The following is a 57,671-nucleotide window of genomic DNA, read 5'->3' as shown; positions in this document are numbered from 1 at the left end:
AAAAGCTGCATCCGGTTCAAGAAACCAGATCAGATTCCGTTGGAGCTCCTGGGAGAACTGGCCAGCAAAATGACGCCCCAGGACTGGATTACCCTCTACAAATCCGCCTTCAACAAGTAGATTTTGACTGGCGTTTGAGGGCTGTTTTCTGGAAATCGGCTTTAAAATGGCGGACTGCTTTCACCCCAAAAAATAAGTTGAACTTTTATTCCGTCTCTAAGAGAGTTGTGAAAAAGCTTAAATATGAAATATGAAAGAGAATACGGTGAGACTTTCATAGCTCTTTCAAAAGGATGGGAGCAGAATACCCTGAAACGCCCTATTCAGCGATAGAAGAGTGGGCAAATTTAGTAGAGCAAATAAAAAACGGGTATCAGAGTATTCAACCTGAATTGGAGCATGATTTAGAACTTGTTAGAGAGCCAATCGAAACCTTTCTTGTAGATCCACAGCTTAACCAATTTATTGACCATCAGGAATTCAAGAGACGGATAGAGAACTTAGATAAAGAATTCTTAAGTATATCATTTGAGCATCCAGAATGGAAGAAAAATGAAGACTTTAGATGGTGGAGCAATAGAATTTTAAAATATGGTTCTAAAGAATACGCAGACTTCCTAAATGCTCATCTGGATAAGAACTTAGGTATATTGATAGGAACGGTATAAAAAGCCTTTTCACAACAATGTGTAAACGTCAGCTTCGGCCGACGGCCTCTCCGTCGTTTACACTAGTCCGATGGGAGCATCTTTTTGTTTTCCCTCAACCAAATACCAACCCACAAACGCGCATGAGACAAGTAGTGCTTTTTATTGCGATGAGCCTGGACGGATACATTGCAAAGGAAGATGACAACATTGATTTCCTGAACCAGGTGGAGCGGCCTGGTGAGGACTACGGTTACGCGGCCTTCCAGACCACGGTAGATACGTTGATCTGGGGCCGAAGGACCTATGACAAAGTCCTTGCCATGGGTATGCCCGAGTTTCCGCACAAAGACAAGAAGTGCTACGTGCTCTCCAGAAGCAAAACCGGGCAAGACGAGAACGTGGAATTTTACGGAGGAGACCTTAAAGACCTTATCAACTCCCTGCAACATCAGCCCGGCAAAAACATCTACTGCGACGGTGGCGGGCAGGTGGTGGCTGCCCTGCTCAAAGAAAACCTCATAGATAAACTCATTGTCTCCGTGATACCGCATTTGCTCGGTAGCGGTATCAGGCTGTTCCAGGACGGGCGGCCGGAGCAGGACCTGGTGCTCACCAGAAGCAACACGTTTCCCTCGGGGCTGGTGCAATTGTGGTATGACTGCGTAAAGCCCAGCAGATAGGGTCATCACGGGCAGAAAAAATTTGCTTCCTTTCAGGGAAAAAGGGCTTTGGGTTGTCTTCTAGAAAAGGAATTTCCTTTTGTTTTGCGCCACCGGAGACATGACCCATGAAAAAGATATTGATTTTAGGCCTAGGCTTGCTTTTGGCCAGTTGCCAGGAAAAGGAAGAAGCCGTGACGCCGGTTACCCCCGCGGTGGCCTGGCAGGAAGACGACCGCTTTCTCTTTGATGCCCGCATCCAGACCAACAGTTATGCAGCCGGCAACAGCCTGTACCTCATGGGACTGAACAATTTCAGCCGCCTCACGCAGGAAAAAGGCAAGAGCGTGATAAGCCGCAGCCTGCTGGAGCGGGTAAACAACCCCATTCAGTTCAAGTACCCTATTTCGGCTACCCTCACGGCGGTGGCTTATGACCAGAGCACCATTGTGGTCTACCCAACCAACTATCCGTCTATCCAGTCAGGCAAGGGTATTCTCATGACCAGGATAGACCCTGCGTTCCAGGCCTTTGACTTTGTGAACGCTGCCACGGGCGAATGCATGAGCCTCTCATCTGACAATGTGCTGGCCGTACCTTACCGGGCCACGGACGGCACGAAGATTCTGCTAGCCAAACTGCAGGTAACGCTCAGCAGCACCGGTTTGTATGACGAGGTAAAGGTGCTGGATACCAGGGTGGTGCCTATCCATCCCTACCAGGTGCCCACCCAGTATATGGGCAAACACCCGGAGGGCTTCTACGTGGCCAACGGCGAGGCCACCTACCTACTCTCTCCAGACGGTAACCTGCAGAAACTCCGTGACACCGGTCTTCAGCGCGTGTTCCCCTACAAGCAACAAGTCTACGGCCTGTTCAACGATGGCCTGCACGCCTCCCCAGATGGGAAAAACTGGACCTTCAAAGCCGATATAGAAACCCTGAAACTGCTCTCCTACGCCAGCCTGCACGACACCCTGCTCCTGGGCACCTTCAATGACCAGATGTTCCAGATCAGGATAAAGCCTGCCTCTATCAACATGCTGGAACTGAAGAACGACGGCCTGAAGGGAAACAAGATCACCTCGGTATCGCTCTATGACCACAAGGTGTATGTGACCACCCTCTCAGGGGTGTTTGTCAAAGACGAGAAAGATTTTCTCTCCTACAAAGACGCTTTATAATGCCTTTTACCCAATCCTAACAATTCAAAACTGAAAAACGCCCTGGCTTGTGTGAACAGACCAGGGCGTTTTTTTAGGGGTTGCGATTAAATATAAGTACTTATTCTTCGCTGGGCTTGGACATTTTGTGCATAGTGGCGGCTACCATGTTGTCGGGCATGAGTTTGGTGGCACCCACCATCATCTTGCTGCGCATGCCCGAGATCACCTCCAGTTTACCAGCCATGAGCGCCTCATAACCGTCTTTGGCCACCTTGGCGGGGTCATCCAGGTCCTGCTCTTTCACCATTTTTGATTCCTCCATATCGGCTTTGTGGAAGAACTCGGTATCGGTGGGGCCGGGCAGCAGTTTGGTGAGGGTGACGTTCGTTTCCTTGATCTCGTCCTGCACGGCTTCAGAGAACGAGGTCACAAAAGCTTTGGTGGCATGGTACACCGACTGCAAAGGCCCCGGCATCTCGCCGCCAATGGAACTTACCATCAGAATCTTGCCCTCATTACGGGCCACCATCTCCTTCAGGTACAGTTTGGTGAAGGTGAGATAGGCCCCAATGTTCAGTTGCACGATGTCCAGTTCCCGGTTGATGTCGGTGTCCACAAACTCGCCGTACTGGCCCTGGCCGGCGTTGTTCACCAGCACGTCTACCCGCAGGCCGCGGGCTTTCACTTCGTCATAAACTTCAAAAGGAGCCTGGCGCAGGAACAGGTCTTTGGCCAGCGTGACCACCTCCACGCCGTGGTTCTGCCGGAGTTCGGCGGCGCGCTGGTCCAGTTCGGTTTGGTCGCGGGCCACCAGAATAAGGTTGTAGCCGTTCTGGCCGAAAATCTTGGCGAGCTCATACCCAATACCTTCGGTGCCGCCCGTGATCAGGGCGTACTGCGTGTTGTTAGCCATGTCATTACCGGTTTAGGTGAGCTTTTTTAAACGAAGATGATTTTGGCTGGTTTACCCAAAAGGGCAGTTTAAACGAATGGTAATCAATCACCTGTCGCCCAAAATCCTTTCCGGCTGTGACAAACTGTTTTGCCTCTGGCTTCATCGGCGAAGCTTTTGTCTAGTCATTACGAGACTCCTTTCCTGCGCCTGCTTTCCACTTGAACCTGGTAACTGTTTCTGGCCTGTTTTCCTGATTTGAGGTCTAAAACGGCCGTGGCCTGATAGGAATACCCGGCTTTAAATAAAAATAATTTCCCTGGAGATGCCCACCCAATAAACCGTCCGAGGCTACGTTTCCAGTATGCCTTCCAGGCACAAAAGAGTTTGTTCATTGTGAGATGCCGTCCGTTCCTGTACGGCTTTCACATTCTAAATAAGGGCCCGGGATCTTCCTGGGCTTTTTTTCTGAAAACCGGCTCTAAACGCTGCAGTTTTACAGACCTCATCATCCGGAAACCCCTAAAAAGCAATTCCCGTTTTAGGCCTCTTTCTGTAAAAGGAGCCAAAAACGGGACTTTGCTGTAAGCCGCTCTCCCCGTGACCTGATTTTAGTCGCAGTTTCAGGGCTTTATCAGAACACCAAGGCGGTTATTTCAATGATTGGCAGTATTGGTAAATAGAGGACAGCTCTTTGTCTGTGTATTGGGCGGTCATCTTCCAGGGCATGTTTTCGTTTTTCAGGACCTTGCCCTCAGGGGTTTTACCGGTGCGCAGGGTCTGGATGAATTGCGCCTTGGACCACTTGCCCACGTGCCCGGTACTGGTAATGTTGGCCACCGGCGGATAGCCGGGCGCTACCGGGTCGCCGCCCTTCAGGTTGGCGCCGTGGCAACCGCTGCAGGATACCGCCAGGTACTTGCCCATGGCCACGCCTTCCAGGGTATCAACCTGCATCACCATGGGCAGGTCATGGTCAATTTTCTCTACCGCGAGCAGGGGCATTTTATCCAGGTAGGTCATTACTTTTACCACCGGCCCCAAGTCTGAGGGAGGCAATTGTTTGTGCACGGGAGCAAGGTTTTGGCAGTAGGCAATGATGGCCGCCATATCCTGCGCCGAGAGCAGGGTGGTTTCATGCGAGGGCATGAACAGCAGCGCCTGCCCGTTGGCATCTACCCCATGCCTGAGGGCGCGCACCCAGTCGGTGGTGCTGTAATTGGCGGGCAAGCCTCCCTTGCCTTTGGTGAGGTTAGCAGACACCAACCTCCCCAGTGCCTTGTCGTCTACCATCACCTGTCCGCTCAAATCTGCCCCGTGACAGTCTTTACAACCTTTGATGGCCGTAAGGTGCGCCCCTTTGGCCAAAAGAGCACTGTCCTGGTTTATCTCCAGCTTCTCAGGGGCGAAGGAATACTTCTTCTCTATGCGCTGCCCTATATTAATAGACACATAGAGGTAAAAGAGGCCGAGCAACACAATAAGGGAGCCGAGGACCAGTCCAGTCCATTTCAGGATTTTCTTAAACATACCGGGTCTAGGGTCTAGTAGGTTGAGAATGAAGAGAATGCGCAATCCACTTTCTACCAGAGACCAATAACCTGAGCGCTTCCCCTACGCCCGAACAAGATTTTTTCCTTCAGTTGGGTTGAAATATCCTCGCCCGAACACAACTTTTTATTCAGCGGAAAGTATATTTCAATAAATATTGAAAGTTTAAAAACTTCTCTATCTTTGAGCCATGGAATTAGCAGAGGCGAAGCAAAAGTTCATAGAGGCGTGGGGCAAGTTGGGCTCTGAATGGGGCATCAACCGCACCATGGCCCAGGTACACGCGCTGCTGCTTATTTCCCCGGAGGCGCTCACCACCGAGCAGATCATGGAACAGCTGCAGATTTCGCGCGGCAACGCCAATATGACTCTGCGCGACCTCATCAACTGGGGTTTGGTGGAGAAACAGCACCGCAGCGGCGAGCGCAAAGAGTACTTCTACGCCGAGAAAGACGTCTGGACCATTGCCCGCCAAGTAGCCAAAGAACGCAAACGCCGCGAGCTGGAACCCATCTTGAAACTCTTGGGCCAACTGCAGGAAGTGCAGGGCGATGAGCAGGACCCGGAGTACCAGACCTTCAAAACGTCGGTGACCGATATCAACAAACTGGCCTCTAACGTGGACAAGACCCTGGAGACCATGCTCAAAGCGGAAGAGAACTGGTTTTTCGGCTCAATTTTCAAGCTGTTCAAGTAACGGCTATTTTTTTATCTAATATGTTTCATTTTTTTCTGAAAGTTCAATATTTATCATTCTCCTTTAACCGTTAATTCTATGAACTACTTTATCCTCACCTACACCATCTACCTTCTCACCAGTATCGCGCTCACCGTTTGGGTGGCCCGGGTCTTGTTCAACAACGGCCGCATCTTTCTGGTAGACATTTTCCACGGCAACAACCCGCTCGCCGATTCTGTGAACAAACTCCTGGTGGTGGGCTTTTACCTCATCAACATCGGGTACATGACGCTGGCCCTCAAAGAAGTGGGCAGCATTGCCTCTGTGCAGGCAGTGGTGGAAGTGCTGAGCTATAAACTGGGCTGGATCATCCTTATCCTGGGTGGTATGCACTTCCTCAACCTCACCATCTTCTTCAAGCTCCGGGCCCGTGCCCAAAGTCAACTGCAACCCAACGCGAGATAACCATGGCAAAGATCATCCTGGCCGGAGGCAGCGGCTTCCTGGGCCAACTGCTCACCCAACATTTTACCGCCCGCGGCGATAAAGTCATTGTGCTCACCAGAAAACCTGCCCAAGCGCAGCAGGGCGCCCGGCAAGTGTACTGGGATGCTACCACCCTCGGGGAATGGGTCCAGCACCTGGAGGATGCCGAGGTGCTCATCAATCTCACCGGCAAAAGCGTGAACTGCCGCTATCATGAGAAGAACAAACGCGAGATCATCTCTTCCCGCGTGAACGCGACGCTGGTATTAGGTGAGGCCCTGCGGAAGGTGGAGAACCCTCCCCAGCTTTGGATCAACGCGGCTTCCGCCACCATTTACCGCCACGCCTTGGACCGGCCCCAGGATGAACTCACCGGCGACCTGGGCCAGGGATTCTCCGTGGAGGTCTGCCAGGCGTGGGAAAGTGCGTTTTTTGCCCAGAAAACCCAAAACACCCGCAAAATAGCCTTACGCATTGCCATCGTTCTGGACAAAGCCGGTGGGGTCATGCCTTACTACCTGAACCTGGCCCGCTTCGGGTTGGGTGGGCGGCAGGGCAACGGTCTGCAGTGTTTCAGCTGGATCCATGCCAAAGACGTGATCGGGAGTATTGAATTTCTCATGCGGAACCAGGAGCTGGAAGGTGTCTTCAACCTTTCTTCTCCGCACCCCGTTCCTAACCACCACTTCATGAAGACAGTGCGACAGACCTTGCGCGCGCCCATCGGGCTGCGGGCCACCAAGTGGATGCTGGAGATAGGTGCCCTGGTGCTGGGCACGGAAACCGAACTGCTCCTGAAAAGCCGCTGGGTGCTGCCCACCCGGTTGCTGCAGGCTGGTTACGTCTTCAAAGTGCCCACCATTGAGAAAGCGGTGCCTTTGTGCGTGTAGCCTGATTCAGGGCTGCTTGCTGAAAAACAGGTTAAAAACATACAGTCGGTTCCGGGGTTCAGCCAGTGGTATCCTTCACTTCTTCCTTCATGAAAAAGACTTTTCTTACCGCCGAGTGGCGCAAGCTGATCATGGTGAATTACGCCGTAGATGCCCAAGTACTCCAGAAATACCTACCGCCCCACACCCAGCTGGATCTCTGGAACGGCACCTGCTACGTGAGCCTGATTGGCTTCATGTTCCTGAACACCAAAATCAAAGGAATCAAAATCCCGTTTCATACTGATTTTGAGGAGGTGAACCTGCGCTTTTACGTGAAGTACCTGGAGGAGGGCGTATACAAACGGGGCGTGGTCTTTATAAAGGAAATTGTGCCTAAACAAGCCATCACCTGGGTAGCCAATACGCTGTACAAAGAACACTACGTGACCATGCCCATGCAGCATTCCTGGGTTCTGCGGGAAGATACCCTGGCCATAGAGTACCGCTGGAAAAAGCAGGGTTGGTACAGCCTGGGAGTATCAGCCCAAGCTACTCCCCTGCCCATTGCGCCCGGCAGCGAGGAAGAATTCATCACGGAACATTACTGGGGATTTACCAGACGGGATAACCACACCACCTCAGCCTACGAGGTAGCGCACCCACGTTGGGAGATTTACCCGGTGCAGGAGTACCATCTTTCCGTAGACTTCCAGGCGCTGTACGGCCCGGACTTCGATTTCCTGAACACAGCCACTCCGCAATCGGTTTTCCTGGCGGAAGGCTCCGAGATCCTGATCAAAGAAGGCGGCGTTCTGAGGCGCTAAGTTTAAGACCAGGTCTGGAAATCAGAAAAGCCGCAGTGAATCAACCTGCATCCGTTTACAGGCTGTTTTCCACAAATAGATCCTGAACCGCCAGGTTGTTTACCGCTTAAAGAACACCCTGAAGGTAGAGCCCTTGTCTTTCTCGCTTTCCACCTCTATGGTGCCGCCAGCGTTTTCCACAATGCGCTTGACAATGTAGAGCCCTACGCCGGTGCCCTCTACGTGGTCGTGCAGGCGCTTGAACATGGTGAAGATCTTCTTATGGTCGGTGCTTTTGAGGCCCAGGCCGTTGTCTGAGACAGACAGCACCAAATATCCAGGCACCTCCTCGGTTTTGATCTTGACCTGAGGTGTGCGGTCAGGCGACCGGTATTTAAGGGCATTGCTTACCAGGTTATACACAATGCTGCGCACGTTCTTGGCTGAGAAGTTGACCGTGGAGCCGGGCGCGTACTGGGTTTCAAACTGGGCACCCGTGGCGTTGATGGTGTTCTCAAAGTCCAGCAGCACGTCGGCCACCACTTCAGGCAATTCAAGGGAGGCGATGTCTTCACCGGCTTCCCGCTGGATCTTGGCCACCTCAGTTAAGTCGGCCACGGCGCGTTTGAAGCGGGTCACGGAGGCATCCATGAGGCTGAGCACCCGCTGCACCACTTCCTCCTGCCGGATCTCGGCGGGCAGGTACTCCACCAGGGTTTCCATCAGGCCCTCTATATTGGAGATAGGCGCCTTTAGGTCATGTGACGCGGAGTACACGAAGTTGTCCAGGTCTGCGTTGATGGCCCGCAGTTCGGTGTTCATGGTTTCAATCTCCCGGCGGGCCTCCACCTGGTCTTTGATACCTATGGCGATGGCGATCACCCCTACGATGGTGCCTTTCCGGTCACGCATAGGGTGGTAAACGAAGCTGAAGTACATGGGCTCCAGAATGCCGTTGCGCTCCAGCATCACCTCCAGCTCATTGTTGGAGTAGGGAACACCCGTGCGGAACACCCCGTCCAGCAGCTCCTTGATGCCTTGGTTGCGTACCTCGGGCAAGGCATCCAGGATAGGTTTGCCTATCACGTCGGCGTGTCTTTTGCCCCAGAGCTCGCAGATACCAGGGTTGGCCAACTCCACCACGTGCTCGGGGCCCCGCAGGATACAGATGGCCACCGGAGCCTGCTGAAACAGCTCACTGAGTTCATTCTGCTGGCGGATGGCTTCCTCGCGGGCCCTGACGCTGGCAATAGAAGAGGCAATCTGGCTTGTGAGCAGCTCATGGAAATTCTGGTATTCCGTATCGTACTCCAGCATAGGGCTGATGCCCGACACGAAGAAGCCCAGGAGACTGTCTTGCCCGGGCAGGTAGATTGGAAGGATAACCGCTTTCCTGGCCACCGCCTGCGTAGCCGAGCTTTGCGCCGGCACCACGTACCCAGAAAGGTCATCCAGCACCAGGGCTTTGCGGGAATCCCGCACCTCTGCCAGGGGCCATTCATTGTGGGCCTCGTGGGCCAGCAGCTTCACAGACGGCGACACCTGCGGCACCACTTGCCCAGATTGGCCTAACAGCCTGGCCTCGGTCTCGGACCGGTTCAGGAGGTAGATCTGACTGAAGGGAATGTCGCTCTCGTTCGGGGCCAGCAGATCACAGGTGGTCTGGCAGGCTTGTTCCAGGGTCTGGATCTGTGACAGAGAGTCGGCAATGTCTTTGAGGCACTTGAGCCGACGTTGTCCCAAAATGGTGCTGGTTTCCTCAAAACAGGCGCAAAACACGCCCGCCACATTACCGGCATCGTCAAAGGCCGGGCTGTAGGAAAACGTCCAGTAGGTTTCTTCCATGAAGCCTTTGCGGCCCAGGTACAGCCGCAGGCCTTTGGCATAGAAAGGCTCGCCGCCCGCCAAAATGTTTTCGGCAATGCCGCCTACATCGGTCCAGATTTCGGCCCAGATATCCCTGGCCGCGGTACCTAGCGCCGCAGGGTGTTTCTTGCCCAGGGCGGGCAGATAGGCATCATTGTGGAAGGCGTACAGGTCTTTAGACCACCAGATAAACATGGGGAACTCAGAGTTGAGCAGCAGCCGGATGTTTGTCCTGAGGCTCTGAGGCCAGCTGTCTGGGTTTCCCAGCGGATGCGCGTCCCAGTTATACGCCCGCATGAGGGCGCCCATTTCTCCTCCGCCTTGAAAGATGGTTAACGCGTCTGGAATCATGGCATCTTGGAAAGCGTCTGGCATAAACTGGGGGATATGGGCAAATATAGTTCTATTCTCATCGCCCCAAAGGTTTTTCGCAAAAATGGCGGGTACCTATTGACAGGCTTTAATAGCAATACGGACAAAGCACCAGAAAGGCTCTCTGGTTTCCGGCACAGATGACTACCGTCCCGGAAAAGTAAAAGGAGCCCCAGTGTTTTAGGGCTCCTTTTACAGAAATAAGCTATAAATAGTTACAAGTTGCTCAGGATAAAACGAAATAATCTTTCAGAGAGCAGACCGATGCTAAAACCGGAAGAAGGTGTTGGTGCCGCCTACCTTGCCCCCGAAATTGCGGATGTTGTAGGTGAACGTGAGCAACACGTAGCGGGTGAGCACCTGCGTCTGGTAATCTTCAATGAAATTCTCCCTGATGCTGCGGTACGCGCTGATGTTCTGGTCCAGTAAATCATACACCGACAGTTTCATCTGGGCGCGGTCGTTTTTCATGAACAGGAACGTGACCCCGGCGTTGAGGCGGCTGACGTCCCGCCGGATACCGGGCGCCACGTTGGAGTTGTAGGTATAGTCAAAGTTGGCTTCCCACACAATGCGTTTGGGCACGCGCACCACCACGCCGGTGCGGGAGGTTCTGGTGAAAAAGCTGATGTCCTGGAAGGCATCGTCTTCATACAAGCTGCGGCGGCGACCCAGCGTAAGCGACTCATTGAACTCAAACTTGTCATTGAGGTTCATGCGGGCATTCAGGCTGGGGTTGAAGGAAATGTTCTGCCCGTAGCTGCGGATGTTGTTTAGGATGATGAGCGTTTTCACGTAGTTCATCCACATGGAAGCCGTGAGAGAGAACTGCTTCTTGCCGTCAAACTTCCAGTCTTTGGAGACATCGGCGTTGGCGTTCAGTTGCCAGTTGCCGTCTGTGTTCACGGGGCGGGTGGTCTGCTGGCCGGTGGCCTCGTCCAGGGTTCTGGCGCGGGTCACGGCATCTTTGCTGATACTCCCCGATAGGTAGGCCCAGTAATTGATGGAGCGCTTGGTGTCAAACTTCCTGAAATGCAGGTTCAGCGAGTTGGAGATAGTGGGCGCCAAACCGGGGTTCCCGTACTGGATGAACAAGGGGTTTGATTGGTCGGTGACGGGCTGCAGATCAGCGGCGGAAGGCTCCTTCACGTTCACGTTGTAGCTGAAGTTGAATTCCTTCCAGTTCACAATGAGCGACGGAAACGCATAGAAATACTCCTGTTTAATGGGCTGCAGCTTCTGGAACGTATTGTCAATGTTGAGCAACGTGAACCGCACGCCCGGCTGCACCGTCAGGTCTTTGATTTTCCACTTTACGCTGGTGGTAAGGTAATTGCGCCAGCCGCTTCTTTCCACCTCGTCAGACAGCTCAGGCAGCAGCACAGAGTAGCCCTCGCCTTCAGAAGACAGGTTATAGGTGTTCACCAGGTTTTTGTCTTTGAAGAATTCAGAGTTCACCCGTACTACCCCGCTCAATGTTTTACTGAATGGCTCTGTATAGGAAATGGAGGTGTTCACGCCGGTGTTGGCTATCACGTTGTCGCGGAGCTGGTCTAAGTTTTCTGAGTAAGGATTGGTACCGTAATAGTAGCTTTCTACCTGGTAGAACTGGTCCTGGTCGCCGTCATTGAAGTTATAGGTACCGTAGAAGTTGAACTGCCGGCCTTTCTTTTTGCGGGAGCTGCGGTCAAAGGAGAGGTTCCCCGAGAAAGTGGCGGTGTTGTTCTCCAGCAGTTGCTGGTTATCGCTGGTATTGAGCAGTTCATAGCCGCCCCTGAAGGTGTTGGTGAAAAGCCCTTGTTGGGAAGCACTCCGGGCCAAGACCACGCTGGGCGAGAAACTGAGGTTGGTCACCGAGTCTATTTTCCAGTCCAGACGACCACCCAGGCGGTGGTTGCGGCTTTCAGAGTCCTGGTTTCTGGTGCGGCGCGAGGTGATGGTATCAGTCTCCAGGCTCTGCGCCGAGTTCACCAACTGGTTCAGGTCGGCGTCAATGCCCCCGAAGAAGTACTGCAGGTTCAGTTTCACATCACCTTTGAGCAAAGTGTTGAAGTTCCCGCCCGCGCCGGAAGACCGCTGAATCCCATCCTCGGTACCCCCGAAGGAAATTCCGTTCACGGCAAAACCGCCGTCACTGCGTACCATGATGGTGTTCATGCCGCTGCGGTTAAAGCCCCCTATTCTGGAAATGTCCTCAAAACCGAAAGCCGGCTTGTTGAGGTTATTGGAGTAGCCCAGCAAGCTGATCTGCGTGGTATCCCGGAAAACGTTGAGGATGCCGCCGCCCTCGTACCGGCGGTCTGAGCCCGTACCCGCATACACTTTCCCGAACGCGCCCTGCTTAATGCCTTTCTTCAGCTTGAGGTTGATGACCTGCGGAATCTCGTTCACTGGCAGATCGGGGTCTTTGCGCAGAGCATCTGGGTCGTTCACTACCTGTACCTTTTCAATCATATCAGCGGGCAGGTTGCGTGAGGCCACCTTGGGGTCGTTCCCAAAAAACTCCTTCCCGTCTACCAATATCTTGTTCACCGACTTGCCGTTCACCGCGATGTTGCCGGAGTTGTCTACCGTTACGCCGGGCAGTTTCTTCAGCAGGTCTTCCAGCAGCGCCGTGGGCAGGGTTTTGAACGAGTTGGCGTTGAACTCCAGCGTGTCTTTGCGCACCACAATGGGCGGCGCCTCAGACTCAATCACCACCTCACCCAGCAGGTTGTCGGCCTGCGTCATTTCTATCTGCCCCAGGTCCAGTTCCCGGTCCTCGGGAGACAACCTGAACTCCTTCCGGAACACCTTGAAACCCGTCATGGTAATCACAATGCGCAACTGCTGGTTCAGCGCCAGGCCGGGCACCTTGAAATTCCCTTTCTCATCGCTCACCCTGAAGGTCACCAGCGTAGTGTCCTGGGCCGTGTAGACCGCAATGGTGGCGTAGGACAAGGCCTCTTTGTGGGTAGCGTCCCAGAGTTTCCCTTTCACCTCGCCTTTCTGGCCCTGGGCCAAAGCACCCGTGGCCAGGCAGACCAAGAAGAAGAGCAGAACAGCAGGTAAAAATGACTTCATGCGATGGAGTAAAGGAGTGAACAATAGCTTAAGACGATGGAGAAATCTGGCCGAGATGTTATTTGTTATAATGTTAGTAAAAGAAAGCTGAAGCGCAGGAAAGCCCCTTTCACATTTAACATAGTTTAACATTGTTTAACATTTGATTAAGTCTATTTCTCGGAAAAGCGGCCATGCAGGTAGGAGAAATTCCGATTTAGGCCCGTTTTCCTGAAAACAGCTTTAAAACAAGACCCTTTCCTAAAACCAAACTCATTGGGCCTGTCCTACCATCGGCCTTGTTCCTACTCTCCGGCTTTTCAGAGGCTTCGGCGGTAAGTGGCACACCCTGGGCAAAAAGTCTCAGCCTTTGGCAGAAATTTCTCCCTTCTCCAGCCCAATACCAGAATTGAAAGCAGCATTTGTTAGAAAAACACAAAAATATTTCTTAATATTACTTAAACCTATCCTTTCACTAACCCCTCACGCGTATGTCTAACAAGAGCATCGTGGTACTGTGTTTGGTTGCGACGCTGTCTGCCCAGGCACAGACCCCTAAGAAGGCTTCTCCGGCCAAAAAACCCAGTTCTATGGTTAACCAAAAGAGTACAGGCCAGACCAGATTGGTGGAAAAGGTGACCCGCAAAGATGGTGAACTGGTGATCCCCTATGAGAAATACCTGCTGCCCAACGGCCTCACCGTGGTGGTGCACGAAGACCACTCAGATCCCATCGTGCACGTGGATGTGACCTACCACGTGGGCTCGGCCCGCGAGGAAGTAGGCAAGTCTGGCTTCGCGCACTTCTTTGAGCACATGATGTTCCAGGGATCGGATAACGTGGGCGATGAGGAGCACTTCAAAATTGTCTCCCAGGCGGGCGGCGACCTCAACGGCACCACCAACCGCGACAGAACCAATTACTTTGAGACCGTTCCCTCTAACCAGTTAGAAACTGCCCTGTGGCTGGAAGCTGACCGCATGGGCTTCCTGCTGGATGCCGTGACCCAGCGCAAATTTGAAGTGCAGCGCGAGACCGTGAAAAACGAGCGTGGCCAGCGTGTGGACAATCAGCCTTACGGGCGGGTCTATGAGAGAACCGGCCAGGCGCTCTACCCCTATGGTCACCCCTATTCCTGGACCACCATCGGGTACATTGAGGATTTAAACCGCGTAGACGTGAATGACCTTAAGAACTTCTTCCTTCGCTGGTACGGCCCCAACAATGCTACCCTCACCGTGGGCGGGGACCTAACGCCGCAGCAGGTGGTGAAGCTGGCGGAGAAATACTTCGGCTCCATTCCCCGGGGCCCGGAAGTGAGGAACATGAAACTGCCGGCCCCGGTGCTCACCCAGGATCGCTACATTTCCTACGAGGACAACATCCGCTTCCCCATGGTGCAGATGACCTTCCCAACGGTGCCCAACTACCACCCAGATGAAGTGCCGCTGGACGTGCTCGCTGAGATCATTGGCGGCGGCAAGAACTCCATCCTTTATAAGAACCTGACCAAAGCTCAGAAAGTAGTGCAGGCCAACGCGGGTCATCCCTGCTCAGAACTGGCCGGCGAGTTCACCTTAACCGCGCTCCCCATTCCCGGTAACTCTCTCGCCGATATGGAGAAAGAACTCCGCAACGCTTTTGTAGAGTTTGAGAAAAGAGGTGTCACCGCTGATGACCTGGAACGCTTCAAGTCTGGGTACGAGGCCGGCATCATCAACAGCATGTCCAGCGTAGCCGGTAAGACCTCTACCCTGGCTTCTTACCAGACTTTCACGGGCAACCCCAATTACCTCACCAACCAACTCAAAGCACACCGCGCCGTGACCAAAGAAGATGTGCTGCGCGTGTACAACAAGTACATCAAAGGCAAGCCGGCGGTGATCCTGAGCGTGGTGCCCAAAGGCAAACCAGAGATGGTGGCTCGCGCCGATAACTTCAAAGTAGACCCCAACGGTTACCGAGCCCCCGCTGACCAATACGCCGGCCTCAAGTACGTGAAAGCCAAAGACACCTTTGACCGCAGCAAACGTCCGGCCGCCGGCACCAACCCCGTGATCAAGGTACCGCCTTTCTGGAAAGACAACCTGACCAACGGCATCAAGGTGATCGGGGCCAAGAACGACGAAGTACCTACTGTGACCTTGCTGTTTACCCTCATGGGCGGCCATAAACTGGAGGCCCATGACCCGTCTAAAGCCGGGATCGCTTCTCTCACCGCTTCCATGCTGAACGAATCCTCGGAGAAATTCACCGCTGAAGAAATCTCTTCCCAACTGCAGAAACTAGGTTCATCTATCAACTTCGGGAGCGGCACCGAGACCATGACCGTGCAGGTGCAGAGCCAGACCAAGAACCTGGATGCCACCCTGGCCCTGCTGGAAGAACGCATGCTGCACCCCCGTTTTGACCAGGCAGACTTTGACCGCCTCAAAAAGCAGCGGCTGGAGGCCATTAAAAACCAAAGCACGCAGCCTACCGTGGTGGCCAACAACGTCTTCAACAAAATGCTCTACGGCGAAGGCAACATCAAAGCCGTACCGGTTATGGGCACCACTGCCACCGTGGAAAGCATCAACCTGGACGATGTGAAGAAATTCTACGCGAACTACTTCTCACCCAGCGTGACCAACCTGGTGATTGTGGGCGACGTGGAGAAAGCCCAGATCATGCCCAAACTGGCCTTCCTGAACAAATGGACCGCCAAGCCCGTGAACATTCCGGCAGAGCCGAAGGTGGCCAACATAGACAAAACCAAAATTTATGTGGTAGACAAAGACAAGGCCGCCCAGTCTGAGATCCGGATCGGGTACATGGCGCTCCCCTATGACGCCACCGGCGATTACTACAAAGCCACGCTCATGAACTTCGTGCTGGGCGAGGCCTTCAACAGCCGCATCAACCTGAACCTGCGCGAGAACAAAGGCTACACCTACGGTGCCTGGTCTTACTTCTCCGGCACCGAGGCCCCCGGTCCGTTCACCGCTGCCGCCGGCGTCCGCACCAACGTCTCAGACAGCTCGGTAGTAGAGTTCATGAAAGAGATCAAGCGTTTCCGGGAAGAAGGTATCACCGACGAGGAGCTGGCCTTCATGCGCAGCGCCATCGGGCAGTCTGATGCCCGCAAGTACGAGACCTCGTTCCAGAAAGCGTCTTTCCTCAACAACATGCTCCGCTACAACCTGGACGCCGATTACGTGGACAAGCAGAACCAGATCCTGAAAACCATCACCAAAGAGGAGATCAACGCCCTGGCCAAAAAGTACCTGCCCGTGGAGAAAATGAGCATCATGCTGGTGGGCGACAAGGCCGCCATTAAACCGGGTCTGGAGAAACTGGGCTACGAGGTGGTGGAACTGGACACAGACGGTGCCCCACTCATGGCCAAAGCCGACACCCCGGCCGCCACCGCTGAGCCCAAAAAGATAGAACCACCCAAAGGCCGTAAAGCCAGAAAAGAAGGCCGCGTTTTCTAAGCCGGTGTTTGCCCTCCGGCAGATGCACCTGCTTTAGACAGGTCTGTTTTGGAGCCGATTTTGGAAAATCAGGCGTAAAACGCCCTAGCTCAACTTTACAGAGAAGCCCACCCTCAACAGGTGGGCTTCTCTGTTTCCCTTCGGTTTTACATACAGCAATGGTTCCGCGAAAGACAGCATGCAATGTTAACTCACCCCTACTCCTCCCAGAAGGGGAACCCTCACCAAAGAAGCAGAGGAGGGGAATTCTCACTAAACAAGCAGAGAAGCAGTGCCGCTTCACTCACCCTAAAACCTGGTTCAAGTTTTCAACTTGGACCCAAAATGGCCGGAAGTTTGCAACTTCCGTGAGGCGAAAGCCTCAAACCCGCTTTGCTGATTCTTTAAGCAAAAGCTTTACTCCAGAGCAAGAATAGGGTTTCATGATAATTCTCAGAAAACACGCTAAAAACGAAGTCTAACTTCTTCCCATTTCAAGGCCATTTCCCTGTAAACAGGCTGAAAACGCTTTAGCCACGACAAGCCAGAACGGGGTCTCCCTCAACTCGCCATCCTTCATCCATCAACCTCCAGCAAACCTTTCAACAGCCTCCCGCCGGAAACTTTACCCCAGATGATTTTTGTCCGCTGCTGCCGGTTATTCACCAAAGGGCGGTTATATTTAAGGGCATCATTCCTTAACATTCCCTTCTTCCATGCGGAAAACAGTCTACCTCGCATTGCTTCTAGCGGCGGCCTCGCCCTGGGCGCAGGCCCAACAGAAACAGAAACCCAAAGCTGCCAAAACACAAGATATCACGCCCCATGATTACTTTAAAACGGTAAAGTGGCGCAACATCGGACCATTCAGGGGCGGACGATCGGTGACGGCCTCGGGCGTGGTGAACAACCCGTTGGTGTATTTCATGGGCACCACGGGCGGTGGTCTCTGGAAAACAGAGGACGCCGGCCAGAGCTGGTTCAACATCTCAGACGGCTACTTCAAAACCAGCTCGGTGGGCGCGGTATCGGTCTCCGAGTCTGATCCCAATGTGGTGTACGTGGGCATGGGCGAGCACGCGCCTCGGGGTGTGATGACGTCTTATGGCGATGGCGTGTACAAATCGGTGGACGGCGGTAAAACCTGGACGCACCTGGGCCTGGACCAGACGCGCCACATCTCCGGCATCAGTATCCACCCCACCAATCCTGATATCGTGTACGTGGCGGCGCAGGGCGCTTTGCACGGTCCCAATACCGAGCGCGGGGTGTATAAATCAGTTGATGGTGGCAAGACCTGGAAGAAAACCCTGTTCGTGGACGAGAACTCCGGCGCCGCCGATCTGAGCATGGACTTGAACAATCCGCGCATTCTGTACGCCTCCATGTGGGACCACCGCCGGTTGCCGTGGGAGGTGCGCAGCGGCGGCAAAGGCAGCGGCCTGTACAAATCTGTGGACGGCGGCGAGACCTGGAACAAGATCCAGAACGGCCTGCCTGCGGAGTTAGGCAAGATTGGCGTTTCCGTTTCTAGGGCGAATTCTGATAAAGTGTTTGCTTTGGTGGAGAGCGATACCCAGAAAGAGCAGGGCGGCCTATTCGTGAGCAACGACGGCGGGCAACACTGGAACCGTGTGAGCAAAGACCACCGGCTTACCCAGCGCGCCTGGTACTACATTGAAGTCTTCGCCGATCCGCTGCAGGAAAACACCGTGTACGTGCTCAACGGCCCCGGCCTGAAATCCACCGATGGCGGTAAGACCTGGAGCCAGCTGCGCGGCACGCACGGTGACTACCACGGCCTCTGGTTCAACCCCAAGAACAGCCAGAACATGGTCATTGCCAATGATGGCGGCGCGGCGGTTACTTTCAACGGCGGCAAAATCTGGTCAACTCAGAACAACATGCCCACGGCCCAGTTCTACCGCATCAGCGCAGACAACCAGTTCCCTTACAACATCTACGCCGGTCAGCAGGACAACTCCTCGGTGAAAATCGCCAGCCGCAATTTATCCGGGGGCAGCATAGGCGACCGCGACTGGACCTCCAGCGCCGGCGGCGAGAGCGCGTTCATTGCCTTTGATCCCAATAACCCGCGCTACGTGCTGGGCGGCAGCTACCAGGGCACCATTGAGGTGCTAGACACCGAGCTGAAGGAAGGCAAACCCATCATGATCGCGCCCATCCAGTACATGGCCCTCCAGCCGAAGGACATGAAATACCGCTTCAACTGGAACGCGCCCATCATCCACTCATCGCACGAGAAAGGCACCTTCTACCACGCGGCCAACAAGCTGTTCAAGACCACCGATCTGGGCAAAACCTGGGAGGTGGTCTCCCCTGATTTGACCCGCCATGACGAAACGAAAATGGGCTGGAGCGGCACGCCGTACACGAACGAAGGCGCCGGCGGCGAGAACTACGGTACCATCTCCTACGTGATGGAATCTCCGCTGGAGAATGGCCTGCTCTGGACCGGCTCCGATGACGGACTGGTCTACATCACTCGCGATGGCGGCAAGAACTGGAAAAACGTGACGCCCAAAGGCCTGGAGGAATGCCTCATCAACAGCATCGAGGTATCGCCGCACGAGAAAGGCACCGCTTACATCGCCACCACGCGCTACAAGTTCAACGACTTCACCCCGGCCATTTACAAGACCACCGACTACGGCAAAACCTGGAAGAATATCTCCAAAGGCATTCCGTACGGCGCCTTCACCAAGGTAGTGCGCGAAGACAGCCAGCGCAAAGGCCTGCTGTTTGCCGGCACCGAGACCGGCCTGTACATCTCGCATGATGGCGGCAAGGAATGGACCAGCTTTCAGGGCAACCTGCCCATCACGCCCATCTCCGACCTGAAAGTTCACCAGAATGACCTAATCGCCGCCACCCAGGGCCGCTCCTTCTGGATTCTGGACGATTTGAACATGCTGCGCGAAATAGACAAAAAGCCATCGGCGCAGGCCCTGCACCTGTTCCAGCCCGAGGATGCTTACCGCGTATTCGGGGGCAGCGCCCTGGACCAGGAACCCGAGGAGGAAACCAGCAACTACGGCAAAGCCAGTTTTGTCGGCACCAACCCCGCCAGCGGCGTGGTCCTGTACTACCAGGTTCCGGCCGGTTTCCAGAAAGACAGCACCTTGTCACTGGAGATCCTGGATGGCCAGGGCAAGGTAATCCGCAGTTACAGCAATAAAGCTGATAAGACGTACGTGGGCTACTTAGGCGGTCCGGACGAGGAACCTACGCTGCACACCAAAGCCGGCCTGAACCGCACCGTGTGGGACCTGCGCCATGCCACCCTGCCCGGTGTGCCTCCGGTTTTCATTGAAGGCAATTACCAGGGCCGGAAAGTGGCGCCGGGCACGTACCAGGCCCGCCTGAGAATGCACGGCCAGGAGAAAACGGTCTCCTTCAAAGTACTGGCGGACCCCAGGCTCAACGCTACGGACGCAGAGTACCAACAGCAGCAGACCACATTGGCCGCGGTAGAGCAAGATGTGAAAGACATCCACCTGGCGGTGCAGCAGATGCGCAAAGCCAAAGGACAAGTCTCCTCCCTGCTCACGCTGCTGGACGGAAAACCCGGCTACGAGAAGATCCAGACCGAAGGCAAGGCGCTCATCAAGAAGATGGATGCCTGGGAGGACGAGCTGGTGCAGAACAAATCACAGGCCACCGATGACGTGATCAACTATGTGAACAAACTCAGCGCCAACTACCTCTTCCTGAAAGGCGAACTGGACGTGAGCATCCCGTACGTGACTCAGGGCCAGCAGGAACGCCTGAAGGAACTGCAAACCGAGTGGCAGAAGTACAAAGGCCAGATGACGGAGCTGGTGCAGAAAGACATCGCCGCGTTCAACCAACTCTGCCAGCAGGCGCAACTGCAGAAAATCACGGTGCTGTAGTTCTGAACGGTGCTTTGGTCAAGGCTGGCAAGAACAAGGAAGATTCCAGGTTCTTGCCAGCCTTTTTTCTTACTGCTTTTCATCCCTTTTTTGTCATCTAAAAGCGGTTACTAAGCACTACTGATTTTTTCGGGAGACAGTTTTGATGGTTGGTGATAACCCCAATAATGAGAAATTTTTACGCATATCGTCCCCCTTTGAAGGGGGTAGGGGGATGACAAGGCCGATTGCAGTACCAAGTTCCTTTACTACAGAGCAGAGACTTCAAAGGCGCTTTCACCCAAGGGCAACCACAAGGGATTGCCCCTACCAAATCGGGAATGTGTGAGATCAGCACGAGAAATCACCCCCCTACCCCCTTCAAAGGGGGACGAAATGCGTGCAACGGTCTTTATTTAGTTCTCCTGAACCGCAGTTCACATGAATCTTGAATGAAAATGCTTCCCCTAAAGGCAAGCATTTTCATTCAAAACTACTTGAAGTAATCTCATTTCAAGCCTCATTCCCAGAAACCAGCCTAAAAACAGAAACCTCATCTCCTACCAACCCTTGATTTGCTGCACCAAAGTATCACCGGCCATCCAAGTCATGATCAAGACCACCAGCAACCCGAACAGCGTGAGGAGGCGCGGGTGCCGGTAACTGCCCATCAGGCTTTTCTTGTGCGCCGCCACCAGCATGGTGCCTAGGGTAACAGGCAGCACGAAACCGTTCACCAGGCCCGCCCACACCAGTAGTTTCACCGGCTTCCCGATGGAGACGAAAATAACCGTGGAGACCACGATGAACGCAATAATGACCCAGTTCTCATTACGGGCAATGCGCGGGCTGAAGGACTTGATAAAGGAAACCGACGTGTACGCTGAGCCCACCACCGAGGTAATGGCCGCGGCTAGCATCATTACCCCGAACAGCTTGTAGCCCAGCGTGCCGGCGGCCAGCTCAAACACCGATGCCGGCGGATTCTCAGGGTTCAGGACTTTGCCTTGCTGCAGCACGCCCAAGGTGGCTAGAAACAGGAAAACCCGGATGAGGGAAGCCAGCGAAATACCCGATACGGCACTGGTAGTCACCTGCCCCAGCGCATCCTTGCCTTTCACGCCCGCATCCAACAGGCGATGTCCACCCGCGAAGGTGATGTAACCGCCCACCGTACCGCCCACCAGCGTGATGATGGCCGTGAAACTGATCTGCTCCGGGGCAAACGTCCTGATGGCCGCCTCGGCCAAAGGAGGCGAGGAAATCCAGGCGACGTACACAATGAGCCCGATCATGACCAAGCCCAGAATCTGCGCGAAGCGATCCATGATTTTACCGGCCTCGCGCACCAGGAAGATCATGATGGCAAAAGCCGCGGAGATGACCGCGCCGGTTTCCACGGAGATGCCGGTGAGCACGTTAACGCCCAGGCCCGCGCCGCCCACGTTCCCGATGTTGAAGGCCAGTCCGCCCAGAACAATCAGCAGCGCAATGAAACCGCCCAAGCCCGGCAGTACCGCGTTGGCCACGTCCTGCGCCCGCCTCTCGGAGATGGCAATGACGCGCCAGACATTGAGCTGCACGCCTATGTCCAGGATAATGGAAAGCAGGATCACAAACCCGAAGCTGGCGCCCAGGCTCTGCGTGAAAACGGTGGTTTGGGTCAGGAATCCCGGCCCTACGGCCGAGGTGGCCATCAAAAAAGCGGCGCCCAGGAGCACACTCCAGTTTTTGGGTTGTTTCATAAAAACGGGCCTAAAACGCGTGGAGGGCAATGTTTTCCCGGATCAATTCTTCCCGGATAAGTTGGGCGAATTCCACGGCATGCGCCCCATCCCCGTGGATACAGACGGTATCGGCTTTGATAGAGACCTCCACGCCCTGCTGCGACAGCACTTTGCCTTCCTTCACCATGCGCACCACCTGCTGCACGGCTTCCTGTTGATTTGTGATGAGGGCGTTGGGCAAGCGGCGGGGAGTTAGGGTGCCGTCCTGCTGGTAGGTGCGGTCCGCGAAGACTTCATGGGCGGTTTTCAGGCCCAGTTTCTCTCCGGCTTTGACCAAAACACTTCCGGCCAAACCGTACAGCACCACCTCGGGACTTACTTTGTAGACGGCCTCGACAATGGCTTCGGCTAAAGACGCGTTCACGGAGGCCATGTTGTACAGCGCGCCATGCGGCTTTACGTGATGCAATACCCCACCTTCCGCTTTGATGAACCCTGTGAGCGCGCCAATCTGGTACACTACCAGGTCATGAGCCTCCTCAGGGGAAACCGCCATATCACGGCGGCCGAAACCTGCCAGATCCTGGAAACCGGGATGCGCCCCTAGCGCCACGCCCTGTTGCAGCGCCAGCCGCACGGTCTTTTTCATAACGCCGGGATCGCCGGCATGGAACCCGCAGGCAATGTTGGCCGAGGTCACCAGCGGCAGGATGGCTTCATCGTTGCCCAGGCGGTACGCCCCGAAACTCTCGCCTAAATCACAGTTTAAATCAACGGTAAAGGTTTGCTTCATCTTTTGGATTGAAGGTGGAGGACTCTTTTCAGGTGTTCCAGGGTTTGCTCCTGCCGGTAATACAGCTGGTGGGCCTCGGCAAGGGAAACCTGGTGGAACCGGAGCCGGCTACCCGGCCGCACCTGCGCCAACAGCGGAAAATCCGCGGAGATGATTTGCCCGATACGCGGATACCCACCGGTAGTCTGGTGTTCGGCCATCAAGATAATAGGATTTCCGCTGGGAGTCACCTGCACCGTGCCAAAAGTAACGGCGCTGGAAAGCAATTCCACCGGCTCTTTCAAGTCCAGGGCTGGTCCGTCCACCCGGTAGCCCATGCGGTCTGCCGCCGCCGACACCTTGAACTCCGCGCTCCAGAACGTTTTAAGTGCATTTTCAGAAAACAAGGCATATTCCGGCCCGAGCAATACCCGTAAGGTTGGGTTCTCACTATAGGTTGGAAGTACATTGGGGGAGATGCTCCAGGTAGAAGCAAGAAACGGCTCCGCAGCAGGGCATTTCTCTTGCCAATAGCGCAGTTGCTCAGAAGCGTATTCTTTGATAGGCAAGACATCATCTTTCTGTAAGGCCCGTCCTGCGTAGCCGCCAACCCCGGCTCGCGCATAGGTAGAAGCACTGCCCATGACCTGAGGCACAGAAAAGCCTCCGGCCACCGCCAAGTAAGCCCGGCACCCTTGCACCGGCGCGCCGAATTCCAGCAAGGTGCCTTTTCTAACGAAGACAGGTCGATGGTTGGGGATGGGCTTGCCGTTCAGTTTGGGCGAAAGGTTGGCACCGGCGAGGGCAATGAGGCTGTCTTCCTGGAACCGCAGGCTGGGTCCGGACAACGTGATTTCCAGCGCCGCGGCGTTTTCGGGGTTTCCTGCTAAAAGGTTGGCTAAACGGAGGGCGAAGGAATCCATGGCACCGCTCACCACCATGCCCTGTTTCTGGAAACCGTAACGGCCCAGATCCTGCACGGTGGTAAGCAAGCCGGGTTTCTCTACCTTAATCCCCATCTGCTTCCTCCTTCAAGGCGTTGAACTCCTGCTCAGAAATCGGCACAAACCGCACCACGTCTCCCATCTGCAGCCAGCTGGGCTCCGCCCGGTTCGGGTCAAACAAATTGAGGGGCGTGCGCCCAATCAACTGCCAGCCGCCCGGCGTCTCCAGGGGGTACACGCCCGTCTGCAAGCCGGCAATACCCACTGAGCCGGCCGGAATCACCTGGCGGGGCACTTCTTTACGGGGCGCTGCCAGCCTCGGGTCCATGCCTCCTAAGTACGGAAAACCGGGCGCAAAACCGATCATGTACACCAGGTATTCTGGCTGGGTGTGCCGCGCAATGACTTCCGCCATGCTTAAGCCTGTATGCTGCGCCACAAACGCCAGGTCTGGTCCGTATTCCCCACCGTAGACCACCGGAATCTCCTTCACGGAGGCCGGCTCTGTTTCCAAACCGGTTTCCAGCTCCTCCAGCATCTGCCGGAGGTTCTCTTCCACTGCGGCGTACGGGTCAGATTTTCCCCACTCGCTTACAAGCCAGGGATCATAATAGATGGTGACGGTGGTGAAGGCGGGCACGTACTCCACAAGTCCCGGAAAGGAATGCTGATTCAGAAACCGGACCACGGCCTTTACTTGCCCATGGGTCTCTACGGCTATCTCGTCTCCCAGCTGCAGTACAACGGCCGCATCGCCAAGAGGGTAGATTTTAACCGAGGAGGTGGGCAGGGACATGGATCCGGTTTCTGTTTCTAGCTTGTTTTCAGGAAAACGGGTTAGAAATGCTCTGGTTTCAGGCTAACGCTGGCCTCCTGACGCTGCAGGTAAAGCTCCTCGTTTTTGAACGGCACCAAAGCCAGTTTCACCGCCTGCTCATACAGTTCTGCGCGGTCTACCACGTTCTGGGTAAGCAACCCAATGGCACCGCCTTTCTGCTTGGAGTTGGTGTGGCCAAACACGCGGTCATCGGCCTCGCCGAGTTCCACGCCTTGCTGCACCAGTTCGGCTACGGCGGGTGGTAAAAAGAACATGCCGGTACGGGCTTTGCCTACCAGTTTTTTGGAACGGACCACAATCCAGGCAAAAGCGGCCAGGTCTGTGTGCAGCGTTTGCACGCCGCCTTCAATGCCTACCCAGAAATCGGCCGTAGGCTGGGCCTCAAATGCATTGCTCACGCGGTTAAAGGCACCGGTGAGGGTCTCTGTATCTGTCATGGGCTGATCAGATACGCCGGAGGGCACGGAGATAGGCTCCGCTTCAAATTCATACTGCGGGAACATGGCTTGCAAGCCATTGAGCGCCGCACTTACTTTGACAGGGTTGGTGGAGGCCACCACTACTTTTTGTACTACTTTATTCATCTTAAAGGTTTTCTCGGCTACGAAGTAATGTAAAATTCTTATATTTTAATGCGTTCTTAATCTCAAATATTTTTTTGGAGTATTTTTTTAAAAAATAGGGACAAAAACATTTATAGCTTCAATGCAAATACCTCCAAAATCGGACGTTACCATCCGATAATTTGTAACTTTACTCAGAATGAAAAACAAGCACCTTCTGGCCCTCACCAAAGGCCTTCTCTTCGTCTCCTTTGCCGCGGCCACGTCCTGTGCGTCGCGCGTCTCCCCCTCCGGCAGTTCTGTACCGGTGGTACCCGGCGTCTCCAAGCCCCTCGCCGATTACCGGATCTCGCAGCTGAGCAAGATCGCGTATGACCTGCACCTGACCATCCCGGCCCGGAAAGAAGCGCCGGTCCAGGCCTCGGAGACCATCACTTTCCAACTCAAAGACAAAAGCCAGCCCCTGCAGCTCGACTTCAAGGAAACCCCGGACCACCTCAGACAAGTGAAGGTGAACGGGAAAACCATTCCGGTGGAACACACCCAGGAGCACCTGGTCATTGCGCCGCAGTACCTGAGAAAAGGCGATAATAAAGTAGAGATTGAGTTTACGGCGGGTAATCTGTCTTTGAACCGGCACGAGGATTTCCTTTACACCCTGCTGGTCCCAGACCGCGCCCGTACCGTTTTCCCCTGTTTTGACCAGCCCAGCCTTAAAGCCACCTTCAAGCTCACGCTATCGGTGCCGCAGGACTGGAAAGCCCTAGCCAACGCCCCCCTGCAGGACTCTGTGCTGAACGCCGGGCAGAAAACGTACCATTATCAAAACTCAGACCTCATCCCTACCTACCTTTTCTCTTTTGCCGCGGGTAAGTTTGACCACGTGGCACAAATGAGCAACAACCGTACCATGCACTTCCTGCACCGCGAGACGGATAAAGAAAAGCTAGACCAGAGCCTGACGCCCATCTTCCAGATCCACTGCGATGCGCTGCAGTTCATGGAAACCTACACCGGCATCAAGTATCCGTTCCAGAAGTTTGACTTCGTCTCCATCCCCGATTTCCAGTACGGCGGCATGGAGCACGTAGGGGCTATCCAGTACAAGGCCTCCACGCTCTTCCTGGACGAGGGCGCCACCCAGGACCAAAAAATCTCGCGCTCCAGCCTTATCTCGCATGAGACGGCGCACATGTGGTTTGGCGATCTGGTGACTATGGAGTGGTTCAACGATGTCTGGATGAAGGAGGTGTTCGCCAATTTCATGGCCGACAAGATCACGCAGGTGGCCATGCCTACCTCCAACTATGACCTCAAGTTTGTGGTGGACCACCTGCCCGCCGCCTATGGCGTGGACCGCACCGCCGGCGCCAACCCCATCCGGCAGCAACTAGACAACCTGCAGGATGCGGGTTCCATGTACGGCAACATCATTTACCACAAAGCCCCCGTGATGATGCGCCAACTGGAAAGGCTCATGGGCGAGGAAGCGTTCCGGAAAGGCTTGCAGCAGTACCTCAAGAAATACGCCTACGGCAACGCCACCTGGCCTGAGTTGATCCAAATCCTGGACGATCTCACCTCCGCCGATCTGCAGGCCTGGAACCAGGTGTGGGTGAATGAGCCCGGCCGCCCGCAGTTTGACTACACGCTCCAGACCGAAGGCAACAAGATCTCCAGCCTCACCATCCGGCAGAAAGGCGAAGATGGCTCGGCGCGGTTCTGGCCGCAGTTCTTTGAGATCGCGCTGGTGTATCCAGACCGTATTCAGGAAATGACGGTGAACATGAACGGGGCCGAGGTGACGCTGAAAGAAGCCGTGGGCAAGGAAAAACCTTTATTTATGCTGTTTGATGTGACAGGTCAGGGCTACGGCGTGTTCCCGGTGGATGCGCAGATGCTGAGCGGTTTGTACAACCTGCAGAGCCCCGTGGCCAGGGCCTCGGCATACATCAACCTGTACGAGAACATGCAGAACGGGCGCGGAGTATCGGCGCAACAACTCCTGGATTTCTACCGGGGCGGATTGTCTAAAGAACCCGAGGAACTCAACATGAAACTGATGACCGGCCAACTGAGCGATATCTTCTGGCGTTTCCTTCCGGCTGCCCAAAGACCTGCGCTAGTGCCGCAATTGGAGCAGGAACTCTGGACCGCCATGGAAAAAGCCACCACCGGCAACGTGAAAAAGCTGTTCTTCAAAACTTACCAGAGCATTGCCTTGAGTGCAGCCGCCCAGAACCGGCTGTTCCAGATATGGGACAAACAAGAGGCGCCCGCCGGCATCAAACTCACCGAGGATGATTACACCTCGCTGGCCTTGGCCCTAGCCGTGCGCGATTACCAGAACAGCCCGCAGATCCTGGCCCGACAGATGGGCCGCATCCCCAACCCAGACCGCAGGAAGCGTTTGCAGTTCATGCTACCTGCCCTCTCCGGCAAAGCGGAAGAGCGTGATGCTTTTTTCGCTTCTTTGAAACAGGAACAGAACCGCGAGGTAGAATCCTGGGTATTGGCGGCGTTGAATTACCTGCACCACCCGCTACGGGCTACTACTTCAGAGAAGTACCTCAAAGAAAGCCTAGACCTGCTGGAGGAAATCCAACTCACCGGCGATATCTTCTTCCCTGCGTCCTGGCTTTCGGCTACCTTCGGGAGCTACCAAGGCCCGGCCGCGGCCGCTACCATCCGCACCTTCCTGGAGACACACCCCAACTACAACCCTAAGCTCAAAGCAAAGATCCTGCAAGCCGCCGATGGGGTGTTCAGGGCCGAGAAACTGGTGCAGCCGGTGAAATAATCAGTGCGTAAAATTTGAAGATGATGAGGGATTCTTCTGATGGGCTAAGCAAACTACACATTGGTCCTACTCCCGGCGGAGAGAACAAATACGGACTTCCAGCGTTCAAAGACTACTTTATGTAACTACATACCCCCCCTAAACCTAAGAACTATGAAAACCTTATTTTCGCTTAAAACCGCTGGATTGGCTTTGATGGTCGGCTTGGCTCTGGCTTCCTGCAACGAAGCGCCCAAAGGCGACAAAGCAACCATCACCGAAGAAAAAACAGCTGCCAATGCCACCGGTCAGACCTTTGTGGTAGATACCGCTGCCTCCATGGTGCAGTTTACCGGTAACGGTGTGGGCAAAAACCATCCTGGCACTTTCCGCCTTAATTCCGGCTCCGTATCCATTTCTGGCAATCAGGTAACCGGAGGCGAGTTCATCATCAACATTAAATCGCTTTCCTTGAAAGAGCAGGGAGAAATGTTCCAGACCAAGCTGAAGCCCCACTTGCTGAGCGGCGATTTCTTTGACGCCGATAAGTTCGGGACCGCTAAGTTTGAGATCACCAAGGTGGAGCCGTTCAAATCAGACGGGAAAGACACCTCGCTGGTGCAGGGCGCCAACTTCAGTGTGAGCGGCAACTTCACCCTCAAGGGCGTGACCAAGAACATCACCTTCCCGGCCCGCATTGAACTGGACGAGAACGCGATGGAAGCCGAAGCCAACTTCAACATTGACCGCCGTCAGTGGCAGATGAACTACGGCAACGACAAGACGCTGGGTGACAAGTTCATCTCAGAGACCGTGAACATAGAACTGGATTTGGAGGCAAAAAAACCGGCCGGTAATGCCACCGCCTCAGCCCAGTAAGCCAGAACTTCCTTCAAAACAAAGAGCCCGAAAGCGTTTCATCGTTTTCGGGCTCTTTTGGTAAAAACAGGTGGGAAAGGGATGTCATTACATTTTGCTTTGTCCTCCTGAAAGGATCTTGTGGGCAAGCTAGGAAGTCATTTGGTTAGCACCACTGCCGTTCGCCACCAAGATCCTTTCAGGAGGACAAAAATGAATACTGGTTCAAGTCTGCGACTTGGACCTACCATGACCTGAAATTTTCAATTTCAGTGAGGCGAAAGCCTCAGAAACGGCATTCCCTATCTATAGCCTCACTACTTCCGCTTCACCAATAAATCTCTCACGGCCTTTTCAATTGTAGGCCATACCGGAGAGACAGGGGAAACCAGGTCAAAATGCCCGGCATCCGGCAACAGCACCAACTGCGCCTTATTCTTATTGGAAGAGGAATGGTTTACAAAATTCTGCGCCTGGCTTACCGGTACAATGGGGTCGCGGGCGCCTTGCACCATTCTTACGGGCGTTTTCAAGGCTAGAGCCGCCGAGGGGGTTGCTTCGGCGTAGCGCTGGGGAACCGCCGAGAGCAAACCACCCATGAGTTTTTCCACAGCGGTGTTGCAGCTTCCTTTCTCGGTGCTGTAGGTAGTTAGGTCCGGGATTCCGGCCAGGGAGACCACGCCTTTCACTTTCAGCGGATTTCTGGTGTACAGCGGGCTCTTGCGCGGCAGGCCTTTACGGCCGGCAGCCCAGAGTGCCAGATGTCCGCCGGCGGAGTGGCCCATCACCACCACTTCTTTGCCGGAGACCGGATACTTTTTGGCCAGCTCCCGCACGTGGTCTACCGCTTTGGTGACATCCAGGAAAGTGCCCGGGTATCCACCGCCGGGGTTGCCTACCCGCCGGAACTCAATGTTCCAGGTGGCAAAGCCGGCCTTGGTTAGGGCAGCGCTCACGTGGTTCATGTACTCGTAATTATACTGTGAAAGCCAGCATCCGCCGTGGATGACTACTACCACCGGAAACGGTCCTTTTCCTTCGGGCACCCGCAGCTCTCCGAACTGCAGCGAGTCGGGGCCGTAGGCGATGCGCGTGCCGGCAGCGGGCGTGGGCAGTTGCATGAGGTCTTGCCAAGTGACAAGCTTAGGTTGTTGCGTTTGGGCGTAGAGTGGTGTGGCACAGAAGAGAAAACACAGCAGCAGCGCGGACAGAAAGTATTTCATATGGTTTGGGCAGACTTTTCTAAAAACAGGCCTAAAATGGTGGGCCTTCTTACGAAGAATGAAGGTACGAGAGGCTTTTAAATTTTGAACAAGTATCTTGCCGCGACTTTCGCCGCTAAAGGTGGAAGCACAGTTGCGGAAAACAAGAAGAAGCCTGGTACCGGCTCAAGGTCAGGGAGATAAACAGGAAGGCACCGGCAACTTTTGCATCAGAATTTTCAAGTACAAGAAATGAAAAGAGTAGTAGTAACCGGCATGGGTGCTTTAACGCCCATCGGGAATACAGTCCCAGAATACTGGCAGTCTTTGGTGAACGGCGTGAGCGGCGCGGCGCCCATCACCCGCTTTGATGCCTCTAAATTCAAAACCCGCTTCGCCTGCGAGTTGAAGAACTTCAATCCTTTGGACTTCATGCCCAAAAACGAAGCCCGCAAGAACGACCTTTACACCCAATACGCGCTCATCTCAGTGGCCGAGGCCGTGCAGATGGCCAACATCAATTTTGAGGAATTGAACCGTAACCGCATTGGGGTGATCTGGGGCACCGGGCACGGCGGCATCATGACGTTCCAGGACCAGTTGCTGGAGTTCGCCGCCGGCGACGGCACCCCTCGGTTCAACCCTTACTTCGTGCCCAAGATGATTGTGGACATCGCGGCGGGCGTGATTTCTATGAAGTACGGTCTTCGCGGCGTGAACTTCGCCACAGTATCAGCCTGCGCGAGTTCCAATACCGCTATTCTGGAGGCCTTCAACTACATCAAGTGGGGCAAAGCCGATATGATCATCACCGGCGGCTCCGAGGCCTCCATTAACGAGGCGGGCATGGGCGGCTTTGGCGCGCTGAAAGCTTTGTCTACCCACAACGATGATCCGGCCACGGCCTCGCGACCCTTTGATGTGAAGCGCGACGGTTTTGTGATGGGCGAAGGCGCAGGCGCCCTCATCCTGGAAAGCTACGACAGCGCCATGCAGCGCAACGCCACCATTTTGGCCGAGGTAGTGGGCGGTGGCATGGCCGCTGATGCCTATCACCTCACCGGTACCCACCCCGAGGGCGAAGGCGCGTACCTGGGCATGCTGGAGGCGCTGGAAGAAGCCAACCTTTCGCCCTCAGACATTGACTACCTTAACTGCCACGCCACCTCCACCCCCATTGGCGACGCCAGCGAAGTCATTGCCGTGGAACGGGTGTTCGGGGCCAACACACACCTGCACCTGAGCGCGACCAAATCCATGACGGGTCACTTGTTGGGGGCAGCCGGCGCCATTGAAGCCATTGCGTGCATCAAAGCCGTGCAGGAGAACCTCATTCCGCCTACCATCAACGTGACCGAACCAGAACCAGAACTCAGCGCGAAGTTTGATTTGACCTTAGGCAAAGCGGCATCTAAAGAGGTGAACTACGCCATGAGCAATACCTTTGGGTTTGGCGGGCACATTGCCACGGCCATCTTCAAGAAGTTTACTATGTAAGGTTTACCTCTGTTTTTACAGCCTTTTCAAGAAAAGAGCCCGGAAGCAATTTGTTTCCGGGCTCTTTTCTTGAAAACGGGTTAGAAATCCGTGCCATAGAAGGGGTAGATCCAAAACACTTTACTGCAGTTTCACTTCTTTCTGGCCTTCGTTCACCCCTTTCAGGAAAGCGATAAGGCCTTTCATGTAGGTTTGCTGGTCGTCATAAAAGGCCATGTGGCTGCCTTTGGGACAATAGAGGTAAGAACCGTTCTGCACCTGGGTGGCCATCCACTGCATGTGTTTGGGATCCATGGTATCAAACTCAGCACCTACGGATAAGGTAGGCACGATGATGTTCTTAAGATCAGCTTTGCGGTCCCATTTCTCTAGTTTGCCCGAGATTCCGAACTCGCTGGGGCCTTGCATGGTCACGTAGAACGACTGGTTCATCTTGGCGAAGGACCGGTTCACGGGCTCGGGCCATTCTTCCAGGGGTAGACGCAACACGTGCTTGGCGTAGAAGTGCGGCATCAACAGCTCCATGTACTTGGGGTTCTGGAAATCCTTGCGAGCCTCGATATCGCGCACCTGCGCCAGCACCTGCGGGTCCATCTGCTTGGCCAGGACTTCATCGGCGTACTTGCCGTAGTCAATGGCACTGGCCATCATGTTGGAGATGATGAGGCCTTTCATGTTCTGCTGGTATTTGAGTGCGTACTCCATGGCCAGAATACCGCCCCAGGAATGGCCCAGCAAGTAGAAATTGTCGGGACCCAGGTTCAGCGTTTTGCGTACCTGCTCCACCTCTTCCACGTAGCGGGGAAGGTCCCACATGGCAGTGTCTTTTGGGTTGTCTGAGTTGCCGCAGCCCAACTGGTCATAATAGATGAACTCAATGCCCTCTGCGGGCAGGAAATTTTCCAGGCACTCAAAGTACTCATGCGTGGCCCCGGGACCGCCGTTGAGCAAGAGCAACTTGATCTTAGGGTTGTTGCCCACGCGTTTGGTCCAGACCTTGAAAGTGCCCTTACCTGTCTGGATAGGCACCATCTGCACCCCGCCATCCTGCACGCCTTTTTCCAGTAGCGCGAAGTATTCATTTGTGGGCGTCGCGGTTTCTGCGGTGTTTTTCTGATTTGAGCAGGAAACCAAAAAGGCAAAAAGCAACAGGCAGGTGCCTTGTAAAAGTTTGTTCATAGGTTGGCTGTTTCTTGAAATGTTTGTTTGGATGATGAATGTGCTGCTTATCCCTGTGATCTTAGGCGAAAAGATGACAAGATGTTGTGAACGGTTAACTGCAGCCCTCTCAGCTCAATCAGAATCCTCTAATTCAAAAAGGTCTTCTACCCTCTGTTGGAGCGCTTTCGCTAATTTCAGGGCCAGGACTGTTGAAGGTAAGTATTTATTTGTTTCAATGGAGATGATGGTCTGCCGGGAAACCTGTACCAATTCTGCCAACTGCGCCTGAGTAAGTTGCTTCCGCATCCTTGCCTCCTTTATACAGTTCTTCATCAGGTCACTTCAGCTTCACGTGCAGCATATAATTAAACCTACCAATGAAGCCAAACCAGAACACCATTAAGGAGGAGACCAATACCAGAATGATGATCTCTGATTCAATGTTGGTATGCCCCGGAAGTAAGAATGAGAACAGGCCGCAGACAATGAGCGGTAACTGGAGTAAAGCAGCGAATTGAAAACTATCTACCCTGATCTTTTGAATCATTTCATCTTCTACCCGCTCTTTGGAAAAAGCAATGCAGTAAACACCCATCAGAAAGCCAAAGAAACCACCGGAGGTCAACCCAACATTCACCATGTAGAAAATAGGAACATCCAGGTTGTACTGGTCTTCTCCTAATAAAAACGTAAGAAACTGGTGGACCACACCTCTTTGCATCAAAACCCAAAGGGCAATGCCAAGGATAGCCATGTAGACTCCAACTTTTTTGAACCGGTGGGGCAGTAGTAAATTCATAGAGGATTGTTTATTATATGTTTGATGAACAGCCTAAATGTAAAGTATACTTTACATTTAGGCAACAGGCTATCAGAATTATTTTAGAGAATAGGCAATCTCAGGCAGACAACGCATAATAAAGTAAATGCCCGTCTATTTGATCTTTAGCCTAGTAAACACCCCACCATTGTTGGTGTTATCACCAACAATCAAAATACCGCCAGAGTAGCCCAAAACCAAAAGAGCCCGGAAACTTACGTTCCCGGGCTCTTTTCATAAAATCAGGCGCTAAACAGACTTAGTTCATCAGCTTTTTGTAGCGGATACGTTTCGGCTCTACATCGCCCAGGCGTTTCTTCTTCGCTTCTTCGTAGTCTGAGAAGTTTCCTTCAAACCAAACCACCTGTGAGTCGCCTTCGAAAGCCAGGATGTGCGTGGCAATTCTGTCCAGGAACCAACGGTCGTGGGAGATTACTACGGCGCAACCGGCGAAGTTCTCCAGGGCGTCTTCCAAGGCGCGGATGGCGTTTACGTCCAGATCGTTCGTAGGCTCATCCAGTAGCAGCAGGTTGGCACCTTGCTTCAGGGTCATGGCCAGGTGAACGCGGTTACGCTCTCCCCCGGACAATACACCTACTTTTTTCTCCTGGTCACCCCCGGTGAAGTTGAACTTGCTCACGTAGGCGCGGGCGTTCACCTGACGGCCAGCCAACAGCATGGTCTCAGTACCGCCAGAGATGGTCTCAAACACAGACTTGTTCGGGTCCAGGCTTTCGTGCTGCTGGTCTACGTAGGCGGTTTCCACGGTAGGGCCCACGGTGATGGTTCCGGCATCGGCGGCTTCGCGGCCGGTGATGAGGCGGAACAAGGTGGACTTACCAGCACCGTTCGGCCCGATGATGCCCACGATACCCGCCGGTGGCAGGTTGAAGGTGAGATCCTCGAACAACAGCTTATCGCCGAAAGCTTTGGTCAGCCCCTCGGCCTCAATCACCACGTTACCTAAACGCGGACCGTCTGGGATGAAGAGCTCCAGCTTCTGCTCTTTCTCTTTGGCTTCCTCAGAGGCCATTTTCTCGTAGTTGCCTAAACGGGCTTTGGACTTGGCTTGGCGGGCTTTCGGGCTCATGCGGGCCCACTCCAGTTCACGCTGTAAGGTCTTCTGGCGCTTGCTTTCGGTTTTCTCTTCTTTGGCCAGACGCTCGGCTTTCTGCTCCAGCCAGCTGGTGTAATTTCCTTTCCACGGAATACCTTCGCCGCGGTCCAGCTCCAGAATCCAGCCAGCTACTTTGTCCAGGAAGTAACGGTCGTGGGTTACCGCAATCACGGTGCCTTTGTATTGCTGCAGGTGTTGCTCCAGCCACAGCACAGACTCGGCGTCCAGGTGGTTGGTAGGTTCATCCAGCAGGAGAACATCGGGCTCTTGCAACAACAGGCGGCAAAGGGCCACGCGGCGTTTCTCACCCCCGGAGAGGTTGCCTACAATGGCGTCTCCCGGAGGGGTGCGCAGGGCGTCCATGGCGCGCTCCAGCTTGCTGTCCAAGTCCCAGGCACCCAGGTGGTCCAGGCGTTCCTGCACCTCGCCCTGGCGGGCCATCAGTTTGTCAAAATCAGCGTTCTCATCGGCGAAGGCCTCGTTGATCTCGTCGTACTCTTTCAAAAGGGCCACGGTCTCAGCGGCGCCTTCCTGCACAATCTCCATCACGGTTTTGGCGGGGTCCAACTGCGGCTCCTGCTCCAGGTACCCCACAGAGTAACCGGGCGAGAAAGCCACCTCGCCCTGGAACTGCTTGTCTACGCCGGCAATCACCTTCAGGAGGGAGGATTTACCGGAGCCGTTGAGACCCAACACGCCAATTTTGGCGCCGTAGAAAAAAGAGAGATAGATGTTCTTGAGAACTTGTTTCTGCGGCGGGTAAATTTTATTCACCCCCGCCATGGAGAAGATGATGGTTTCGTTGCTCATGAATAGTATTTAGATTCTGGTCCGTTTACGGCAGAAGCGTTTGGGCGGCGTTTTGGTAAAAACCACCCTAAAACGAAACCCATAACCTTGTTCTCTAAAATCAGTATGAAAACAAACGTCAGGTTGCGGTTATTTTCTGCCAATGGGTACAAATATCGTAAATTTTGGCTCGGCCGAGTTATGAAAATTGGCGTTTATTCATAAACTTGTACCAAAATAGACTTTAATTTTTTCAGTTAATATCCAGTTGATGGAAACCAAAGATTTGTCTGAGGAGGCCCATAAGTACGGCTACATTGAGGGTAACCAGGTGTGGTTGAAGCCATTTATGCATTTTCCTGCGCGCCAGGTTGGCGAGGTGAAGGAGGTCCCCGAAGAATCATTGCAATACTTCGCAAACCGTTTTGAGAACTTCAGACAGAAGGTGGAAGGCCTGCTGGAGAAGATTGCCACCTCTGAGAACAAGGGTTCTTTTCTCATGAAGGTGCTGCACCTGAAGGAACAGATTGAGAAGTATGATGCCATCGGGGATTTTGAGTCATTGCACCACCGCCTCTCTGCCGCCGAGGAAGAGATCAAGGAAGCCATTGCCCGCAACCGCGACAAGAACCTGACCACCAAGATCACGCTCATTCAACAGGCCGAGGCCCTGCAAACCAGCATTGACTGGCAGGAGACCACTGACAAGCTGAAGGAACTGCGCCAGAACTGGATCAAGACCGGACCGGTAGACAAAGCCCTTACCGAAGAACTGGAGGAGCGCTTCAAGACGGCCGTGGAGGTTTTCTTCACCCGCAAGAAGGAGTTCTTCCAGGACAAGAAGGACATGCTCTCCCGTACGGTAGACAAGTACAAGGCACTGATCTCACAGTCTGAGGCCCTCAAGAACTCTGAGGAGTGGGAAGAAACCAGCAAGAAGCTCAAAGACCTGCAGAACCAGTGGAAAGAGATTGGCGGCACCCTGCCCCGTAAGATGTCCAATGACCTCTGGAACAGTTTCAGGGCGGCGAACAACCACTTTTTTGAGCGCCTTAAAAAGCACATCAACAGCCAGAAAACTGAGTCTAAGGACAAGTACATGGAAGACAACCTGGAGAAGAAACGCTCTTTGGTTGCCCAGGCAGAGGCGCTCTTAGAAGAGCCCGTGCAGCAGGCCGTACCTAAAGCCAAGGAACTGCAGGCCGCCTGGAAAAAGATTGGTCCGGTGAAACAGGAGGAGTCTGACATTGTGTGGGAAAGCTTCCTGGTAGCCTGCGACAAGATATTTGAACTGAGCAGCCTGGAGCACTTCATGCGCAAGCGCCCGTTACCGGAAGGCAAGAACTCTGAGGCCGACCAACTGCATGCCCGCATCAACGCCCTGCGTGATTTCATCAAGTACGACAAGCAGGAGCTGGAAGTGCTGGAAACCAACCTGGGCCGGTTAAATCCAAATCCGGGGAACGAGGCTTTCCGTTCTATGTTGGAAGGGAAAATCAAAAACTTCAACCGGAAAATCCGCACTAAAAACGAATTAATAGAGCTCTTGCGCAAAAAGTCTGGCGTACAAAGTAACAAAATTGCCTAACTCATTCGTAAGCCGTTAGAAATAGTCCTAAAATTCTAACGGCTTACCTATGAAAAAATACTTTCTACTACTTTTCCTATTTCTTCCTCTCCTTAGCCAGGCCCAAAACATCAAAGGTCCTTACCTGGGGCTCACCACGCAGTTCCAGAACACCTGGATCATTAATGATGAGCAATACGAGGATGTGAACTACAAACACCGCTTCACCACCAAATGGGCCCCCATTGGCGCGGTAGTTGGCTACAAATTCAACGAGAACCATAACCTGCAGGCAGAGATCTACCGCTCGCACCAAGGCGAGAAATTTGACCTGGTAGACAACGCAGGCAACAAAGCCGGCGAAAAGAACATAGACCTGGTTTATTGGAATATTCCGCTGCTTTTCAAATATACCACTGCCGGTACGGTGCGCTTCAATTTCCAGGTGGGACCGCAGCTGGGTATCCTGCAGAAAGGCACCGAAAGAAACACTTTTTCCCGCACGGCCTCTTACACCATTAAAGACCGCTCCTTTTCTGTACCGCAAGGAAATTACCTATTGGCCAGTACCGAAAGAAGTGAGGGCAGCAACTCTAATGTGGGTGAGTTCAACAAATACGACCTGGGTATTCTGTTAGGCCTGGGCGCCGAATACAGCCTGAGCACCAACCTTATTCTAACCGCCAACCTGCGCTACGGCTACAACTTTGTGAACATCCGCAAGGAAGAGCACATTGAAGACCTGAGCCGCGACACCGACTATTATGTACTGCGCCAGAACATGGTAGGGGGTTTGCAGATTGGCATCAATTATCTTTTCAACACCGGTGATGGCATTAGCAGCGCCCGCCACGAGTAAAAAATAATCACTGAACTAAACATTTTGCAAAATTGCCCGTTGTGTTTTAGCAATTACAGGCCTAGGCAATAAGAAGAAATATTTGAATTGTCAATCAAAATCTTATTTTTGCAGCCCTGTTATCTCTGCAACTTGTTTGTATAGCTATACTTTAAAAGCGAATTTATTATGTATTGGACACTTGAACTTGCCTCTTACTTGGAAGATGTGCCTTGGCCAGCTACCAAAGATGAATTAATTGACTATTCTATCCGCTCCGGTGCCCCTATGGAGGTGGTAGAGAACTTGCAGGCTTTGGAAGACGATGGTCAACCATACGAGAGCATTGAAGAAGTTTGGCCGGACTATCCTACCAAAGAGGACTTCATGTTCAACGAAGACGAATACTAGAATAATTAGGAATTGGTAATTAAGAATTAGGAATTGCTTTTCTGCCTTTTTGATTCCTAATTCTTAACTTCTAATTTTTAATTGCCTTGAGCATTCTAGAAATAAAAGAATTGGTTGCGGGATACGACGAGCGCGTACTTCTCCGCAACCTTTCTTTTTTTGTGCCAGAGCCTGCGTTTGTCGCCATCATTGGCCACAACGGCAGCGGCAAATCAACCCTCCTGAAGACCCTTACCGGCCAGGTGCCGTACCAAGGCCAAATTCTGGTGCAGGGTAAACCCTTGCCTAGACGCGCCGGCGCCATCGCCCGCTCCCTTTCCTATCTGCCGCAGAAGAACCAGGTAGCTTTTCCTATCAAAGTGCGCGAACTGGTGGTCATGGGCCTGTTCCGGCAGAAGCGCCTGCTGGAGCATTACACCGCTGCTGACTACCTCCGCGCTGAGGCCATGCTGGACCGCCTCCACATTTCGCACCTCAGCCAGCGCACCTTCACAGATCTATCCGGGGGAGAGCAGCAACTGGTCTGGCTCGCGCAACTCATGTTACAGGACGCACCTATTGCCTTACTGGATGAACCTACCCAGCAACTGGATGTCTACCACAAGAAAAGGGTCTTTGATTTGATGGACGCCTGGGTACAGGAAGAACAGAAAACGGTGCTCTGCATCACCCATGACCTGCTGAATCTGCTGCCCATGGAAGGCTATCTGCTCAACATCTCCCAACCCCATCCTACCCTGGAAAGGATCTCTCCCGAGGCAGTACTTGCGCAGCAGCGGTTTTTGGAGGAGAAAGCCAGCACCACAGTCCAGCGCTAGAACATTACAGCTAGTTCTTTAGAATTCCCCTGCCGTTATCTGTAGAGGAATACTTAACCTATATCCTTCATGAGAATAGGTTGGGCTAGGGCTGAAATGACGCTTACACTTTGCCGCTTCTAAAAATTCCCCTGACACACAATGGCGTAAAAACCAAAGAAAGCATGAGCCCCGCAATTGCTGTTGCGATTAAGTGGCCATACATTCTGAGTTCTAACCCACTTAAAAGCCTAAGCAGTACAATCACCACAGCTATGATGAACAAGGTTGCCCAATACCTAATGCTTGGACGTTGGTTCTCCTTCTTATAGATGGGGAGTTTGTATAAGGCATCAGCAATCACAATTGCTCCTATCAGAGTGCTTGTGTGTTGAAGTATTTTGAAGATGGGCAGACTTACGCCGGAGATGTTTAGCTTTTCAGATAAAACCGGCAGCACGCTTACGAAATAGCCATATTCATGCGTGAAGCTATCCCACAAAAGGTGTGAGGCTGCCCCTACAAGTATGGAGATACATACTATTAGCCAATTGCCTTTGAAGTAAGTATTCCAGCTGAATTCTTTGTATGCTGAGAGTCGGTTTTGGAGAACCGGCGGAAGGTTGTCAAACAAACTATTTCTCACCGAGTGGTGAAACAAGAAAGCAAGCACAAGCCAGGGGCAGGTTAAACCAAAACAGCCCTCCTATGGTGTGGCTGTAATTACTGCTCACTTTCATTCTCAGAAAATACTCACAATCGGGAGCGATGCTGCCAACTACCAACCCCGTTAAGGAAAACCATCGGCGAGGAAGCATTGTCAACGGCAAAACAATGGCAGGATGGGAGAAAGTAAAAGGCATTCTAAAAGCAGGTTTCCTTTTTAACAATTAAAGCCACTTCAGTCTTTCAGGCCCATTTTCATAAAAATACCCCAGAAAGGAAAAGCATATTACTTATTGCCCTGCTTGCGCACCATTTGCCTCCTGCAGCAGAAAAGCCTCGGCTAATACCAGATCTTCCGGGGTGGTGAGTTTGATATTGCGGAAGCTTCCTTCCACCAACTCTATCTTGTGCCCGAAACGCTCTACCACGGAGGCATCATCAGTGAAGAGCGGGATTTCTGGCTGGGCGTAGGCGCGCCGCAGCAAGGGTAACCGGAAACACTGCGGTGTCTGCACCAAGCGGTAAGCGGTACGGTCCACGGCCTTGGAGTTGCCGCCCCGCACCCTTCTGATAGATTCTTTCAGGCTTACCGCCACTACAGCGGTTCCTTTCTGGGCGGCCGTGGTATAGGCGGTGTTCAAGATGGCATTATCAATAAAGGGCCGCACGCCGTCATGCACCGCCACTACGCCATCCTCTTCCCCATCCAGCGCCGCCAACCCATTCTTCACTGATTGGAAACGGCTATTGCCGCCCATTACAACCTGGTGCTCCATGGTAAACTGATGTTCTGCACACAAGCGGCGCCAAGTAGGAATCTCGGCCTCGGGCAGCACCAGCACCAGGGGCATCTCGGGGTCGAAGGCTTGGAACCGCCGAAGCGTGTGCATGAGCACCGGTTCGCCGGCAATGGGAAGGAATTGTTTGGGCATGGCCGCCTGCATTCTGGAGCCAGAGCCGCCGGCCACAATGATCGCGTACTTCTTCAAATCTGGTGAGAGCATGGTGAGCGCAAGATACGCATTCAGATGAGGCAAGGCCAGTTCTGTTTAGATGCCGTTTCTGGTAAATCAGCTTTAAAACGGAACGGGTCTTGCCACAGGTCCCTCCTTCGGGAAAATCAATGCTGTCCTTGGCTGCCCAACAGATCGTTTAGAACTCCAGGATGAAGGTAGTGCCCTGGTCCACCTCGCTGGTGACACTAAGGTTACCACCCATGGCTTTGGCCTGGGAATGCGCAATGTAGAGCCCCATGCCTTTGCTGTCTTTGTGGTGGTGGAAACGCTGGTATAGCCCAAAGATGCGCTCGCCGTAGCGTTTCAGGTCTATGCCCAGCCCGTTGTCTGAGAAGTACAGCTTCTCGCAGCCGTCCGCCGCCTTCTTGGCTTTTACCTCAATGTGCAACGGCCTATTGGGGGACCGGTACTTCACGGCGTTGGTGAGCAAATTCAGGAGGATGCTGTGCAGGTATCCGGCGTTATAGTAGACTTCCGGCACCTGGGAGAAATCTGTGGTAAGCTGGATGTCTTTTTTGTCCAGGAGCCCGTCTACAGACATCACCACCTTCTCAAAAGCCTGGGCCAGGTTCACCTGCTCTTTGTTTGTATGCGGATTGTCTTTGATCACCAGCACTTCCAGCAAATCATCTATGATGGTATTCAACTGCACCGTAGACTCCTTGAATTTCTGGATGAGCAGCTTGTTCCTGCCCTCAGGGATGGATTCTGTGTCTATGAGGTTGGCAATGCCGGTGAGATTGGCCAGGGGCGCGCGCAGGTTATGAGAGGTAATGAAGGTGAATTGCTTCAGGTCAGCGTTATTCTGGGTCAGCTCCGCTATGAGCACTTCGCGCTCTTGTTCGTAGTTTTTGCGGTTGGTGATGTCGCGCAGGATAGAGATCCAATGGGTCAGTTTCTGCTTGCGGTTGAACATGGGAATCAACAGCAATTGGGTCCAGAAGGTGGTTCCGTCTTTGCGGTAGCTTTCCAGCTCTACCTCGCTGGACAGATAGGCTTGCATGCGGTCCATCAACAGTTGCAGGGTGTCCTGGTCTGTGGCGACACCGTTCAGGAAGGAAGGGTCCTTCCCCAGCACTTCTTCCTTCGTATAGCCCGTCATCTTATAAAAAGCATCGTTGTAGAAGATGGACCGCAACTTCTGCGGAACCCCAAGAGACACCTCGCTGATGATGATGGCATCTTTGGCGTTGGTGATGACAGATTCCAACAAACGAAGCTGCTGTTCCTCTGCCTTCTGCTGCGTAATGTCTGTGAGGAGCGCAAAAACGTTTTCTACCTGCCCTTTCTCATCCAGCAAAGGTTGCACCTGCAATTTGATCCAGCGCTTTTCCTTGCTCTTGGTGTATTGGATGATCTCGCACTGCAGGGGCTGCAACTCTCTTAATTGGCTATCAATGAACTCCAGGGTCTCTACGTCGGTCTCAAGGCCGTTCATGAGCGTGCCTGGGGTTTTGCTGGCCATTTCTTCCAGGGTGTACCCCATCATGCGGGTAAAGGCGGCATTCACCCACTGAATGTTAAGATTTGGGTCCATGATCAAAACCCCATTGACGGTCTCGCGGGCCACTACAGAAAGTTTGCGCAGTTTCTCCTCGGTCTCTTTCTGCTCCGTCACGTCCAGCATAGCCCCTACAATCCTTACCGAGCGGCCTTGGGCATCCCTGATTACCGTACCCTGGTCTACCACGTGCGCGTATTCACCGTTGGCTTTCTTAAACCGGTACTCTTCGCGCCAGAAATTCTGGTCGGTACTGGCAATCACCTTCTCTAAAGATTCATTCACCCGCGCCAGGTCATCTGGGTGCACCTGCGCCGCCCAAACGTCCAGCTCAGGCCCAAACTCTTTCACCTTGAACCCAAACAGCTTCTCAAAACCCGACCCCCAGTTGATTTTGAAGTTGATGATGTCAAAGTCCCAGATGGCGTCATTCGTAGCCAGGGTAGCGTAGTAGTAGCGGTCATTGCTTTCCCGCAACTCAATCTCTGAGAGTTTGTTTTCCAGGATCAGCTGCAACAGGCTGCTGATGCTCTCCAGTGTCTCTTCTTCCTCTGGCGTGGGCGCTTTTACCTCCTGGTAATAGATGGCCATAGTGCCCAGAATTTTCTGGTTTGACCCAATCAAAGGGAAAGACCAGCAGGCCTCCAGGCCGTAGTTGAGCAGCGCGGGATAATGGTCTTTCCAGCGCGGATCTGTTTTCACATCCTTGGCGATTACCTTCTGCCCCAGGAAAGCCGCCGTACCGCAGGAACCGGCATTTTCCCCAATCCGGATGCCCTTGATTTCATTGCAGAAGCTTTCTGGCAGGCTGGGCGCCGCAATGGGGTAAAGCTTGCCGTCTTTCAGGCGCATGCAGGAGCAGAACATACCCTTGTGCAGCTTCTCCACCTCTTTGAGGTAAAAAGACACAGTAGACGCAAGGGTGCTGCCGGGAAGGGCGTTCTTCTCCAGCACCTTTTTACCCAGGCGCTCCAGCTCCATGGTTCTTTTGTAGGTGCTTACTTCTTTGAGGAGGCCAATGTTTATCTGCTCCGAGGCGACTTGCCTGGCATGGTCCTTGGCTTTCTCCAGTTCCTGGCGGGTTGCCTGCAACTCCTGCTGCAGTAGCGCCAGTTGCTCTTTATAGCTAGCTGGTTCCTGCGGAGAGCCCTGTATCTGGGTCATGGCTTTTTCCTGGTTTGCGGCGGGCAGATTATGTGTACCCTTCCCTATTTGCGCAACCTCCTGCGTTAAGGCTGCAATATCCTTTTGAGTTTCCTCCTGCATTGAACGTTCATAAAAAGTGAGAACCACAAACCATTTATCTCACAACTTTCCTTTTGGTGACGCCACCCGGAAATTCTTATCGCTCAGCTACACTAACTGAGAAATGAAGGTTGTTTCTAGGAGGGCCAATATCACTTCAGGCGCTCTCCTTCTTATTAGCAGATTAAAGATAAGCCAATTCTTTGTACCAACTATAGGCTAGCCTAAATTAGATTATCAAAGGACTGATTTATATAGAAAGAAGAGACGCAGCGTTTTGGGTCTTCTTTACATAGAACAGGCCCAAAACAAAAAGCCCTGCCGGCAATAGATACCGGCAGGGCTTTCCAGAAAGGCAAGGGGCCTTATAGAATCAGCATTACGTCTCCGTAGCTGAAGAACTTATACTTCTCTTTGATAGCGGTCTGGTAGGCTTCCATGATCAGCTCGTATCCGCCAAAAGCCGCGGCCATCATCAAGAGGGTAGACTCTGGCATATGGAAGTTGGTGATAAGGCTGTTGGCGATCTTGAAGTCATACGGAGGGAAGACGAATTTATCGGTCCAGCCTTCGTTGGGTTTCAGGCGGCTGTTGGCAGACACTGATGACTCCAGGGCACGCATGGTGGTGGTACCCACCGAGCACACGCGTTTCTTCGCATCCAGGGCCTTATTCACGATTTTGGCGGTTTCCTCGGTCACGAAGAACTGCTCAGAGTCCATCTTGTGTTTGGTGAGGTCCTCTACGTCTACCTGACGGAAAGTACCTAAACCTACGTGCAGGGTTACCGGAGCCACGTCCACACCTTTCAGTTCAAGGCGTTTCAGTACTTCTCTGGTAAAGTGCAGACCAGCGGTTGGGGCGGCTACTGCACCGGTTACCTCGGCGTACACAGTCTGGTAACGCTCTTCGTCTTCGGGCTCTGGCTCGCGTTTGATGTATTTAGGAAGCGGGGTTTCGCCCAGGCTGTGCACCACTTTGTAGAACTCCTCGTCTGGTCCGTCATACAGGAACTTGATGGTACGGCCGCGCGAAGTGGTGTTGTCAATCACCTCGGCTACCAGGTCGCTGTCACCGAAGTAGAGTTTGTTGCCCACCCGTATTTTACGTGCCGGATCTACCAGCACATCCCACAGGTGAATACGCTTGTCCAACTCGCGCAACAGGAACACTTCAATCTTGGCGCCGGTTTTCTCCTTGTTTCCGTACAAACGGGCCGGAAATACCTTGGTGTTGTTCGTCACCATGACATCGCCGTCGTCAAAATAACCAATGATGTCTTTGAAAACTTTATGCTCAATCTTGCCGCTATCACGGTGGATCACCATCATTCTGGCTTCATCACGGTTTGGGGCCGGATGGGTAGCCATTAGGTCGTTGGGCAGGTCAAATTTAAACTCTGATAACTTCATTTTTAATATTACGGTATTAAAATATTTTGGAAAATAGAGGGCAAAGGTAGGCAGTTTGCGCTAATTTCTTTTACTTTCCGCCAAATTTAAGTAAGGGGCTCCCTGGGAATCTGCCGGAAAGGCAAGCGAAGGGGTGTAAGAAAACAACCCTTTTTGCTACTAATAAGTTTGTTGCACCCATAACTATTTCTGGGACAGGCTACTTCTCCTCTCACCTCTACAAATGTTATACTTACGGCTGGTATATGAAAGTTTTAGGTTCGCGTGGCAGGCCCTGCGGTCTAACCTCTTGCGTACTATTCTTTCATTGCTGGGCGTGACCATAGGCATCTTCGCCATCATCTCGGTGTTCACCATTGTAGACTCCTTGGAGCGCAGCATACGGGAGAGCATGAGCTTTGTGGGCGAGCGCATTGTGTATGTAGAAAAGTTTCCCTGGATTTTCAAAGACGGCTCTGACATACCGTGGTGGAAATTCATGCAGCGTCCCTCCCCCAACACGCGCGAGTTCAGGTACATGCATGAGAACCTGGAGAATGCCGAGGCCGTGGCCCTGGTGGCCAGACGGGGAGGCAACACCTTTAAGCACCGCAACAACAGCATGGCCGGTATTATGCTGCAAGGAGTGACCCTGGACTTCAACAAAGTAGCCGAGGTACCCATTGCCGAAGGCCGGTTCTTCACCCAGCAGGAAGTTGACGGGTCGCGCAACGTGATCGTGATTGGGGACGAGGTGGCGCAAAGCCTCTTCCCCTTCGGCACTGCCCTTGGCGGCGACATCAGAATCAGCGGCCAGAAGTTCACGGTCATAGGGGTGATGGAAAAACAGGGGGCCGGCCTGTTTGAGGGCATGCCCACCAATGACAAAAACTCCTACGTGCCTTTCGGGGCTTTCGGGAAGTTGTTTGCCGGCGGCCCAAGGGGCGTACAACCCACGCTTATGGTCAAAGGCCGGGTAGATGACGTGAACCTGCAGAACCTGGAGTATGAGATAAAGGGCAAGATGCGCACCATACGGGGGCTCAAGCCTTACCAGGAAGACAACTTTGCCATAAACCGCTCAGAGATGATGGCCGATGCCATTGGCGAGATGTTCTCCATCATCGGCTTTGCCGGCTGGGTCATAGGCGGTTTCTCCATTTTGGTGGGTGGTTTCGGGATCGCCAACATCATGTTCGTCTCAGTGAAAGAGCGCACCAACATCATCGGGATCCAGAAATCCCTGGGCGCGAAAAATTTCTTTATCCTGTTCCAGTTCCTGTTTGAGTCTGTGTTCCTGAGCCTTATAGGCGGCGGGGTGGGCATCCTGCTGGTCTCGCTGGTAACCTTTATCCCCATGGGCTCGTTGGAGATTATCCTTACGCCCGGCAACATAATCCTGGGATTGGGCGTATCGGTCGTGATTGGCGTACTTTCAGGCATTATTCCGGCGGTCATTGCTTCCCATCTGGACCCCGTCATTGCCATCAGGTCTAAATAGCAGTTCCAGACCTACCGTTTACCCGGCACCAGTTCCACATTTATTTTAAACTATCACGCCTGTTTCTGGCGCATTTTGCGTAAAAGAGGCTTTATACATGATTGACATATGACGAAGTTGAGAAAATCCAGCAAAACCAAACTGCACGATGAAACCGCTAACGTAGGCAGCGGCACCACCATCATTAAGCCAGACGCCAATGACCACAAGGTTAATTCTCTGCAGGAAGCCAAAAAAATAGCCAAGCGCGAGGCCCCGGTGATCAGCGAGGATGACAAGCGCATCAGGGAAGCGTTCACTGACAAAGACTGGAACGAAATCAAAATAGCCGACTCCTGGCAGATCTTCAAGGTGATGTCTGAGTTTGTGGAGGGTTTTGAGAAAATGGCCAAAATAGGTCCGTGTGTATCCATCTTCGGCTCAGCGAGAACCAAGCCCGAGAACCCGTACTACATCATGGCCGAGGAGATTGCCGCCAAGCTGGTGCGCCACGGTTACGGCGTGATCACGGGCGGCGGACCGGGTATCATGGAAGCGGGCAACAAGGGCGCGCACTCAGAAGGCGGCCGCTCTGTGGGTCTCAACATCCAGCTGCCGTTTGAGCAGTTCAACAACATCTATATTGACCCGGATAAGCTCATCAACTTTGACTACTTCTTTGTGCGCAAGGTGATGTTTGTAAAATACGCCCAGGGCTTCATTGGCATGCCGGGCGGTTTCGGGACGTTGGACGAGCTGTTTGAGGCCATCACCCTCATCCAGACCAAAAAGATTGGCAAGTTTCCTATTGTACTGGTGGGCAAGAAATACTGGCAGGGCATGTTTGACTGGATCAAAGACGTGATGCTCACCCAGGAAAGCAACATCAGCCCAGAGGACCTGGATCTGGTGCACCTGGTAGACAACGCCACCGATGCCGTCAAAGTCATTGACGATTTCTACAGCAAATACCTGCTGTCTCCAAACTTCTAAGAAGCAAATACATTGGCCTTTTTGGCCTGTTTCCCCTAAAAGAGCCCCGAAATCTATCGGAGCTCTTTTGTTTTTGGGCCAGTATGAAAGAACGAGGATGGATAAATAGCTGAAAGCTGTTTGTGCAATTCTGCAGGATTAAGCATCTGAAAAGGCAGATACTTCTAGTTTAAACCTGACCCAGCATGACAAAACCTCTCCTCCTTGTACTCACTTTGCTACTTCTGGCGGGCTGTGGGCCAAACAAAATGCCACCCCCTTATGAGCGGGTGGCATGCCATTATAAAAAAGACAATCCTTTGCTTACAGTCTACAATGATGTACTCATTGAGTTAGTAGAGACCCGAGGTTATCAGCTTTACTTAAACAAATCCTTGAACATAGATTCTCTATGGAAAACTTCACCTTTGTACGACCTCAAAGATTCCAGCGCCATTTATGCTGAGTTGAACAGAATACACCACCTTTTTAGCCAACATCAAAAATCAACTTTTAACAACCCTAAAAAATGGTGCACTGCCTATCTAGACAGCCAACTTATAGATTTTAAAATGGTGTTGAAAAGCCTTCCATCTGAAATGGATAAGGAGTTGTGGACCTCACTCCAGATGGATTCAAGTGCTTGGCAGAAATATACCCCAGATAGTCTACAGTTGGTAAAAGCCCAGCTAAATTACCGAGACTTCCAGGCCTGCACGTTTAAGATAGAACCAGAATCTGCGTTTAGTTCTCAGAGCCCAAGTTGCTCCATTGGTCATTATAAATTCTCAACAGTGGTTTTAAACAGTGCTAAAGACAAAGGCTGGCTCTATTATGAGTTCGTATGCGGAGGAACTTGCGGCAGAGGGGAAATTATCACCATTGAGAAACAACATGAGAACTGGGTAATCAAGGATTCTAAGATGCTCTGGATTTCATAACTTGATATAGAAAATAAGCTGCGTAACCAATTCTTGTCCAGAGTTAACTTTCTGCTAATCTGTTTTCAGATCGTTTTTCTCAAAATAAGCCGAAAATCTACCGATTCATTTGTAAGCCTTGCACGGAACAAAAAGCCATCTGTATCTTGCTCCTCAGTTCATCTGACACATGCCCCGCCCTACCCAAAATATCCCTCACTATCATTTCCTCCGGAACAAATATGGTCCGGAATTGCTCCTGGATGTGGGCAGGGTAGAGACGCTGGAGAACTTTGTTCTGGACAGTACCCCGCACACCCTCGCCTTCTATGACATCATGTTTATTGAAGAAGGTAGCGGCACTTTCTGCCTGGACAACGCCGCGCATGACCTGCAGCCCGGCAAGATCATCTTCACCTCGCCGGGGCAGGTGCGGCAGTGGCAGGCCAGCAGTCCGGTGAAAGGCTACACCCTGTTCTTTGAAGAGGATTTCACCGCCACTTTCTTCAACGATCCGCTGTTTCTGCACCGTTTCCAGTTTTTCAACAACCAGACTTTGTCCGGAGCGCTCCACACTCCACCGGTGGAATTCCAGAAACTGATCCAAACCGTGGAAGCCATTGAGTGGGAATTCAGGCACCTGCAGAATGACAGTCCGCATATGCTGCGTGCGCTGCTGTACCAGATGCTGGTACACCTGAACCGGCTGTACGCCCAGCAGCACCAAACCGAGGCCGATACCGAGGGTAACCACGCCATCTACTCTTTCCGGAAACTGCTGGAGGCTCACTTCTGGCAGAAGCACCAGGTACAGGACTACGCCGATCTGCTGCACATCACTCCTGCGCACCTCAACAATCTTACCCAACGCTACTTCGGCACCTCGGCCTCGGCGCTCATCAAAGGCCGCCTGCTGCTGGAGGCCAAACGGCAACTGCTGTACACCCCCAAAACGGTCTCGGAGGTTGCCTATGAACTCCATTTCTCAGACACCGCCAACTTCAACCGTTTCTTCCGGTCTGCCTGCGGCGTCACGCCCAAAGCCTTCCGCGCTCAGGAGTTGGCAAAATGACCATAAGACCCTAAAAAACGACCTGTCGCCCTTTGCAGCTGCTATAGACCTTTGCTTCATCCTAAAGATGATGTTCCATTAAAAAGGCAGTAGCATGAAAAAGCAATGTGCGTTTCTGGCGCTGTGGTTGTGCTCTTTACCAGCCCTCACCGCCCCAAAAAAAGACTTTACCTCCTCAGACTGGCAACTCCCCAGCGGCAATGCCGGCATGACCCACTTCAATGGCCAAGAAAGCCTGTACATCCAGAAAGGCATGGCCCTGCTGGGCGAAGAGCAGCTGCAGAACGGTGTTCTGGAAGTAGACATCGCGGATGACGATGCCCGCGGCTTTGCCGGCCTCGTTTTCCACCATGACGGGGAAGGCACCTATGAGGAAATTTATGTGCGCCTGCACAAGGCTGGCCAACCCGATGCCCTGCAATACGCCCCCGTTTACCACCAAAGCAACTCCTGGGCTTTATACCCGGAGCATCAGGCAACTGCCACCTTCGCCTCCGGTGAATGGACCCACCTGAAAGTGGTGATACAAGGCAGTACCGCAGCCGTTTACCTGAACCATGCAGACCAGCCTTCGCTTACCGTTTCTGACCTGAAAATCAAAAACCAGCCTAAAACCAGGATTGGGTTAAAAGCCCTGGATGGCGCTTACTTCAGCAATTTCCGGTTCTCGCCTCTGCCCCAGGTTTCCGCGCCCCTGGAAACCAAAACCCCCGATGCTCCTGCCGCCATCATGCACTGGCAGGTTTCCCAGGCTTTGGCCATCCCCCAGCACCATCCTTCTCTCTTTGTCTTGCCAGACCGCAAAGCCCTTACCTGGGAGAACCTGCCCACGGAGGCTTCCGGCTTATTGAACATCGCGGCCCACCGGCAGAAAACCTCGGCAGAGCCGATGACGGAGACACCTGAAAGTTACGTGTGGGTAAAACTGGACTTAAACTCTGACCGACCCCAACTGCGGCAATTCTTCTTTGAGTACAGCAACAAAGCCCAGGTTTTCCTCAACGGCCAGCCGCTGTTCTACGGAGACAATAGCTTCCGGGCAAAAGGCCTCTTGTTCCGGGGCGACATAGACAAAACGCTCCAGACCAATTCACTTTTCCTGCCTTTGCGCCAGGGTAACAACACCCTGTTGATCGCGCTTTCTTCCGAGGCCAACGGCTGGGGCCTGATGGGCCGGCTAGACAGGATGGCGGGGATCAAGCTAATAAATCCTTAACGGCTATTCTGTTTCGGGGTTATTTTGCAGAAAATAGCCCCGAAGCAGACGCTTGGTTTAACAAATTACCTTTAGAAAAAAGGAAAGCCAATCAGGAGGCACTTTTCACATAGGGCAATGCCGGTTCACATTTTTTAGGGAAGGGAAATACAACTTTACTTCTAAAAAAGTAATTTGCCTGGCCCTAAGTCACCCTAGCCTCCTACTTATTGTTGAACTTCTACGTCACTCCTCGCAGGGTCTGGGCCCTGCTGTGCACTGCCTTGCTTTGCCTGCAGGCAAGCTCCATTGTAATTGCCCAGAGACAAAGCGCCATCTGGTATTTTGGAAGTGGTGCCGGCCTTGATTTCAGGGCCGGAGCACCTACCCCTCTTTTGGATGGCGCCATGCACGCCTTTGAGGGTTGCGCCACCATGTCTGATGACGAGGGAAAACTGCTTTTCTACACCGATGGCATCAACGTCTGGAACCGCCAGCATCGGCCTATGCCCAATGGTACTGGCCTGTTTGGGAATGGTTCTTCGGCTCAGGCGGCGGTGGCGGTGCCTTCCCCCACCAACCCCATGCAGTTCTACGTCTTCACCAATGACTGCAACGCCCGCAGCAACGGCCTGCGTTACTCGGTAGTAGATATGTCCCGGGAAGCGGGATTGGGGGACATCGTGCAAAAGAACGTGGCCCTGCACGCGCCGGTCTCTGAGATGGTTACGGCGGTACGCCACCAGAACAAACAGGCTTATTGGGTCCTCGCCCATGAGTACGGCAATAATTCCTTCAGGGCATACCTCATTGACGCGAATGGGGTAAGTTCAACCCCGGTGATCAGCAAAGTAGGTACCGTCCACAGGGAGGAAACCGCCGGCACATCGGCTATTGGGTGCATGAAGCTGTCTCCGGACGGGAAAAAGCTGGCTGTTGCCTCCACCGTGGTGGGCGCGGAAGTGTATGATTTCAACGCCGCAACCGGCCAGGTTTCCAATCCCATCAAGATCAACGGCATCAGGAGCGGGTACGGTGTGGAGTTCTCCCCAAGCGCGTCTTTGCTGTACATCACCACCAGCAGCAACGTGCAACTAATGCAGGTAAACCTGAAAGCCGGAGACGCCGCCGCCATTGCTGCCTCGGCCGTGGAGATTGCGAAGATCGGGCAGGATGTTGCCACGCCGTACGTGGGCGGCAGCCTGCAGTTGGGCCCGGATGGCAAGCTGTACGTAGCCCGGCCCGAAAGCCAGCACTTGGGCGTGGTACAGGCACCCAACCTGCTTGGGGCGGCCTGTAACTATTTAGACCGGGGCATAAACCTGGGAGGGAGAAAGAGCATGTGCGGCCTGCCCGTGTTTATCCAAAGCTTCTTTCAGTACGATGGCCAGCTGAAGTTCTCTAATAGCTGCTTCGGGGAAGAAGCGCAGTTCTCTCTGGCAGTAGCACCTTGGGAGCCGCAGCCTACCTCTATCCTCTGGAACTTCGGGGACCCGGCGTCCGGTGCCGCCAACACCTCTACTTTGCCCTCGCCCAAACACCGGTTCTCCGCCCCGGGCACCTATACCGTCAAACTCACCCGTACCTTTGTTAACACGCTGGAAGAATACACCATTCAGTTCGTGATCAAACCTTTACCGGAAGTAAACCTGGGTCCTGACCGCAGCCTCTGCCCGGGCACTGGCACGGTGCTGGACGCTACCCTACCCAACGCCAACTACCGTTGGAGCAACGGCAGTACACAGGCCACCCTCACCGTCACGCAGCCCGGCACTTACTGGGTAGAGGTAACGGTAGACGGTTGCACCGCCCGCGACGAGATCATCATAGGTCAGTTTCCCGCGCCACCGCTGGAACTTGGCCCCGACCGCAGCCTCTGCGCCGGCGAGACGCTGGTGCTGAATGCCACGGCTCCCGGTGTCACCTACCGCTGGCAGGATGGCTCCACCAATCCTACGTTCACTGTCACGCAGGCGGGCCGCTATGAAGTCACGCTCACCAACGCCCAGGGCTGCGTCTCTACTGATGCCGTGGAAATCCTTTACAAACCTTCGCCCGTGGTGAACTTAGGGCCAGATCGGGTGCTTTGTGCCGGGGAGCCGTTGGTACTAGGTGCCGCGCAGACGGGCGCTACCTACCGCTGGCAGGACGGTTCCACAGGTGCTACTTTTTCTCCCACCGTTTCCGGCACGTTTTGGCAGGAAGTGACCATCAACGGCTGTACCTCCCGCGATGAAGTGAACGTTTTGTTCAACCCGCTGCCCGTGGTGAACCTGGGCAGGGACACTACCCTCTGCGATGGCCAGACCTTGTCGCTGAATGCGGCTCGCGCCAATGCTACTTACCGCTGGCAGGATGGCTCTACCGGGTCTTCGTTCCTGGTTTCCGGCCCCGGCACTTACTGGGTAGATGTCACGAACGAGTTCAACTGCACCACCAGAGACGAGATCAGGGTGCACTATCTCACGCCACCGGCTATTGAGCTGGGCCGAGACACTACCTTATGCTTCGGTGACACCCTCACCATTGGTCAGGTGCTTCCTATCGTCACCTACCTTTGGCAGGACGGCTCCACCCAACCTACTTTGGATGTAACCCAGCCGGGCACCTACCGCGTCACGGCCTCGCTGCAGCACTGCAGCCAAACCGATGTCATCACCGTCAGGTTCAAGGACTGCATAGGCGGCCTGTTCATCCCCAACATCATCACGCCCAACGGTGATGGGCAAAACGACACCTTCTTTATCTTAGGTTTGCTCCGGGCAGATAGCGGTTTAAATGAAGACAAATGGGACCTGACCATCTTTGACCGATGGGGCAAGCGCATCCATCATACCCCGGAGTACCGGAACAACTGGGCCGCGGAAGGATTGACGGAAGGTGTTTATTACTACCATCTGCGCCACAACCAAGACGGCCGGGCGTACCGGGGCTGGGTAGAGGTAGTGCGGTAAATGGCTTATCTTTGCCATTCAACCCTGTAACCGCTGCCATGTCCTTCCTTGACCAGATCTCCGAACCTACCCTTCTGCTGAATGAAACCATTGCCCGCGCCAACATCCGCCGCATGGCCGAGAAAGCGAAACGGCAGAACGTTCGGCTGCGGCCGCATTTCAAGACGCACCAGAGTTGGCAGGTGGGCGAGTGGTTCCGGGAAGAAGGCGTGACGGCCATTACGGTTTCCTCGGTGAAAATGGCGCAGTACTTCGCCCGGCACGGCTGGCAGGACATCACCATCGCTTTTCCGCTGAACCGCCGGCAACTGCCGCAGATAACAGAACTGGCGCAACAGATCACCTTAAACCTGACCATCACCTCCGCCAATGACGTGGTCTTTCTGCGCGAGCATTTGTCTACGCCTGTGAATATTTGGATCAAAGCAGACACCGGCTACGGCCGCACCGGCATCAAAACCGAAGAAACTGCCGTTTTAGACCCCGTTTTACAGGAACTGGCCCAGACCCCGCAGCACACTTTCATGGGCTTCCTGGCGCATGCCGGCCATTCCTACAAAGCCCGCGGCGTAGAGGCCATTGCCGCCGTGCACCAGCAGACCCTGGAGAAAATGCGCGCGCTCAAAGCCCATTATCTCGCTGACTGGCCGCATCTGCAACTCTCCATCGGGGATACGCCCAGTTGCAGCGCCATGGAAGACTTCAGCGGCATGGACGAGATACGCCCTGGCAACTACGTGTTCTATGATCTTACCCAAAACCAGTTAGGTTCCTGTCGCCTGGAAGACATTGCCGTAGCCCTTGCCTGCCCCATCGTTGCCCTGCACCCAGACCGCAACGAGGTGATCCTTTACGGCGGCTCCGTGCATTTCTCCAAAGACATGCTACCACTCCCAGACGGCAGGATAATCTTCGGGTTGGTGGTACCTTTGACGGAGAACGGCTGGGGAGCACCTCTGCCTGACACCGCGGTAGTATCGCTTTCACAGGAACACGGGGTTGTGCGCACCACGCCGGAGTTGTTCTCTCAGTTTCAAATCGGGGGGTTAGTGGGCGTGCTGCCGGTGCATTCCTGCCTGACAGCGGATGTAGCGAGGGGCTATCTCACGTTGCAAGGCGAGCGCCTGGAGCATTTGAGCAGGGTGATTGTCTGAAGCAGGATTTTCAGGATTCAAAAGATTTCCAAGATTCTTTCGCTGGCGCTAGCTTGCAACTCGTGTCCGCACGCATTCCTGATCAGATTAGTACCACCTGTAAATAGAAAAGCACGGTCTGCAAGATCGTGCAAGCATAGGCTTTGCTTTGATTTTGGAAAGGTGGCTGGAAACGGTACTGGCACAGACGCTCGCAGGAGCTTCGCACACTACGAGGTCTTTTGAACAACGGCTTAGCTGCAGAGGCCAATAATAACAACGCCTGCTCAGAAGACCTCGCAGCGTCTTCCAGACCTGCGAGCGTCTGTGCCACCAGCGATTACCTAACCAATTACCTGTTTATAGGCTGTTTTATGGAAAACAGGTCCAAAGCGCATCTGCCTTAAAATGGCCAACTAAATCCCAAAGCAAATGCACTTCTTAAAAATAAACTTCTCCATTCTTTATCCTTTGGGCATTTTCTCTTGTCTAGGGCTATTTAGCTGTGGCCAGGAAAAACATGAAGACATTAAGGCAAAAGAAGCACACACCCTCACCCTTATTAAGTTTGGCTATGCCGACTCAGCAAATACCCAAAACAAAGGCTTAAGTATCTAATTTACACCTATATAAATTTAATCAATGACTCTGTTTCTGCCTACTTCAAAACATACCACCCAAACCTTGAAGCTAAACCAGAGATTAAGCAAACTTCAGGGTTCATAAATGGAATAGGCCAAGACAGTACTCTCCTCAAATTTATTAAGCGAAGAAAGAATTTGCCCTTGCGGAAATCCCACTCAACAGAATCTAACCATCATGGTGAACCATTTTTTGTTCTGGTGACACAAACAGGCAGCACAAAGAAGATTCAGCAATCTTATAACTATGAATACGATCCTGCTACTAAATACAGCCTGCAATACATTGATAGATTAATCCACAATACTGGTTTAAAGAATGTTAAGGTGTCCCTTAATGAAGACAGTGTTTTAGTGCCTCTCTTAAACGATCCAGAGTTTTCTACTTTCCCATACCCTCCATCTTCTCCAACAATCAATAATTAGCTTCCATTCCCCGCCTCTTTCCCCAAAACCAGCCCCAAAACGCCCTCACAAAAACTCCTCTCCCTCAATAAACTATTCCCTTCCAAATTCGGTTAAGAAGAGATGGATTGCCCGCTGCCATTGTAGCGCGGGAATGCCTACCTTTGCTCTTTAAACCGAAACCGATCGGATGACGCCAAAAGAATTAACCGCTACACCCGTAGCCAAAAAAAATACTTCCTCCACCGTAGATGTGCCTTTCATTGAGGTCTACGGCGCCCGGGAACACAACCTCAAGAACATCAGCCTTAAGATACCGCGCAATGAGCTAGTGGTTTTCACAGGCATCAGCGGCAGTGGGAAATCCTCGCTCGCGTTTGACACCATTTACGCCGAGGGGCAGCGCCGTTACATGGAGACCTTCTCGGCCTACGCCCGCTCTTTCCTAGGCGGACTGGAACGTCCCAACGTAGACAAGATTGAGGGGCTTTCGCCGGTGATCTCCATTGAGCAGAAAACCACCTCTCGCAACCCACGCTCCACGGTGGGCACTATCACCGAGATCTATGACTTCCTGCGTCTGCTGTACGCCCGTACCGCCGAGGCCTTCAGCTACGTAACTGGCGAGAAGATGATGAAGCAGTCTGATGACCAGATTGTGCAGCACATCATGGAGCACTTCAGCGGCAAGCGCACCATCATCCTGGCCCCGGTGGTAAAAGGCCGGAAAGGCCATTACCGCGAGTTGTTTGAACAGATCCGGAAGATGGGCTTTCTGCGCGCCCGCATCGATGGCGAGTTGGTGGAACTGACACCCAAGATGCAGGTAGACCGCTACAAGATCCACGACATAGAGATTGTGATTGACAAGCTGGTACCGGCCGCCGAGGACCGTTACCGCCTGTCTACCTCTATCCAAAACGCGTTGCAGCACGGCAAAGGCACTGCCCTGGCCATGGACGCCGACACCAACGAGACGCAGTTCTACTCCCGCCATTTAATGGACCCTGCCACCGGCATCGCCTATGATGACCCAGCGCCGAATACGTTCTCGTTCAACTCGCCGTACGGGGCTTGCCCGGTGTGTAACGGTTTGGGCGAGATAGAGGAACTCACCGAAGAATCCATTGTGCCGGACAAGAGCGTGAGCATCAGCCGCGGTGGGATTGCGCCGCTGGGCGAGTACCGCGACATCTGGATTTTCTCGCAAATCACCGCCTTACTCAAGCGCCACAAAACCGCCCTGACCGTTCCAATTAAGGATATTCCCGAGGAGGCCTGGAACCATTTACTGCATGGTTTTGAAGAAGAAGACCCGAAAGGCAAGAAAGAGCCGTTCGTATTTGAGGGCGTGCTCAATTTCCTGAAAAAACAGCTGGAGTCTGACTCTGATAACGTCCGCAACTGGGTGCAGGAATACACGCAGCAAAGCACCTGTCCCGAGTGTAACGGCTACCGCCTGAAAAAGGAATCGCTGCACTTTAAGCTGGACAACAAGCACATCGGTGAACTGTCCGAAATGGACATCGCGGAGCTGGCCGGATGGGTCGCTAATTTGGAGGAACGCCTGAACGATCGCCAGAACCTCATTGCCCGCGAGCTGTTGAAAGAAATCCGTAAGCGGATCGGCTTCCTGGTAGACGTGGGATTGGAATACCTGCACCTGCACCGCTCCGTAAGAACGCTTTCCGGCGGCGAAAGCCAGCGGATTCGTCTGGCTACGCAGATCGGGACGCAGTTGGTGGGTGTGTTGTACATCATGGATGAACCCAGCATTGGCCTGCACCAGCGCGACAACGAGAAACTGATTAAGGCTTTGCAGGACCTCCGCGATTTGGGCAACTCGGTGGTGGTAGTGGAACACGACAAAGACATGATCCTGGCCGCCGATTACGTGGTGGACATCGGTCCGGGTGCCGGGGTGCACGGCGGGCAGGTGGTGACGGCGGGTACGCCGAAGGAGATGATGGAAAGCGGCACGACGACGTCGGATTACCTGAGTTACCGCCGTGGT

At 53.4% G+C, this 57,671-nt stretch carries 43 protein-coding genes and 1 pseudogene (2 of these 44 only partly in view); 25 read left to right on the top strand and 19 right to left on the bottom strand.

The window, feature by feature from the left end; translation table 11 throughout:
* From J3P34_RS18865 to J3P34_RS18850, 4 genes are all read left to right on the top strand, one after another.
* Window positions 1–120, top strand: partial view of a DUF1801 domain-containing protein gene (locus J3P34_RS18865; protein ID WP_210490137.1) — the 3' portion only. 336 nt of this gene lie to the left of the window's left edge; the window shows 120 of its 456 coding nt (coding positions 337–456); the start codon falls outside the window, past its left edge; its stop codon occupies window positions 118–120.
* 173 nt (window positions 121–293) lie between these two features.
* On the top strand, window positions 294–668 hold the full coding sequence (locus J3P34_RS18860; protein WP_210490136.1) for a hypothetical protein: 375 nt from the start codon (window positions 294–296) through the stop codon (window positions 666–668).
* A 122-nt stretch (window positions 669–790) separates the two neighbouring features.
* Complete coding sequence (locus tag J3P34_RS18855) at window positions 791–1,330, top strand: dihydrofolate reductase family protein (RefSeq protein ID WP_210490135.1); 540 nt, start codon at window positions 791–793, stop codon at window positions 1,328–1,330.
* 107 nt (window positions 1,331–1,437) lie between these two features.
* The gene (locus J3P34_RS18850) at window positions 1,438–2,493 is read left to right on the top strand and encodes a hypothetical protein (protein WP_210490133.1); all 1,056 of its coding nucleotides are present in this window, start codon (window positions 1,438–1,440) and stop codon (window positions 2,491–2,493) included.
* A 100-nt stretch (window positions 2,494–2,593) separates the two neighbouring features.
* On the opposite strand, the gene J3P34_RS18845 is transcribed toward J3P34_RS18850, so the two are convergent.
* Together J3P34_RS18845 and J3P34_RS18840 are read right to left on the bottom strand one after the other, a co-directional pair.
* Window positions 2,594–3,388 carry an SDR family NAD(P)-dependent oxidoreductase gene (locus J3P34_RS18845; protein ID WP_210490132.1) on the bottom strand — a complete coding sequence of 265 codons (795 nt, stop codon included), beginning with the start codon at window positions 3,386–3,388 and terminating at the stop codon, window positions 2,594–2,596.
* Window positions 3,389–4,018: 630 nt separating this feature from the next.
* Entirely contained in the window at window positions 4,019–4,897 is an 879-nt protein-coding gene (locus J3P34_RS18840) for a c-type cytochrome (RefSeq protein WP_210490131.1), read from the bottom strand.
* 211 nt (window positions 4,898–5,108) lie between these two features.
* Between J3P34_RS18840 and J3P34_RS18835 the strand changes: the two genes are divergently transcribed.
* The 4 genes from J3P34_RS18835 to J3P34_RS18820 all read left to right on the top strand — a co-directional run bounded on the left by J3P34_RS18835 (window position 5,109) and on the right by J3P34_RS18820 (window position 7,779).
* Window positions 5,109–5,615, top strand: a complete 507-nt coding sequence (locus tag J3P34_RS18835; RefSeq protein ID WP_210490130.1) for a GbsR/MarR family transcriptional regulator — start codon at window positions 5,109–5,111, stop codon at window positions 5,613–5,615.
* A gap of 78 nt (window positions 5,616–5,693) precedes the next feature.
* On the top strand, window positions 5,694–6,062 hold the full coding sequence (locus tag J3P34_RS18830) for a hypothetical protein (protein WP_210490129.1): 369 nt from the start codon (window positions 5,694–5,696) through the stop codon (window positions 6,060–6,062).
* A gap of 2 nt (window positions 6,063–6,064) precedes the next feature.
* Window positions 6,065–6,973: a TIGR01777 family oxidoreductase gene (locus J3P34_RS18825; protein ID WP_210490128.1), complete on the top strand. Its 909-nt coding sequence runs from the start codon at window positions 6,065–6,067 to the stop codon at window positions 6,971–6,973.
* A gap of 89 nt (window positions 6,974–7,062) precedes the next feature.
* Window positions 7,063–7,779 carry a YqjF family protein gene (locus J3P34_RS18820; protein WP_210490127.1) on the top strand — a complete coding sequence of 239 codons (717 nt, stop codon included), beginning with the start codon at window positions 7,063–7,065 and terminating at the stop codon, window positions 7,777–7,779.
* 99 nt (window positions 7,780–7,878) lie between these two features.
* Here J3P34_RS18820 and J3P34_RS18815 read toward each other — a convergent pair whose 3' ends face one another.
* Both J3P34_RS18815 and J3P34_RS18810 read right to left on the bottom strand, forming a co-directional pair.
* Window positions 7,879–9,999: a sensor histidine kinase gene (locus J3P34_RS18815; RefSeq protein WP_246853781.1), complete on the bottom strand. Its 2,121-nt coding sequence runs from the start codon at window positions 9,997–9,999 to the stop codon at window positions 7,879–7,881.
* A 264-nt stretch (window positions 10,000–10,263) separates the two neighbouring features.
* Window positions 10,264–13,059: an outer membrane beta-barrel protein gene (locus tag J3P34_RS18810; protein ID WP_210490126.1), complete on the bottom strand. Its 2,796-nt coding sequence runs from the start codon at window positions 13,057–13,059 to the stop codon at window positions 10,264–10,266.
* Between the two features lie 470 nt (window positions 13,060–13,529).
* On the opposite strand from J3P34_RS18810, the gene J3P34_RS18805 reads away from it, so the two are divergent.
* On the top strand, window positions 13,530–16,514 hold the full coding sequence (locus J3P34_RS18805) for a M16 family metallopeptidase (RefSeq protein ID WP_210490125.1): 2,985 nt from the start codon (window positions 13,530–13,532) through the stop codon (window positions 16,512–16,514).
* A gap of 695 nt (window positions 16,515–17,209) precedes the next feature.
* On the top strand, window positions 17,210–20,407 hold the full coding sequence (locus J3P34_RS18800; RefSeq protein WP_210490124.1) for a VPS10 domain-containing protein: 3,198 nt from the start codon (window positions 17,210–17,212) through the stop codon (window positions 20,405–20,407).
* Window positions 20,408–20,946: 539 nt separating this feature from the next.
* Here J3P34_RS18800 and J3P34_RS18795 read toward each other — a convergent pair.
* The 5 genes from J3P34_RS18795 to yjjX are packed head-to-tail and all read right to left on the bottom strand — an operon-like array spanning window position 20,947 to window position 25,251.
* Window positions 20,947–22,131: an NRAMP family divalent metal transporter gene (locus J3P34_RS18795; protein WP_210490123.1), complete on the bottom strand. Its 1,185-nt coding sequence runs from the start codon at window positions 22,129–22,131 to the stop codon at window positions 20,947–20,949.
* 10 nt (window positions 22,132–22,141) lie between these two features.
* Window positions 22,142–22,906: a LamB/YcsF family protein gene (locus tag J3P34_RS18790; protein ID WP_210490122.1), complete on the bottom strand. Its 765-nt coding sequence runs from the start codon at window positions 22,904–22,906 to the stop codon at window positions 22,142–22,144.
* A complete protein-coding gene (locus J3P34_RS18785) occupies window positions 22,903–23,904 on the bottom strand; it encodes a 5-oxoprolinase subunit C family protein (protein ID WP_210490121.1) in 1,002 nt (333 codons plus the stop codon). Before J3P34_RS18785 ends, J3P34_RS18790 begins: the two co-directional genes overlap by 4 nt.
* The gene (pxpB, locus tag J3P34_RS18780; protein WP_210490120.1) at window positions 23,894–24,625 is read right to left on the bottom strand and encodes a 5-oxoprolinase subunit PxpB; all 732 of its coding nucleotides are present in this window, start codon (window positions 24,623–24,625) and stop codon (window positions 23,894–23,896) included. Before pxpB ends, J3P34_RS18785 begins: the two co-directional genes overlap by 11 nt.
* A gap of 41 nt (window positions 24,626–24,666) precedes the next feature.
* Window positions 24,667–25,251: an inosine/xanthosine triphosphatase gene (yjjX, locus tag J3P34_RS18775; RefSeq protein WP_210463061.1), complete on the bottom strand. Its 585-nt coding sequence runs from the start codon at window positions 25,249–25,251 to the stop codon at window positions 24,667–24,669.
* A 178-nt stretch (window positions 25,252–25,429) separates the two neighbouring features.
* Here yjjX and J3P34_RS18770 point away from each other — a divergent pair, with 178 nt between their 5' ends.
* Both J3P34_RS18770 and J3P34_RS18765 read left to right on the top strand, forming a co-directional pair.
* Window positions 25,430–28,030 carry a M1 family metallopeptidase gene (locus tag J3P34_RS18770; RefSeq protein WP_210490119.1) on the top strand — a complete coding sequence of 867 codons (2,601 nt, stop codon included), beginning with the start codon at window positions 25,430–25,432 and terminating at the stop codon, window positions 28,028–28,030.
* A gap of 153 nt (window positions 28,031–28,183) precedes the next feature.
* On the top strand, window positions 28,184–28,888 hold the full coding sequence (locus J3P34_RS18765; protein ID WP_210490118.1) for a YceI family protein: 705 nt from the start codon (window positions 28,184–28,186) through the stop codon (window positions 28,886–28,888).
* A 137-nt stretch (window positions 28,889–29,025) separates the two neighbouring features.
* On the opposite strand, the gene J3P34_RS22480 is transcribed toward J3P34_RS18765, so the two are convergent.
* Both J3P34_RS22480 and J3P34_RS18760 read right to left on the bottom strand, forming a co-directional pair.
* Window positions 29,026–29,082: a hypothetical protein gene (locus J3P34_RS22480; RefSeq protein ID WP_428480483.1), complete on the bottom strand. Its 57-nt coding sequence runs from the start codon at window positions 29,080–29,082 to the stop codon at window positions 29,026–29,028.
* Between the two features lie 102 nt (window positions 29,083–29,184).
* A complete protein-coding gene (locus J3P34_RS18760; RefSeq protein ID WP_246853780.1) occupies window positions 29,185–30,090 on the bottom strand; it encodes an alpha/beta hydrolase family protein in 906 nt (301 codons plus the stop codon).
* Window positions 30,091–30,321: 231 nt separating this feature from the next.
* Here J3P34_RS18760 and fabF point away from each other — a divergent pair, with 231 nt between their 5' ends.
* Window positions 30,322–31,566, top strand: a complete 1,245-nt coding sequence (gene fabF / locus J3P34_RS18755) for a beta-ketoacyl-ACP synthase II (RefSeq protein WP_210490117.1) — start codon at window positions 30,322–30,324, stop codon at window positions 31,564–31,566.
* Between the two features lie 120 nt (window positions 31,567–31,686).
* Here the strand turns inward: fabF and J3P34_RS18750 are convergent, their stop codons facing one another.
* From J3P34_RS18750 to ettA, 4 genes are all read right to left on the bottom strand, one after another.
* Entirely contained in the window at window positions 31,687–32,745 is a 1,059-nt protein-coding gene (locus J3P34_RS18750) for a proline iminopeptidase-family hydrolase (protein WP_210490116.1), read from the bottom strand.
* 114 nt (window positions 32,746–32,859) lie between these two features.
* Window positions 32,860–33,060 carry a helix-turn-helix transcriptional regulator gene (locus tag J3P34_RS18745; RefSeq protein ID WP_210490115.1) on the bottom strand — a complete coding sequence of 67 codons (201 nt, stop codon included), beginning with the start codon at window positions 33,058–33,060 and terminating at the stop codon, window positions 32,860–32,862.
* A gap of 4 nt (window positions 33,061–33,064) precedes the next feature.
* Window positions 33,065–33,526 (bottom strand): hypothetical protein, encoded by a 462-nt coding sequence (locus J3P34_RS18740; protein WP_210490113.1) that lies wholly within the window; start codon window positions 33,524–33,526, stop codon window positions 33,065–33,067.
* Window positions 33,527–33,806: 280 nt separating this feature from the next.
* Window positions 33,807–35,474: an energy-dependent translational throttle protein EttA gene (ettA, locus tag J3P34_RS18735; RefSeq protein WP_210490112.1), complete on the bottom strand. Its 1,668-nt coding sequence runs from the start codon at window positions 35,472–35,474 to the stop codon at window positions 33,807–33,809.
* A 250-nt stretch (window positions 35,475–35,724) separates the two neighbouring features.
* On the opposite strand from ettA, the gene J3P34_RS18730 reads away from it, so the two are divergent.
* From J3P34_RS18730 to J3P34_RS18715, 4 genes are all read left to right on the top strand, one after another.
* Window positions 35,725–37,041 (top strand): DUF349 domain-containing protein, encoded by a 1,317-nt coding sequence (locus J3P34_RS18730; protein ID WP_210490111.1) that lies wholly within the window; start codon window positions 35,725–35,727, stop codon window positions 37,039–37,041.
* 49 nt (window positions 37,042–37,090) lie between these two features.
* Window positions 37,091–37,879 (top strand): outer membrane beta-barrel protein, encoded by a 789-nt coding sequence (locus J3P34_RS18725; protein ID WP_210490110.1) that lies wholly within the window; start codon window positions 37,091–37,093, stop codon window positions 37,877–37,879.
* Window positions 37,880–38,047: 168 nt separating this feature from the next.
* Complete coding sequence (locus tag J3P34_RS18720) at window positions 38,048–38,269, top strand: DUF2795 domain-containing protein (RefSeq protein WP_210490109.1); 222 nt, start codon at window positions 38,048–38,050, stop codon at window positions 38,267–38,269.
* A gap of 86 nt (window positions 38,270–38,355) precedes the next feature.
* Window positions 38,356–39,087 (top strand): ABC transporter ATP-binding protein, encoded by a 732-nt coding sequence (locus J3P34_RS18715; protein ID WP_210490108.1) that lies wholly within the window; start codon window positions 38,356–38,358, stop codon window positions 39,085–39,087.
* A gap of 103 nt (window positions 39,088–39,190) precedes the next feature.
* On the opposite strand, the pseudogene J3P34_RS18710 reads toward J3P34_RS18715, so the two are convergent.
* The 4 genes and pseudogenes from J3P34_RS18710 to queA form a co-directional block, all read right to left on the bottom strand.
* Window positions 39,191–39,884, bottom strand: a pseudogene (locus tag J3P34_RS18710) (DUF4184 family protein).
* Between the two features lie 138 nt (window positions 39,885–40,022).
* Window positions 40,023–40,769, bottom strand: a complete 747-nt coding sequence (locus J3P34_RS18700; protein ID WP_345890382.1) for a 2-C-methyl-D-erythritol 4-phosphate cytidylyltransferase — start codon at window positions 40,767–40,769, stop codon at window positions 40,023–40,025.
* 115 nt (window positions 40,770–40,884) lie between these two features.
* A complete protein-coding gene (locus tag J3P34_RS18695; protein WP_210490105.1) occupies window positions 40,885–43,413 on the bottom strand; it encodes a PAS domain S-box protein in 2,529 nt (842 codons plus the stop codon).
* Window positions 43,414–43,859: 446 nt separating this feature from the next.
* Window positions 43,860–44,906 (bottom strand): tRNA preQ1(34) S-adenosylmethionine ribosyltransferase-isomerase QueA, encoded by a 1,047-nt coding sequence (gene queA / locus J3P34_RS18690; protein WP_210463047.1) that lies wholly within the window; start codon window positions 44,904–44,906, stop codon window positions 43,860–43,862.
* A 223-nt stretch (window positions 44,907–45,129) separates the two neighbouring features.
* On the opposite strand from queA, the gene J3P34_RS18685 reads away from it, so the two are divergent.
* From J3P34_RS18685 to uvrA, 8 genes are all read left to right on the top strand, one after another.
* On the top strand, window positions 45,130–46,386 hold the full coding sequence (locus tag J3P34_RS18685; RefSeq protein WP_210490104.1) for an ABC transporter permease: 1,257 nt from the start codon (window positions 45,130–45,132) through the stop codon (window positions 46,384–46,386).
* A 108-nt stretch (window positions 46,387–46,494) separates the two neighbouring features.
* A complete protein-coding gene (locus J3P34_RS18680; RefSeq protein WP_210463045.1) occupies window positions 46,495–47,358 on the top strand; it encodes an LOG family protein in 864 nt (287 codons plus the stop codon).
* Between the two features lie 185 nt (window positions 47,359–47,543).
* A complete protein-coding gene (locus J3P34_RS18675) occupies window positions 47,544–48,278 on the top strand; it encodes a hypothetical protein (RefSeq protein WP_210490103.1) in 735 nt (244 codons plus the stop codon).
* Window positions 48,279–48,447: 169 nt separating this feature from the next.
* Window positions 48,448–49,329: an AraC family transcriptional regulator gene (locus tag J3P34_RS18670; protein ID WP_210490102.1), complete on the top strand. Its 882-nt coding sequence runs from the start codon at window positions 48,448–48,450 to the stop codon at window positions 49,327–49,329.
* 94 nt (window positions 49,330–49,423) lie between these two features.
* Window positions 49,424–50,545 carry a 3-keto-alpha-glucoside-1,2-lyase-like domain-containing protein gene (locus J3P34_RS18665; RefSeq protein WP_210490101.1) on the top strand — a complete coding sequence of 374 codons (1,122 nt, stop codon included), beginning with the start codon at window positions 49,424–49,426 and terminating at the stop codon, window positions 50,543–50,545.
* Between the two features lie 209 nt (window positions 50,546–50,754).
* Window positions 50,755–53,478, top strand: coding sequence for a PKD domain-containing protein (locus J3P34_RS18660; RefSeq protein WP_210490100.1), 2,724 nt, complete (start codon window positions 50,755–50,757; stop codon window positions 53,476–53,478).
* Between the two features lie 38 nt (window positions 53,479–53,516).
* The gene (locus tag J3P34_RS18655) at window positions 53,517–54,632 is read left to right on the top strand and encodes an alanine racemase (RefSeq protein ID WP_210490099.1); all 1,116 of its coding nucleotides are present in this window, start codon (window positions 53,517–53,519) and stop codon (window positions 54,630–54,632) included.
* Between the two features lie 1,215 nt (window positions 54,633–55,847).
* Window positions 55,848–57,671 carry the 5' portion of an excinuclease ABC subunit UvrA gene (gene uvrA, locus J3P34_RS18650; RefSeq protein ID WP_210490098.1) on the top strand. 1,215 nt of this gene lie beyond the right edge of the window, so 1,824 of the gene's 3,039 nt are visible here — the first part of the coding sequence; the start codon lies at window positions 55,848–55,850; its stop codon lies off the right edge, out of view.

It is taken from the genome of Rufibacter aurantiacus (assembly GCF_017916345.1).
Classification (GTDB): Bacteria; Bacteroidota; Bacteroidia; order Cytophagales; family Hymenobacteraceae; genus Nibribacter; species Nibribacter roseolus.
This window is presented reverse-complemented; position numbering and strand designations above follow the sequence as displayed.

Excerpts from the sequence above, each read along its gene's own strand:
- J3P34_RS18860 (WP_210490136.1), top strand. The coding sequence starts at position 294 with ATGGGAGCAGAATACCCTGAAACGCCCTATTCAGCGATAGAAGAGTGG.
- J3P34_RS18855 (WP_210490135.1), top strand. The coding sequence starts at position 791 with ATGAGACAAGTAGTGCTTTTTATTGCGATGAGCCTGGACGGATACATT.
- J3P34_RS18850 (WP_210490133.1), top strand. The coding sequence starts at position 1,438 with ATGAAAAAGATATTGATTTTAGGCCTAGGCTTGCTTTTGGCCAGTTGC.
- J3P34_RS18845 (WP_210490132.1), bottom strand. The coding sequence starts at position 3,388 with ATGGCTAACAACACGCAGTACGCCCTGATCACGGGCGGCACCGAAGGT.
- J3P34_RS18840 (WP_210490131.1), bottom strand. The coding sequence starts at position 4,897 with ATGTTTAAGAAAATCCTGAAATGGACTGGACTGGTCCTCGGCTCCCTT.
- J3P34_RS18835 (WP_210490130.1), top strand. The coding sequence starts at position 5,109 with ATGGAATTAGCAGAGGCGAAGCAAAAGTTCATAGAGGCGTGGGGCAAG.
- J3P34_RS18830 (WP_210490129.1), top strand. The coding sequence starts at position 5,694 with ATGAACTACTTTATCCTCACCTACACCATCTACCTTCTCACCAGTATC.
- J3P34_RS18825 (WP_210490128.1), top strand. The coding sequence starts at position 6,065 with ATGGCAAAGATCATCCTGGCCGGAGGCAGCGGCTTCCTGGGCCAACTG.
- J3P34_RS18820 (WP_210490127.1), top strand. The coding sequence starts at position 7,063 with ATGAAAAAGACTTTTCTTACCGCCGAGTGGCGCAAGCTGATCATGGTG.
- J3P34_RS18815 (WP_246853781.1), bottom strand. The coding sequence starts at position 9,999 with ATGCCAGACGCTTTCCAAGATGCCATGATTCCAGACGCGTTAACCATC.
- J3P34_RS18810 (WP_210490126.1), bottom strand. The coding sequence starts at position 13,059 with ATGAAGTCATTTTTACCTGCTGTTCTGCTCTTCTTCTTGGTCTGCCTG.
- J3P34_RS18805 (WP_210490125.1), top strand. The coding sequence starts at position 13,530 with ATGTCTAACAAGAGCATCGTGGTACTGTGTTTGGTTGCGACGCTGTCT.
- J3P34_RS18800 (WP_210490124.1), top strand. The coding sequence starts at position 17,210 with ATGCGGAAAACAGTCTACCTCGCATTGCTTCTAGCGGCGGCCTCGCCC.
- J3P34_RS18795 (WP_210490123.1), bottom strand. The coding sequence starts at position 22,131 with ATGAAACAACCCAAAAACTGGAGTGTGCTCCTGGGCGCCGCTTTTTTG.
- J3P34_RS18790 (WP_210490122.1), bottom strand. The coding sequence starts at position 22,906 with ATGAAGCAAACCTTTACCGTTGATTTAAACTGTGATTTAGGCGAGAGT.
- J3P34_RS18785 (WP_210490121.1), bottom strand. The coding sequence starts at position 23,904 with ATGGGGATTAAGGTAGAGAAACCCGGCTTGCTTACCACCGTGCAGGAT.
- pxpB (WP_210490120.1), bottom strand. The coding sequence starts at position 24,625 with ATGTCCCTGCCCACCTCCTCGGTTAAAATCTACCCTCTTGGCGATGCG.
- yjjX (WP_210463061.1), bottom strand. The coding sequence starts at position 25,251 with ATGAATAAAGTAGTACAAAAAGTAGTGGTGGCCTCCACCAACCCTGTC.
- J3P34_RS18770 (WP_210490119.1), top strand. The coding sequence starts at position 25,430 with ATGAAAAACAAGCACCTTCTGGCCCTCACCAAAGGCCTTCTCTTCGTC.
- J3P34_RS18765 (WP_210490118.1), top strand. The coding sequence starts at position 28,184 with ATGAAAACCTTATTTTCGCTTAAAACCGCTGGATTGGCTTTGATGGTC.
- J3P34_RS18760 (WP_246853780.1), bottom strand. The coding sequence starts at position 30,090 with ATGAAATACTTTCTGTCCGCGCTGCTGCTGTGTTTTCTCTTCTGTGCC.
- fabF (WP_210490117.1), top strand. The coding sequence starts at position 30,322 with ATGAAAAGAGTAGTAGTAACCGGCATGGGTGCTTTAACGCCCATCGGG.
- J3P34_RS18750 (WP_210490116.1), bottom strand. The coding sequence starts at position 32,745 with ATGAACAAACTTTTACAAGGCACCTGCCTGTTGCTTTTTGCCTTTTTG.
- J3P34_RS18745 (WP_210490115.1), bottom strand. The coding sequence starts at position 33,060 with ATGAAGAACTGTATAAAGGAGGCAAGGATGCGGAAGCAACTTACTCAG.
- J3P34_RS18740 (WP_210490113.1), bottom strand. The coding sequence starts at position 33,526 with ATGAATTTACTACTGCCCCACCGGTTCAAAAAAGTTGGAGTCTACATG.
- ettA (WP_210490112.1), bottom strand. The coding sequence starts at position 35,474 with ATGAGCAACGAAACCATCATCTTCTCCATGGCGGGGGTGAATAAAATT.
- J3P34_RS18730 (WP_210490111.1), top strand. The coding sequence starts at position 35,725 with ATGGAAACCAAAGATTTGTCTGAGGAGGCCCATAAGTACGGCTACATT.
- J3P34_RS18725 (WP_210490110.1), top strand. The coding sequence starts at position 37,091 with ATGAAAAAATACTTTCTACTACTTTTCCTATTTCTTCCTCTCCTTAGC.
- J3P34_RS18720 (WP_210490109.1), top strand. The coding sequence starts at position 38,048 with ATGTATTGGACACTTGAACTTGCCTCTTACTTGGAAGATGTGCCTTGG.
- J3P34_RS18695 (WP_210490105.1), bottom strand. The coding sequence starts at position 43,413 with ATGACCCAGATACAGGGCTCTCCGCAGGAACCAGCTAGCTATAAAGAG.
- queA (WP_210463047.1), bottom strand. The coding sequence starts at position 44,906 with ATGAAGTTATCAGAGTTTAAATTTGACCTGCCCAACGACCTAATGGCT.
- J3P34_RS18685 (WP_210490104.1), top strand. The coding sequence starts at position 45,130 with ATGTTATACTTACGGCTGGTATATGAAAGTTTTAGGTTCGCGTGGCAG.
- J3P34_RS18680 (WP_210463045.1), top strand. The coding sequence starts at position 46,495 with ATGACGAAGTTGAGAAAATCCAGCAAAACCAAACTGCACGATGAAACC.
- J3P34_RS18675 (WP_210490103.1), top strand. The coding sequence starts at position 47,544 with ATGACAAAACCTCTCCTCCTTGTACTCACTTTGCTACTTCTGGCGGGC.
- J3P34_RS18670 (WP_210490102.1), top strand. The coding sequence starts at position 48,448 with ATGCCCCGCCCTACCCAAAATATCCCTCACTATCATTTCCTCCGGAAC.
- J3P34_RS18665 (WP_210490101.1), top strand. The coding sequence starts at position 49,424 with ATGAAAAAGCAATGTGCGTTTCTGGCGCTGTGGTTGTGCTCTTTACCA.
- J3P34_RS18655 (WP_210490099.1), top strand. The coding sequence starts at position 53,517 with ATGTCCTTCCTTGACCAGATCTCCGAACCTACCCTTCTGCTGAATGAA.